This is a genomic window from Vibrio sp. 2033, from assembly GCF_033339735.1.
The window spans coordinates 115,344-171,888 of record NZ_JAWOVC010000006.1; the positions used below are offsets into that span (position 1 = coordinate 115,344).

Below are 56,545 nucleotides of genomic sequence, written 5' to 3' on the forward strand. Positions count from 1 at the left end.
TGGAAGAACGTCGAAAAAGCCGCGCCGCATATCGATTGTTGGTTGGCGGATTTAAAACACACCGATGAAGAGAAGTTTCTTAGCTGGGCGAAAGGTTCACTAAAACGCATCAAAGACAATTTCCGAAAACTGGCACCTATCGCGAAACGCATTGTGATTCGCGTTCCCGTGGTGCCGGGGTTCAATGACACCATCGAAGAGTTGAAAGACATCATCGATTTTGCGGCTTCACTAGAAAGCTGCCAAGAGCTTCACTTGCTGCCGTACCACACGCTCGGCATCAATAAATACCGTTTGCTCGATATGCCTTACGAGTGTTCTGACATGCCATTAAACAAACCAGAACTGCTAGAAAGCGCCATGCAATACGCAAGCGAAAACACCCAACTTAACGTGATTGTAAGAGGTTAACTATGGACCTGAATTACCTTCCTGAGCGTATCAAAGCGCACAAATCGGCACTGGTAAATATCGTAACGCCACCTGTCTGTACCGAGCGTGCAGAGGCATACACTCGTGCTTATCAAGCAAACGAAGACAAACCTGTGATTGTCCAACGTGCGTTAGCACTGCAAGAGCACTTACGCACTCGTACGATTTGGATTAAACACGATGAGCTAATCGTCGGTAACCAAGCGAGCAAAGTACGTGCTGCGCCTATTTTCCCAGAATACACTGTACGTTGGATTGAAGCGGAAATTGATGAGCTAGCCGACCGCCCTGGTGCAGGCTTTGCGGTCACTGAAGAAGATAAGCAAAGCATTCACAGCATCACACCGTACTGGCGCGGTAAAACTGTTCAAGACCGTTGTTATGGCTTGTTCACTGATGAGCAGCAAGAAATCTTAGCCAGCACCATCATTAAAGCTGAAGGCAACATGACTTCGGGTGACGCGCACCTTGCGGTGGATAACGAGAAAATCTTGAAGCTAGGCATGAACGGTTTGCTAGAGGATGTTCGTCAGCACCGTGCTGACAATGATGTTTCGACCTTTGAAGGCTTGAAGAAAGAGCAGTTCTACAAATCGGTCGAAATTGTACTGCTTGCCATTCAAGACCACATGGTGAGCTACGCTGAATTGGCGGCAAAAATGGCGCTAGAAGAGACGCGTCCGCTGCGCAAAGCTGAGTTAGAAAGCATTGCGGCAAACTGTCGTCATGTCGCGAGCCACGCACCAGAAAACTTCTGGCAAGCACTGCAATTGAGCTACTTTGTTCAATTGATGCTACAAATCGAATCGAACGGTCACTCGGTTTCTTTCGGTCGTATGGACCAGTTCCTAAACGAATTTTATGTTCGCGATATCAAAAACGGCGCGATTGAAAAAGACTTTGCATTAGAGCTGCTGCAAAGCTGTTGGTTGAAGTTGCTTGAAGTAAACAAGATTCGCTCTGGTGCGCACTCGAAAGCATCGGCAGGTTCTCCGCTGTACCAAAACGTGTGTATCGGCGGTCAGAAGTTGAATGAAAAGGGTGAGCCAGAAGACGCAGTGAATCCCCTTTCTTGGGCGATTCTGGAATCTTGTGGCCAGTTACGTTCGACGCAACCTAACTTGAGTGTGCGTTACCATGAAGGTTTAAACCAAGAATTCCTGATGGGCTGTGTTGAAGTGATTAAATGTGGCTTCGGTATGCCTGCGTTTAACAACGATGAGATTGTCATTCCTGAATTCATCAAACTTGGCGTCGAGAAAGAAGACGCGTACAACTACGCATCTATCGGCTGTATCGAGACGGCGGTTCCGGGCAAATGGGGTTACCGTTGTACGGGCATGAGCTTTATTAACTTCGCTCGTATCCTGCTGGCGGCACTTAACGAAGGTGTGGATGCAACATCAGGTAAAGCTTTCTTGCGGCACGATAAGTCATTAGCAAAAGGCAACTTTGAGAACTTTGAGCAAGTGACAGCTTCTTGGGCAGAGCAAATCCGCTACTACACCCGTAAATCGATTGAGATTGATACAGTCGTCGACAGCGTACTTGAACAGCAAGCTCAAGACATCTTCTGTTCAACGCTGGTGGATGACTGTTTGGCTCGCGGTAAAACCGTGAAAGAAGGCGGCGCGAAATACGATTGGGTATCTGGCTTACAAGTCGGTATCGCAAACTTAGGTAATAGCCTAGCAGCTATCAAGCACCTTGTTTTCGATGATGCGCAAATCACCCAACCAGAGTTGGCAAAAGCATTGGCAGAAGATTTCGACGGCATGGAGAACGAGCAGCTTCGCCAACGTCTTATCAACTTTGCACCAAAATACGGTAATGATGATGACGCAGTAGACCAACTACTGGCAGACGCTTACCAAGTGTACATTGATGAGCTAGAGCAGTTCGTTAATACGCGTCATGGGCGTGGTCCAATTGGCGGCGGTTACTACGCAGGTACATCAAGTATCTCGGCAAACGTCCCGTTCGGAGCTTCAACTATGGCAACGCCAGATGGTCGTAAAGCGAAAACACCACTGGCAGAAGGTGCAAGCCCGTCGTCTGGGTCAGACCGTTTAGGTCCAACGGCAGTGTACAACTCGGTCGGTAAAATCCAAGCGAATAAGATCCTTGGTGGCGTGCTGCTTAACCAGAAGTTAAGCCCGGCAGCGGTTGAGTCTGAAGGGGATAAGCTCAAGCTCTCTATGTTGATTCGCACCTTCTTCAACCACCACAAAGGTTGGCATGTTCAGTACAATATAGTCTCTCGTGAGACCTTGCTAGCTGCGAAGAAGAACCCTGAACAATATCGTGATCTTGTTGTGCGAGTTGCAGGTTACTCAGCCTTCTTCACCGCGCTATCACCAGACGCGCAAGACGACATCATCGCACGTACTGAGCACGAGCTGTAAGTACACTGACTAAGTAAAACAAAAGGCACCAATCGGTGCCTTTGGTTTGAATACTTAATTCGCAAATGACTATACCTGAACGCATTAAAGCGTGTGCAAAATGGTCACGCATTTCTTCGTGACGTTGTCGTACTCTTTCGTCATGTAAGCGGTAGTGATCGCGCCCTCTTTCATGATGCAAATGGCATCAAGTAATGCAGCGTTGTCTGATTTGAGATAGCGTTGAATTAGCTCTCTGACTTGCTGCTTATGGTAGCGGCAATACGTTGCGATCTCGCCACTGTCGTCACTGAACTCCGCGGACGTATTGATGAAAAAGCAACCGCGAAACTCGCCCAACTTTTCTTCAGAGCCATGAAACCAGCCGTTGAGTGCAGTAAATAACTGATCGATCACCTCCGCGCCCGTTTGTGCTGAAGAAAGCTTTTCCTCCAACCATTCCATAAATATTTGGTGGCGTTGTTCTAATGCGGCGATGATAAGCGCTTCTTTGCTCTCAAAATGGTTATATAGCGTGCGTTTAGCCACGCCGGAAACATTGAGGACTTCATTGATGCCAATAGAGTTGATGCCTTGTTTGTAAAACAGTGACAAAGCTGTGTCGATCAATAACTGTTTCTTTTTGTTCATAACTACGTCCTCAAAAAGTTCCATAAACACATATTGACAAAGGTAGACAGATTTGTCTATTTTATTTTGTAGACAATTCGGTCTACTTTTGAGGTGTTTATGAATAATTTAATTTTATCTTTGGTCGCGGGGCTTGGCGCTACGTTGGCTATTGGTGTGTTGTCTTACGCCGAGGTATCTCTTACTGAGGTAGTACTTCTCATGGCGCCATTTGGTGCTACGGCGGTGTTGGTGTTTGGGGTGCCTAGCAGCCCTCTCGCTCAACCAAAAAACGTGATCATTGGTCACTTCATCACGGCATCTATCGGTATTGCGTTTAGCCAGTATGTTGACGTCACGCCGGTCACGCTCGCGATTGCGACGGGGCTAGGTGTTTCTGCGATGCTGATTACGAAGACCACTCATCCACCTGCGGGTGCAAATCCAATTTTGATCATGGCGTCTGGGCAGGGATGGAGTTTTCTCTTCACGCCTGTCCTGATTGGCGCGGTAGTGATTGTTCTGGTCGGTAAAGGGCTACAGTTGCTCCAAAGTCAGTACTTAAACCCTCGATTGAATGGTCAGAAGACCTAGTCGGGTTGTAGTTAGGGCCGCGAAAGGGAGTGATCTCTTTTGCGGTTTTATCTTTTGTAGGTTTGCAAAAACAAAATCTGATTCTCTCTTGGTATTCAGTCGTATACATCAACATGGTAGTTAAATTGGTACAATGCGATGAACAGAATCCACCCTAAGAAACTATTGCACAGTAAATGGACGGCAATTTCACCTGAAAACAAAGAGAAGCATTTTGTTGTGACGGAAATGGAACTAGATGAAGATGGTAACGTTGTGAGATGTGTCATCGAGGCAGTCATGAGTAAACGCGACCGAGAGATGAACTGGCAAGACCTAAAAGACTCTGAGCAATGGATGCAAGGGTGGAAGTGAGTGACGCTTCGTTGTTGGGCGAATCAAGCAGAAACGTGCGTTGCGAGTAGGCAAAAGTGGTGCTATCTGATACGTTGATAATTCGTTCTAACGCCCACTCAAAGGATTAATTATGATTGATTTCGACAATTCCTCTGTATTTAAGCTTAAGCCGATTGACGTTTCTAATGCCAGAGAAGACTTCCTTAAGTTCTTGATTGATGGTGAGACTATTTTCGCTGTTTTTAAAACAGTTCGTGACCAAGTGGTGTTTACGAACAAGCGAGTGATAGCGGCAAATGTGCAAGGGATTACCGGCTCAAAAGTGGATTACACTTCTTTGCCTTACAGTAAGATCAATGCATTTTCTATCGAGACCTCTGGTACTTTTGATTTGGATTGTGAAATCGAGTTCTTCATGAGTGAGGTGGGAAGAGTGCGTTTTGAAATTAAAGGCTCGTTTGATTTGATTTCTTTCAACCGTATGGTTAGTGAGTATGTACTAGGTTAAGGGATTAGAAATGAGAGCTTCGCTGAGAGACAAAATTATAGAGGTCTGTGACAAAAAGATCGCGAGTAAAGGTGAATTGGTTGGTCTCTCATTTTATGCGTTTTTCGCTAATAAAAATGACGACCCAGAGCTGTTGATGGAAGCGGCTACGTGGTGGATTCAGACTCATCAGCTCGACCACTTCGAAAAAGCAGTAAAAGTAAAATCAATGGTCGAGTCGGGGAGCTAAATTAAAAAAAAGAAGTAAAGAAAGCAGACAAATGCTAATAACGTTGCGGACAAAACAGGGTAGATAATGTAAGAGTCCTGCTTGTTGGTTCGTTGAAAACATAGCGAAACAAGTAAGACGTTATAAACTACAAGTAACAAGCTGATCATGGTTCCGCTGTTTAATGTCATACTTGATAGCTGAGTTAAGAAAAACGCCAATAAAAGGTAATCGAAGACAATGAGCCATAAAAAGGCTTTCTTCAGTAAGTCGCTTTTTCTTTTTTCGGATGATGTTATGTGCATATAGAACTCAACTAAAAAGTCACAGTAACAGAGGCTTTGGTTAGAGAGGTCACCATCAGAGTGGTGACCTTTTAAGATTATAATTCTTGAATTTTTACTTCGCTGGTGGCGGTATCGCCGGAGTAATTGATGACTTCTTGACGAATGACTGGTTGGTTGAATTCAGCCTTATCTTTCGCTTTTTGCAGTTCGCTTTCTTGGTGGTTGCCAAAAAGGGTCTCAAGCACTTTAGCGGCAGGAGTCGTTAAAACAAACAGCTCAATACGACGGTTTTCGCTAGAATCTGGCTCATCAGGATTAAGCAGCGCTCTATCTGACATACCCGTTACCTGCATTACTCTATCATCCGGCATACCGCCTTCAACTAACGTATTTCTTGCTACGTCTGCTCGAGAGGCTGATAACGCCCAGTTAGATTGACGACCAAAACGCTTTTTAAATGGAATTGCATCTGTGTGTCCGCTGATGATCAGAGGGTTGTTAACACGATGAAATACAGGTGCTAGTGCGAGCAGTAAATCTTCAAAAAAAGGAGTAAGTTCTGCACCACCACGGCTGAACATATGCTGTTTGTAATCATCTTGAAGGACGATACGCAAACCTTGTGGTGTCACCGTGACGTTTACATTTCCCTGCGCATTAATTTGGGCAGTCATTTGCTCAATTACTTTCGCTAGTGCGGCAAGTTGCTCTTGAGTATCGAAGTTACCAGGAATCAAAGAATCAATTTCTGGTCCATCCCCATCACCTTTGAAGTAAGAGCTTACCACATGGTTGGAGTTGTGTTTACTTGGCACAGAAGAGTCCTGTGCCAAGTCGATAGGAGAAATACTTTGTGACGTATCAAATGGGTTGCCGTAACTCTTGTCGAATACGCTTGAACTATGCAAGTGGGCAACAATCGCTTTACGCTCTTCTTTGTCTACCACCTGCATAACCCAAAGTACAAGAAACAGCGCCATTAGGGCGATCATGAAGTCAGCAAACGCGACTTTCCACGCGCCGCCATGAGACGACTCATCATGGCTGTATACTTTGGCACGTTTGAACACTACATGCTCTTGTTTTTGCATTATCCCTCCTGTTCAGCTAACCACTTCTCCATTTGGTTGAATGTTGGTTTGATGTCTAGCTGAATATGTTTACGACCAGCGTCAATGGCGAGCAATGTCGGCTTTTTCGCTACGTAGGCAACCAAGGTTGCACGAACGCACTCAAAAGCAGTCATATTACGTTTTACTCGCTGAGCCATGGCGTTACTTAGTGGATCTAAGCCACAGTAACAACCGAAAATACCAATGAATGTACCAACGAGAGCTGCCGCAACGTGATAACCAATCATAGCGATTGAGCCATCAATAGCTTGCATGGTGATAATGATGCCACCAACTGCTGCAAGAATACCGAAGCCAGGTAGTGCTTCTGCTGTACGCTGTAGTGAGCGTGAAGGTAAAAGCATTTCGTTCTGTATTGCTTCGATTTCTTGCTCTAGCAGTCCCTCTAATTCATGAGGCGACATCTGTCCCATTGCCATTAAACGTAAATTGTCAGTAATGAAAGAAATTAGGCGATGATCTTCTGCGATCGTCGGGTAAGCGAGGAACATAGAGCTTTGCTCCGGAGCCTCAATATGAGAATCCAGAAACTTGTATCCGCGGTTTCTCGCTGTCTCTAGCAAGTTGTTGAGTAGTGCCATTAATTCCATGTAGTACTCATGCTCTTCTGTTGGACCTTTAATGGTCGCTGGCACTTGGCGACGCATTTCTTTCAGTACATGAGGCGGATTACCGATGATCAAAGAACCAGCAGCGGCGCCAATAATGATAAGGAATTCGGCTGGCTGCCAGATAGCACCTAAGCTACCACCGGCCCACATATATCCACCGAAGACGCACACCAGGATAGTGAGCACTCCAAAAAACTTTTGCATCTTGTGACTCCTAAGAGGACATTAATTGGTTGAGTTGTTTCAGCGCTTGTTTGTGAAGCTGACATATACGAGGTGGTGTCAGATCCAATACCAGAGCTATTTCGTGTAAGTTGAGTTCATGTTGATAGAACAGAGTCAGGAGCAGTTGATCGCGCTTAGGTAATTTACCCAAAGCACTGTCTAAACTACGACGAATATGTTCATGTTCCATGCCATCGTATTGCCCGCCAATGTAGCTATCACCGCTGCTCTCCATCAGTTGGTCAAGGCTTTGCATCTCGCCTGCGAGAGCGGCATTTTGGCGGTTGTAATAATCTTGCTCATTCGTCCCTAAAGCCTGGATGATTTCGGCATCCGTTGGCATTCGACCTAACGTTCGAGTGAGATCTCGAGTCACGTCGTTGAGCTCGTGGGCTTGTTGACGAGTCTTACGTGAACGCCAATCTAGTCGGCGTAATTCGTCTAAAATAGCTCCCCGAACTCGACAAACGGCGAAAGCAGGAAAGTGAGGATCGTCAACATCGCCATATCGGCGTCCAGCCTCGACTAGAGCGATAAGGCCTATCTGCTGCATATCTTCAATACTACAGTGAGAAGTGGCATGAACGCGCAGCTGGTTAACTACGCGTTTTACCATGACCTGATGACGTTGTAGCAATGCGTTTTCATCAATTGGTCGTGACGGTGTTGTCACTTCCTCTTCTGTGGTGTAAGTGTCTTGTACATTCATGTCTAACATGGTTGTGCTCCGTTATTGCACAACATATTTAGTCAACAAAACATCGTCGATTTCTCGGACGATGTCTGTTTTAGCAAAAGCGAGTAGAAGCGTTTGCTTCACTTCGTCTTGCAGAATATCGATGGCACCCGCTTGCTGTAACTGATCAAACGTTTTGTCGCTAAACAGTTTTAATAGAGAGTTTTGTACCATAGGCATGTATTCATCGATCTCTTTGATACGCTCTGGACGGCGTGTCTCAATTGCCAGTTCTAGCATCACAAAGTGAGTCTGTTTCTTGCCTTTAACGGTCAAAACGACTTTGTCCAAAGGATGGAAGCTAGGACCTTTACTTGTCGGTTGTTCTGTGACCAAAAAAGACAGTGGAGAGTCTTCGATCAGTGAACCAGAGTCAGGTGACTCTTGAGCGTGTTTGTTTAAGTACCAGATTCCGCCCATAATTGTGACGGCCGAAACGAGGGCACTGGTGATGATCATGGCGATAAACAGGGCGATCATTTGTTGTTTGGTCATAACCTTTTTCCTCGAAGATTCACTAAGCTTGAGTGCTTAGCCAGTGTTCTGAATAGTTAGTTGTTGTCGTGGTTTGGAATGCACCAGATTCTCGTGCGGCGAAAATATTGGTGTCTTCTTCGTTTGCGTGTGGGTCATTTCGACCTTGGTTTTGATCAGAGCCAACATTGACATCGACATGAACGAAGTTTTGCTCTTGTAACTCAGTACGCAATCGTTCCGAAACTTGCATTAAAGCTTCTCGTGTTGCTGCGGCATTGGCGTTGATGTGGACACTCAATCGGTCACCTTCAACACGTACAAGTAAATCCAATTTCCCTAAGTCTGGTGGGTCTAGGCGGATTTTTGCTTCTTGTACATTTTGTTGAGCTTGGAGCGTCACGCGATCATGTAAAACTTGCATCATTTGCTCCCCCCACTTTCCGGCAGTGGTATCAACACGCACCGCTGCCCACTCAGAGCCTTGAGCTTGAACATGACTCGTCGCAACCGGTGAATGTGCAGATTGTGTTGTAGGAGCTTGTGCTTGAAGTAGAGATGCGGTTGGTTGCCCTTGAACAGGTTGATTCAAAAGAGTTTGAAACTCAGCACCGGAGATAGGCAAACGCGAACTCGATGAAGTCGGCAGACTTTGCTTCACATCTTGTTTTGATGATGTGTTTAACATAGCGTTAGACGAATCTTGAGTAACAGACTTAACTTCGCTCGCAGTCATTAAAGATGACGCTTTTCCTAGTTTCTCAGCCTGCTTCTCTGCCATGGTAATCATACCCTGGGTTAAAGCTTGAGCTTGCGCTGCAAGATCAGTCGATTCTGTTAACCCTGGTGTACTGGTCAAGTTGGCATCCGGATCTGAAGCTGAGCGGTCATCAGTATCAAAACCATGACTTTGTACTTTGTTTGCGTTGTTCAAAGTAGAGGCCGTAAGGTGAAAACTCGGTACCGCTGACGCAGAGTTAAAGTCTTGCTCACCATTCTGCTTGTTCCCTGATTTAAAACCATGAGAAAAGCCGTGTACCGAGTTCGCTTGCTTGATGTGACCCTCATTGTTAGCTGGCGAATTACCCGAGTGCTGAGTTGAAGAAGGTATGATCATTGAGTTAGCTCCATGGTCATTGCTAATTGATAGGCCATAGCGCGTTCTTGATGGTCATTGACCATGTTCATCTCTTTTTTCAACTCGTTGGTCGACTTCTCTAATACTGCGAAGGCATTAGCGTGCACTGTTTTCGCTCGCTGGATTTCAGGTGCAAGCTTAGGATCTTTCAAAAAAGGCTTGTGACTGATCAAAAGCTCTCGCAACTGCAAGTCGTACCGCTTGAGCGCATGCCAGTCGGCCGTTTTTGCGGCGAACTGGATGAGCTGAGATAAATGACGGAATCGCTCTGGCGATACTTTATGCTTGTTGTCCAAAATTCATCCAACCTTCACGAATGTTACCCATTACACGCTCAACGTTAACCAAGCGATTTGCATCGTTTTGCACGCTAGCGTAATAAAGTTCGACTTGGCAGAAGTCATAAAGCTGGCGTAGGTTTTCCGCAATTTCACCGCCGTTTTCATCATCTAGAGCACTTGTTAGTCCAATCAAGATGTTCATGCATTTGTTGATTCCATTCCCTTTCTCGGCCAAACGATTTGCGGCTAGGTGGCCGCGAATACGTTCAACTTCATCGAGTAGGCCATCGATTAACATGATGACCAATTGGTGTGGATTTGCTGCTGCCGCTTGAGCGTCGAGATCGACTTGTTGGTACGAATCGTAACCAGAATCCATAAGCATGAATATTTCTCCTAAATTTGGAACCAAATGTCTTATTTTTGAGCATTAAACATGGACATGGTTTGGTTCATTTGGGTCATAATTGAATTCATTTGAGTGAATTGTTTGAGATAGCGGTTGTACGACATTTCGTACTTACGCTCTAAATTGGTTTGTTTATCTTTGATTCGGTCTAAGCTTGACTGTATTGCGTCTTTACGCGTGCTGAAGGTACCTGATGAGAACTTCAAGAAAGGCTCTACCATCGCGTCAAGAGAATCTAGCAAAGCGTCATCCCCATTAAACAACGCCTCTAAGCCTGCGCTGTTTGTTTGTTGAGCTTCTTTGAACTTTTCTTGATCAACTTTCATTTTACCGTTGCGGTCTAGGCTCACGCCGATTTCGCTTAGGCGCATACCATTGTGTTCACCTCGGATTAACCCCGTTAACTGACTCTCAATAGAACGCAATGTCGAGTCGCTAGCGAGCACGCCGCGTTTCTGATCTTCACCGCCAATTTGGGTGTACTGATCGATAGTCGAAACAAGGGCATTGTAGGTTTCCACAAACTTATCTAGTTGTTCTTTAGTGCCTTCGCTATCAGCTCCAATTTTTAAACCGATTGGCAAATCTCCCGCGGCTTGCGGTTTAGATACGGTAATGTCAACACCGTCGATGACACCTTCAAAAGTATTACTTGCGTTGGTTAGTTTCAGGCCTGAGTCTTTTGCACCTAGCCACATAACCGCATCTTGCGGAGCGTTAATTTGCTTGAGGTTGGTGAAGGCGTCTTCAAACCACGCTTGGCCAGTACCCGTTGCAGATACGTTGATCTTATTTTCGACACCAGTCTCAGTGCTCGATAGCATAAAGTGTGTTTGACCATTTGAGCGAACTAGAGTGGCGTTAACGCCAGGGTTATCCGTGTGATTGTTAATCGCACTTGCTAAATCACTGATCGTTGCAGTGCCGTCACCATTAACATCAACGGAGGACAAGTCTAGAGTCATTGTTTCACCGTTGATGGTGAATTCTAAAGATCCAGTTGTTGGTACTTCTGTCGTCGCCTCAAGGTCTGCAGGCATTCCTGTAGATACTTGATGTGCTGTTGCCACTTTTTCTACAAAAATCTGATAGTTACCCGTTAGCGCTTTAGCATCCGCGTTTGCAGTAAAGTTACCTTCTTGAGAGAGTGTCGCACTGTTTTTGATGATGCTGTTTGTGCTGTTATTCATCTCTTTCATTGCAGTACGAAAATCACGTAGTGCGCTTTCAACTTTATTAAAAGCTGACAGTTGTGACTGGTACACATTAGCTTGCGCTTGGTAACGGTTTTTGAATGGGTTTGTGTCCAATTGTGCGAATTGGGTTGCCATTTTTACTGGGTCTAAAGAACTCATGAGGTGTGCTCCTCTCATCTCTTATTGGCTTGAATACTTTGAATGCTACGCCTTAGTTTAATTATCAGTGGCAAGATGCGTGCCGTATATTAAATTCAATTAAAACAAAGGTTTAAAGCTATTTTGTTTTCTTGGGAGGAAGTGGTGTTTCCACCTTGTTTGTTCCGCCTTCCTCCATGGAAAAAGTAATTTCCTTATAAGAAAAGGCGACCTAAACAAAGAAAATATTTAATTGTATTGACGGTTCTAATTAGGAGAGATGTTTTAATTAGACGTTATATTCAGCCTTTACTTCAGCTTGATTCAGATAATTCTTACAGAGTGCATTAATTGCGTTCTGATATTATTTTTGATAGTGCGATGTGCAAGTGTTCTCACTAAAAATTAAATTTTTTACGTTTCAAAGAATGTCAGTTATGAATGAATTTGCGTTACGATTGATGAAATGTGCTCGTGCATATGAAGAGTTCATTAACAAAAAACTATTAAGTAAACAGAGCATCAATTCTGATGAGATAGCTAGTATCTTAAAGGAGGCTAAGTTCAATTTTCCTGAACTTAGAGATAGTAAAATAGGAAGTAAATTAGAGACGATAGAATTAGAACTGTTTAATAAGGTTTTATTCAATATTATGTTGAAGTTCGGATTCAGAGTGCCTGAATCTCACAAAGATAATACGAGCTCTATTTATATTCGTAGATAAAAATAAAGCCTTCCATAGGAAGGCTTTATAATTAAGACGATTTAAATTAAGCGCACTATTAACTAAGTAATTAGCGTAGTAGTGACATTGCCATGCTTGGAAGCTGGTTAGTTTGAGACAGAACAGTTGTACCTGCTTGCATCAACATTTGGTTCTTAGTCATGTTTGAAGACTCTACTGCAAAGTCTGTATCCATGATACGACCTTTAGATGCTGTAACGTTTTCTACCATGTTACCAAGGTTAGCCATAGTGTGCTCAAGACGGTTGATGTTCGCACCGAAGTCTGCACGAGAGCTACCAATTTTTTCTACTAGACCGTCAGCGCCGCTGATTTTGTCTAGCGCTGCTTTTGCTTTAGTCGCGTCATCGATACCATCTGTAATTGCTGCATCAGCAAGAATAGTAGTGATTTCACCGATACCTGCGCTTGCGCTTACAGTCAATGTTTCAGCAGAAGATGCACCGATTTGGAATGTTACGTCACCTGCACCGAAGCCGCCGCCTTTAAGAAGGTTTTGACCACCGAACTTAGTGTTGTCTACGATGTTGTTTAGTTCTGCAGTAAGCTGTGTGAACTCTTTGTTAAGAGACGCACGGTCTGTTGCACTGTTTGAACCGTTCAACGATTGTGTAGCAAGGTCGTTCATACGGTAAACGATGTTTGTCATTTCATCCATCGCACCTTCAGCAGTTTGCATCATAGAGATGCCGTCTTGTGCGTTACGCATTGCTACTGACATGCCGCGTGTTTGCGCTTCTAGACGGTTAGCAATTTGAAGACCAGCAGCGTCATCAGCAGCTGAGTTCACACGGTAGCCTGTGCTTAGACGTTCCATTGCTGTGTTTAGAAGTCCGCTTGTTGTGTTCATTGTGTTTTGAGTTACAAGCGAAGCGTAGTTAGTGTGCATTGATAAAGCCATCTTAGTCTCCTTAGTTAGTCACTATATCTTTCAGGCCTCGGGATATTCCCTTGTCACTAACTAGAGGCGGTCGGTCGGCTTTAATGATTAATTTGAAAATTAAAAAATTTCTAAAAAAGATAAAAATTGATGATTTTTAGTGATTTGTATTCCATGAAAACCGGGAAAATCATCATATAAGCCTAAGTTTTTTAGTTAAGTTAAAGAAACTATTGCCCAATGATCTTGTGGTTATCCGTTATAAATAAAAAAACAGCACGAATAAATCGTGCTGTTTTAAATATAAATGGTTGAGTTTCAACTATTCCTCATCAAAAGACTGAAAGGAGAGAGAGGTTGGGATATCGCTGAAATAACCAAAATAATAACTGGCACCCAATAAACGATAACGGTTAAGTTCCGTTTGACTCGCTACACGTCCGGCAACCCAAGTATATTTATGCTTTCTTAAGAACTTAGCAATAGGTAGGAAAGCGTGTCTTTCTTCTTTATCTTCTAGTGTGACTGACAATTTGATCATATCGGGACTAAAGTCTGCGACGCGCTCGAAGTTCACTTGCGATGTCGCGACTTCAAACCAAAGTGAATATGCATTCTCTTTTAACTTTTTGGTGAGTGTGGCGACTTTATCACGATCACATAACGTTTCATCAGCTTGAAGAGAAGGAATCACATGTTGAAAAGCAGAAGAGTGGAATTGAATCGTCTGTTCGAGAAAATAAACCCCAGGCTCCCACAGTAATGCATCCACGCGAATCGGCACGACAACATTACTAATCAAGTCGTGATGAAAGGCTTCTAACTGAAATTGTGTTTGTCTTAGTGCAAGGTAAAGACTGAACAAATCCAGGCAGTACTGCATTTGTTCAGAGAGTTTGAATTGATAGACACTTTGTTCTCCACGCATACCAAATCTCAACGTCAGGTGTTGGAATTCTACTTCTCCTGATTGAGCTTCCCTAATTGCTTGGCATGCGTGTTGGACATCATTGTGTTTTAAAGCATCAAAGACTAATTGATCGTCATCCGTGACGATATGTTGTACTGCGAGACCAACCAAATGTTCGTACATCGCATGTGTTGAAATAAGATTAACCAAGGTTTCCTACCACATTGATTTGTTTGTTTTCTGGGATTTCGTTGTAAGACAATACTGCCAGCCCTTGCGTAAATGTGCGAGCGTAACGCGCTAGAAGAGGGCGCAGCTGTGGCATAACGAGAAGGATCGGAGGTAGCCCCTGTTGTTTAAGCTGTTGTCTAATCAATGGCAAGTTTTGTTGGAACTGACCAAGAATGTTTGGCTCAATTGGGAAGCTATCTAGTGTTACCGTACCAGAAGATTGTGCTTGTTGCAGTGAAGTTAGTAGCATTTGTTCTAACTCATCAGACAGTGCGTAGACATTTAATTCGTTCTTTTGTCCTGCAATTAAGTTAACAAGCGTACGCTTTAGTGCACAGCGTACATCAGATGCAAGTAGGATCGGGTCCTTTGTATTTTCCGCGGATTCCAACATTGTGTTGGCAATCGTGCGAATATCTTTTAGTGGCACTTGGTCCAATAAAAGCTGACGATATACTTTCAGCTGCTGTGCTGGATTAAGTGCTGCTGCTAATGCTTCTGCTAGTTTCGGGGCTTGTTGTGTCAAACGCTGGGTTATTGCTTCCACATCGTCGTGCGTAAACAATTCTGCAAGGTTTGTCTTCATGATTTTACTAATATGAGTGGCAATAACAGTGCCATCATCGACAACTTGGTAACCCATATTAAGTGCTTTTGCTTTATCTTGATGCTCAATCCACACAGCTGGCAACTGATAAGCAGGATCGCTACCCAAAATGCCATCTACCTCACCGTAAGTTTCGCCAACCGCTATCGCCATTAAACGTTCTGGTTCAATAAAGCCTTGCTCAATGACTTCGCCATTTAGAGAAATTGTGTATTGGTTTGGCTTGAGGCTCAGGTTGTCACGAATACGAACTTCAGGTAATAAAAAGCCAACTTGTTCAGAAAGGTTTCGACGCACACCGCGGATACGTTGTGATAAAGGAGCCCCTTGTTCTTTGTTGACTAGATGGACGAGTCGGTAACCAAGCGCAAGTGATAATGTTTGGACGTGAGGAATATCATCCCATGTCAGCGGTGTATCATCGTCTTGCATCGCTTGTGAAAGTGCTTCGACCTCTTCAATCTGGGAGTCTTGCACTGGCTTCTTGGTTTGACGCCACCCTGCGAACGCTAATGCGCCAGCAAAAGCAAAAAAGGCTAGGTGTGGCATACCCGGTACCATACCGATTACCGCCATAATACCTGCGACAGTAAATAGCGTTGCAGGAGTTGCCAGTAATTGCTTTTGCATGGTTTCCGACATGCCATTATCGCTATCATTAATTCGCGTAACGATAATCGCGGCAGCCGTTGCCAATAGTAGTGAAGGAATTTGAGCAACTAGACCATCACCGATTGTGAGTAGGGCATAAGTTTTAAAGGCGTCAGACGCAGCGAGTCCATGCTCGAAGACACCAATACTAATACCACCAATGATATTGATAAACAGAATCAACAAACCTGCGATGGCATCGCCACGCACAAACTTTGATGCACCATCCATCGAACCATGAAAATCGGCTTCGTTGGCGACTTCTTTACGGCGTAAGCGAGCCGTTTCCTGATCGATAAGGCCAGCGTTTAAGTCGGCATCAATTGCCATTTGTTTGCCTGGTAAAGCATCCAACGTAAAGCGGGCTGAAACCTCAGAAATACGTTCACCACCTTTGGTGATTACGACGAAGTTGATGATCATCAAGATGACGAACACCACCATACCAACGACGTAGTTACCGCCAATGACGACTTCACCGAATGCTTGAATGACCTTACCCGCTGCGTCACCACCATTATGTCCTTCTAGGAGTACAATTCGCGTAGAAGCCACGTTCAATGTGAGACGTAATAATGTTGCGACCAGCAAAATAGTTGGAAAAACAGAGAAATCTAATGGTCGCTTTGCGGTTGTGCTGACTAGCAATACTAGGATTGCTAAGACGATATTAAAGGTAAACAGCGCATCCAGTAGCAGAGGAGGCAAAGGAAGAATCACCATTGCTAATATCATTAGCAAGACGATTGGAATGCCAACGTAGCCTTTGGTTGATGTTTGAAGTTGTTTTAACCGGTTAAGCATACTTTCGTGTCCTTGGATAAACGCGGGTTAATCAGTGCTGCAAATGTTTTGGAATCGAAAAATGAGGTAAAGGAATTGGCTCTTTTCCCTCACCTTTACGAAAGGCTTTCAATTGCAAAACGTAAGTAAGAATATGTGCCACTGCGATGTACAGTTGGCTTGGGATTGCTTGTTCAATCGCCGTCGTGTGATAAATCGAACGGGTAAGTGGCGGGGAGTTAATGATTTCCACTTTGTTTTCTCGGGCGATACGTTGAATGTGCATAGCAGTTTCGTCTACGCCTTTTGCGACGACAAAGGGCGCGTCAGAAAGCGAAGGCTCGTATTTCAGTGCGACTGCGTAGTGCGTTGGGTTTGTGATGATCACGTCAGCCGTCGGCACCATTTTATCGATCTTACGGCGCGCAAACTGTTGCTGTATTTGACGAATACGTTGTTTTACTTCCGGACGACCTTCATTATTTTTAAATTCCTCTTTCAATTCTTGTTTCGTCATGCGGAGTTCTTTTAGGTGTTCCCAACGCTGATAAGGAATGTCGATAACCCCAAATAACAACAAGGCGAAGCCCATTAAGAGTAAGCCTTCAAACAGAATGGACATTACTAGAGAAAAACCTTGGCTTAGTGGGAGGTTTTGCATACCAAGTAATGGCTGTAAGTGGTTGTCTAAATAGCCATATAAGATGCCGAAGATCACGGCTACTTTGAACGTCGACTTTAAGAGCTCAACCACTGAGCGGGTCGAAAAAATGCGCTTTATCCCGCTCAAAGGATTAATTTTGCTGAGCTTTGGCATCACGTTCGCGGGACGGAACATCCAGCCGCCTAGCACAAGGCTACTACCACAGGTCACGATAATAATGACGGTAAACAATGGTAATAGCATGTCGATGATGACCGCTAAACTTTGTCCCAATTGCTCGACAAGTTGTTTAGGGTTTTCTAGGTCGGCTCGTGTCAGCATCATGTTGTAGCGAAAGATCCCCGACATGCTTTCCCAAATACTATTAAGCTGAGAGTAAAAGTAGAGCGCCACTGCTAGAAATATTACCGCAGTAGTAAACTCTTTCGCGCGAGGAATTTGTCCTTCCTGGCGGGCTTTCTTTACCTTCTGCGGTGAGGCTTTTTCAGTTTTGTCTTGAGAAGATTGATCGCTCATGCTCCCCCCAACATAAAGTTACTCAAGTGTCTAATGGTGTCGTGAACGAGCGCCGTGTAGCGACCAGGAACACCAGAAACTGAGATTAATACGCTGAATAGACCCAGCAGCATCGTCATAGGAAAACCTAACGCATAGACATTAAGTGATGGTGCGGCTCGGTTCATTACACCAAAACTGATGTTGGCTAGAAGCATGGAAACAATAGCGGGCAAAGCCAAAGCGAGTGAAGAGGCAAACATCCAACCGAAAATATTGACAACACCTTGCAGAGAAAGCGATGTGATACCAGATCCGACTGGCCAAACAACAAAGCTTTGAATCACGATATCTATGACGAGTAAGTGTCCTTCTAGCGCGAGGAACAACAAGGTTGAGAAAATCAGAAATATGCGTCCCAAAATGGCGACAGAAAGCCCGTTAATAGGATCATTCATCATCGCCATACCTAAGCCCATTTGCAGAGAAATCACCTGACCAAGCATGGTGAAAACGTTAAAGAGCATGTGCAAAATTAACCCAAACATTACCCCCCAAATAGCTTGCTCAAAAGCAAGGAACAGGGAAGTCATAGAGAATAACTCGACTTGTGGCATGGGTGGCATTAACGGTCCAGTAATGACAACGATCGAGAGGGCCAGTAAAGTACGAACCCAAACAGGAATAATCGCATCACCAAAGAAAGGCATTGAAATAAATACGGCTCCCACACGAAAAAACGGCCACCAGAGTTGACCGAGTATCGCCGAGAGCTCTGCAAATGTGATGGCCATTAGCCAATCATCCCTGGTATGTTGTGGAACAAGAAATCAAACAGTTCCATGATCTTACGGAGCATCCAGTGACCTGCAAAAATCACCATTAATAAGGTAACGAGCAAACGTGGCAAAAAGCTGAGTGTTTGCTCGTTGATTTGTGTGGCAGCCTGAAATACGGCGATACACAAACCGACAATTAAGCCTGGAACAACCAATACGGCAACCATCAAAATGATCAGCCATACTGCATCGGAAAATAACGTTACGGTTAGTTCTGGGGTCATAACTGCTCCTAGTTAACCGAAGCTGGCAGATAAGGTGCCAACTGTCATTGCCCAACCATCCACGAGTACAAATACCACCAACTTAAAGGGAAGTGAGACAATCAAAGGTGATAGCATCATCATACCCATTGCCATCAGGACACTGGCGACAACCAAGTCGATGACCAAAAACGGGATGAAAAGCATAAAACCAATTTGGAAGGCGGTTTTCAGTTCACTAATGACAAATGCAGGCAAGACAACGGCAAATGAAATATCCTCAACGTTTTGGTCGAGAGGCTCATTGGCAATACGTAACATTTGTTCAAGAGAGCTTTGGTGCGTCTGTGCCAACATGAACTCTCTCACTGGTTTCTCTGCAACAGAAAAAGCCTGTATTAGCGTGATTTCGCCGTTGTCGTATGGCTGAAACGCATTTTCATAAATATCGCTCCAGACAGGGCGCATAATCAGTAACGTCAATGCGAGAGCGATCCCGACCAACACTCTGTTAGGTGGGCTTTGTTGAAGACCAAGAGCTTGGCGCAAAATCGCAAGGACAACGACAATTCGAGTAAAGCTCGTCGCCATCAAAATAAATGCTGGAAGAAAACTGAGCGCCGTCATCAACAACAGAATTTGCAGTTTAACGCTGTATTCTTGTTGTGTGTCGCCATCAGAAACGGACAAGATAGTTAAGCCGTTGTCAGCCGCCATTGTTGGGAAAGCAAACAAAAGTGACACCAATACCAAAAGAGGTAACCAACGGTGCCAAGCGCTCAGATTTTTCATTGTGATGCCTACCTAAGATTATTGACCAACGCCACTCAATGCAGAGTCATGTACATCGATCAGACGAAGTCCATACTTATCATTGACAACGACAACTTCAGCGTGGCCCATAAGAGAACCGTTTACTTTCACGTCTAAAGGCTCGCCATTGAGCTTTTCTAACTCGATAACCGTGCCTTCACCCGCTTTCATTAAGTCCCCAAGTGGGATCTCCTTACTCGCAACTTCCAGCGTGACTGTGACAGGAATGCTTTTGAAAAAGCTAAGGTCACGTTCCGCAGTGGCTGGTTCTTGTTGGAGCGTATCTTCGGCTTCAAAGTCTTCTAATTGAAAATCATCAAAGTTCAGTTCTTCTGCGTCGAATGCATTAGTTTCTAGCGCTTCGCTCATCGCTGCGGTTCCTTATCAGGGTTAAAGATCAAAACAAGTTGGCCGTCTTGCTCGGCAATACGACCTGTAAATAGAGATTGGTTGCCAATGCTTACTGGAACCGTGTTAAGAAGCTCAATAGGTAAAATATCGTTGGGTTGTAAGCCAACCACATCACTTAAAGGCATCTTCTTTTTACTTAGAACAACGTTCAGTCGAACGGGGGTCGTCTCTAAAGAACGACAGAAAGGTTGAAACAAATCGGTATCAGGTTGCAGTTCAAGCTGCTCGATCAGCGTTTGAATAAGATGACCATCTAGCTTGAGATGAATTGAGCCTTGATGATCGTCAAACGCAATGTTTAATTGAACGTTAATGCCAATACCTCTAGGGGTCTCATACTCACCCGTGTCCCACATTTCACCAGGAGCAAGCCAACCGATGATGATTCGACTGATGCGCTCTTGTAAACGTAAGTCACTGGCCGTCAGAGTAGCGGCTGAACGCTCTGCACTTGCACCATAAAATCTATCAGCTAACTTTATTAGCGTGTGAGGGTTACCATGGATGAATACCATGCCGCCTTCCTGATGTTGATAGGTCGACGTTTGCTCTTTGTCCATCTCAACCGATGTAAAGCGGTGCAAGTCTACTGAGGTTAAGCTAGCTTCCACTTTTCCTGTGCTGAGCCAATTTTGTAATTCAGTCGTAAGGTTTGAGCAAGATTCTGAAATTAAATTATCGAGCTTCTCACGAATGATATGAATAGGTTTGCCTAATAATTCTACATCAAGTAGTTGACTATCAGAAATAGGCTCGCTAACTCTATTTTCCATTTATATTTTACCGTGCGTTAACAATCGAAAGTGTTTTAACTTAATGGCGTGTAGTCTACACAGAAATTTTAATGATCTTTTAGCTCCAAACTCTAAGATTGTGACTTTAGTTCACATGTTGCTTTGTTCATATAGTCATAATCTTTTAATGAAATTTAAAAAGAGTTAGTTTTCTTTATAAATCGCTTAATAAATAAAATAACAATGTTGAGCGTTTTAGTTGTTATAGATTTTTTAAATTGCCTTTATGGCGTAACAACAACTTCAAACAAATAAATTATAAGATACTGTTTTTTATGCTTAAAGCTTCCATTGGAGGCTAAGCGTGCTCTCTTGAGCGTTTTGTAACCAATTTTAATATTCAGAATAGGTAATTAAAATGATTAGCTATGCCAGTTCTCTCGGCTTGGTGGCATATTTAATTAAACGGTTTAAGTCATGGGAATGTAAGATATACATGAATCATGTCCGTTTGATAATTTGTAACACAATTATTGTTATCAGTTTTATTTTTTCAAAAGTGTCATATTCAGAAGAAGTCTTAACAATCCCTATGGACCTCTCTAAATGGACATATGAGGGAAATAAATTCAAATGCAACTTGTTGCAATCAAATAATGACTATGGGAAGTTTTATTTCCTAGCGGAACCTAATAATAAATTCTATTTTATTTCCGATATAGAATATGAAAACAATAAATGGAAAACGATTGCTTTAACAACTCAAAATGCTCCTTGGAGTAATGAGCTTTATAGAAAAGAATTTGGCTCCCTTGAATTTACTAAGCCGTCTCAGCGTTTCATCTTTAATAAAGGCGCTGAAGAATTCATGGATTCAATTGCTTCGGGTAGTTGGGTGACGCTGTCACTTAAAGGAAGTAATGCTTCCTCTGTTTCAGAGATTGTGATTCCTACTCTTCAAATTCAAAACGCATTGAAATCATTTAATGCGTGTCGCGCGCGATTGCCTAAATTGTCTTTTTCAGAGGCAAGGGATATGGCGCTCTCATTTGAGTTTGGTCAGAAGACGTTAAGTCGTGGACAGAAAGCAACACTAGAAGCGCTGTATAGCTATGTATCTGTGGATGATCGAGTGACCAAAATCCTCATCGACGGTCACACCGATAACGTTGGTTCAAGTTTAACGAACCTTTCTGTGTCACGTACTCGAGCAGAGCAAGTCACCAACGCTTTGATTGAGCTTGGGGTCGACGAGTCGATGATCGAAACACGAGCTCATGGTTCGCGTTACCCAATTGCCAGCAATAACTCGGTTAATGGCCAAGCAAAAAACCGACGTGTCACCCTGCGTTTAGTGAGGGACAACGAGTATACGGCTACGAAACACCACCCAGATCTACAATCACAAAATCAACAAACGAAAGTTAAGGTTCAATGATGACGAAAACGAAAATTTTGTTGGTTGAGCCAAATGAAGCTCTTGCTCAACCAGTATTGGATGTGTTGCAAAATGCAGGTTACACCGCGAAACACACTCGTACTGGTCGAGGCGCTTTGCTTGAAGAGCGAGCAGAAATCACTTTAGTGAGCTCTACGCTGCCGGATATGTGTGTTCGTGAGTTTGTCGCGTGTCACCAAAAGCAGCGAAATTCGGGTGTTGTTATTGCGATTGTCGACCAAGAACAAGGCATCTTGGCTGCTGAGACGATGAAAGCGGGCGCTACTGATTATCTATTACGCCCATTTGAATCTAATCAGTTGGTTAATCTGCTTAAACGTGTTGAAGCGTTAGGTAAGCCAATGGCCAACATTGTTGCGGAGTCTTGGAGAAGCAAACAAGTTCTGCAATTAGCGCATCGTGCAGCATGTACTAACGCGAGTGTGCTTATTACAGGTGAATCGGGAACGGGTAAAGAAGTGCTGGCGCGATATGTGCATGAGCACTCTCCGCGTATCAATGGTCCATTTGTGGCGGTTAACTGTGCCGCCATTCCAGAGTCAATGTTAGAGGCTGTGCTATTCGGTCATGTAAAAGGCGCGTTCACCGGAGCGACAAATTCTCAAAGCGGTAAGTTTGAAGAAGCAAATGGCGGGACGATTCTGCTTGACGAGATTGGTGAAATGTCACCTGCGGTTCAAGCTAAATTGTTACGCGTCCTTCAAGAGCGTGAAGTAGAACGTGTTGGTAGCCATAAAGCCGTTCAGCTCGATATTCGTGTTATTGCGGCAACCAACAAAGACTTACGTGAGGAAGTTCAAAAAGGCACGTTCCGTGAAGATCTTTATTATCGATTAGATGTGCTGCCTCTGCACTGGCCGCCTTTGCGTGAAAGAAAAGAGGACATTCTACCGATTAGCCAATTCTTTATTGAAAAGTATCAAGATAGCAGCCGCTGTCACCTATCCCAAGATGCGATTAGTGCGCTGAGTCAGTATCACTGGCCGGGCAATATTCGTGAGTTGGAAAATGTCATTCAACGCGCTTTGGTCATGCGTCATGGTGATTACATTACAGCCCATGACCTGATGCTGCCTATTGAGCTTGTCGCGTCAGTTCCTACAGCAGAGCCAACTTCAAGTTTTGGTCATGTAGAAGCGAAGAAGCAAGCTGAATATCAGTTTATTTTGGAAAAGTTACGTCAGTTTGGTGGAAACCGAACGAAAACCGCAAACGCGCTTGGAGTCTCTACTCGAGCGCTACGCTACAAGCTCGCAGCAATGCGAGAACATGGTATTGATTTACAGTCGGCACTAGGCTCGGCTGCCTAATAGGAGAAAAAATAGATGGCAAGTCAACCTACTCATGCGGTCTCGGCAGAGCAACTTATGTTGTCAAAAATGCAGGCGATGCAGGCACAAGTGCAGCCGCCAGAGTTTATCGTGAGTGCAAATCCTTTAGATCAACAATCACTAAACGCACCTTTATCGTTCTCACAAGCGATGACAAATGTGTTGGATACAGTGAATCAACATCAATCAGTGGCTAGTCAAAAAATGACGGCCGTAGAAACAGGAAAAAGTGATGACCTAGTTGGTGCAATGGTCGCGAGCCAAAAAGCCAGCTTGTCCTTTAATGCTTTGATGCAAGTGCGCAACAAAGTCGTGACCTCATTTGAAGATATTATGAAGATGCCGGTGTAATTCATGTCAGAACTAACCCCCCAAGTCGCCGGAAACACAGCTATGGCTACCGGCACAGCACAGACATTTTCTACTGCCAACGGCATGGACGATGTGACAACGAAGCTGAAGCAAATCTGGTCTAGCAGTCAGAGAAACTTAGTGCTATCTGCGGTGTTAGCTGCGATTGTTGCAGCGATTATTGTGGTTGCACTATGGAGTTCCTCGCAGAGCTTTCGTCCGCTATATAGCCAGCAAGAGCGTTTTGATATCGGCGAAATTGTGTCGGTATTAGAAAGCGAAGGCGTAAGCTACCGCATGCAAGAGCAAAATGGACAAGTTCTTGTACCAGAAGGTGAGGTTGCGAAGGTACGCATGTTGCTTGCATCAAAAGGTGTTAAAGCTAAGCTGCCGACAGGTTTGGATTCGCTCAAGGAAGATAGCTCTCTTGGTACGAGCCAATTTATGGAAACGGCGCGTTATCGTCATGGTTTAGAAGGTGAGTTAGTACGTACTATCATGTCTTTGAACTCAGTAGCGAACGCGCGTGTTCATTTAGCAATACCTCGTCAAACTCTATTCGTCCGCCAAAACAGTGAGAATCCTTCAGCATCTGTCATGCTTGAGCTCAAACCTGGTGAAGACTTAAAGCCTGAACAAGTTGAAGCGATCATTAACCTAGTGGTCGGCAGTGTCACGGCAATGAAGCCAGAATTTGTTTCTGTCATTGACCAGTATGGCCGTCTTCTTAGTGCGGATGTCGCTTCTGCGGAAGCTGGTAAAGTAAATGCGAAATATCTTGAATACCAGAAGAGTGTTGAAAAACAGATCATCCAACGCGCAGCAGATATGCTTACGCCGATTGTGGGGCCGAGTAACTTCCGAGTACAAGTCGCTGCCGATCTGGACTTTAGCCAAGTTGAAGAAACACAAGAAATTTTGGATAACGCACCGGTTGTGCGTAATGAGCACACCATTCATAACAACTCGGTTGATCAAATTGCGTTGGGTGTTCCTGGTTCTCTAAGTAACCAACCGCCAGTGACAGGATCTGGTGAAGTGGAAACGAACGATAGCCAAAACACGAATGCGCGATCTGAAGTGAATCGTCAATATGCTGTAGGGAGCAGTGTTCGTCGTACTCAATACCAACAAGGCCAAATAGAAAAGCTTAGTGTATCGGTTCTGTTGAACTCCAAAGCTTCGCCAGATGGTGTGGCGTGGAGTGAAGCCGATAAAGAGCAAATCTCAAACATGATCATGGATGCTGTTGGTATCTCTGCCACACGAGGTGACAGCTTAAGTTTAATGAGTTTCAACTTCACCCCAATCGAAATTGATGCTCCTCCTGCACTGCCGTGGTGGCAAGACCCTACAGTACAGCAGCCAATACGCTACGTTATTGGTGGCTTGTTAGGCTTGGCGATGATCTTCTTCGTACTGCGTCCATTAATCATGCACCTAACTGGCGTTGATAAACCTGTGCCTGAGCTAAATTTTGCTGAGCCTCAGGAAGAGCCTGACTACGAAAACTTGCAAACGCGTGAAGAACGCGAGCATGAAGAAGTACTTGATCGCCGCCTATCTGAAAAAGGCATCTCAGCCTCTTCAGGTTTAGATGTAAACAGCGACATGCTACCACCAGCAGGTTCGCCATTAGAAATTCAATTGAAACACCTACAGCTTATTGCTAATGAAGAGCCAGAGCGCGTAGCCGAAATACTGAAACAATGGGTAAACATCAATGAACACAGTTCTATCAAAGCAGACGCTTAGTTATGTTGAACAAACCGCGCTCGTGCTATTAGGCATGGGCGAGGATGCCGCAGCGAAGGTTTTGCAACACTTTAGCCGTGATGAAACCCAGCGTGTGACTCGTGCAATGGCGAAGTTAAATGGCATTAAGAGCGATTCTGCTCGTGGTGTTATTCAAACTTTCTTTGAAGATTTCCGTGAGCACAGCGGTATTCGAGGAGCCTCGAAGGAATACCTATCTAATACATTGCGTAAAGCATTGGGTAACGATTTGGCAAAAGGGTTATTAAATACCTTATATGGCGATGAAATTCGCAACAATATGCAGCGCTTACAGTGGGTGGAAGCAGAAACTCTCGCTCGTTTCATTGTGAACGAGCACCCACAAATGCAAGCAATTTTTCTAGCGTATTTGCCAGCAGACAGCTCTTCAGCGGTATTGAAGCACTTGCCACAAGATTACCATGACGAAATCTTGTTCCGTATTGCTCAATTGCAAGATATCGATCATCAAGTTGCCGTTGATTTGCATGAACTCGTTGAGCGTTGCATCGAAAAAGTATCCGCAAGTCAAAGCACGCCGTTATCAGGTGTTAAACAAGCAGCAGATATCATTAACCGCTTTGAAGGTGACCGTGGTTCATTGATGGAAATGCTGAAGTTGCATGATGAAGATGTTGTTAATGCAATTGAAGAAAACATGTTCGACTTTATGGTTCTTGGCCGACAACGCGAAGAAACTATGGACATGTTGGTGCAGCAAATCCCGCTAGAGTTGTGGGCAGTTGCGCTAAAAGGTTCCGATATTACCTTACAACAAGCTATTAAGCGTTCAATGCCGCAACGTATGGTGAAAGCGCTAGAAGATGACATGGACGCACGCGGCGCTGTTGCGTTAAGTCGAGTTCAAAAAGCACGTCAAGACATCATGCAAATGGTACGTGAGCTGGATGAATCTGGTGAAGTTCAGCTGCTTCTCTATGAAGAGCCAACGGTGGAGTAAGGTCATGCTAGAGATAAAATCAAGTACTATGCGATTGCCTCCGAGCGGGTATCGTTTACACCGTTTTCCTCCTTTAGCGCAACCTAAGACTATCGAAGACGAATTCGGGCTAGATAACCAAGGCTGGCAAGAACCTCAAATTGATATCCAACAGCAACTTGAAGAAGGTTTTCAACAAGGTTTGCAACAAGGACATGAGGAAGGCTTACGCCAAGGTATCGAACAGGGCAAGCAACAAGGTCTGTTGGAAGGCCAAAAAGAAGGTTTCCAAAAAGGCTTTGTTTCCGGTGAGCAGTCTGGAAAGCAAGGCTTTTTGGAGGCGGCGAAGCCTGTCAATGAACTTTTTCACGCCCTTTCTCGTTGGCAGGATGAAAAAGAGCAGCAACAACGTCATATGATTTGTGAACTGGTACAAAAGGTAGCTCAGCAAGTGATTCGTGCCGAGCTCACTTTAATGCCTCAGCAGATCCTAGCTTTGGTGGACGAGACATTGTCTGCCATGCCTGGTAAAGCGGAAACAGTAACTGTGCATTTAAATCCGCAAGATTTAGAGCGCATTACTCACATCAATGCTGATTTGCCGCAATCTTGGAAACTGGTCCCTAATACGGAGCTTCCTATTGGTGGCTGTCAGTTAGTGACTGATGACGCAGAAGCGGATGCGAGCTGCGACTCTCGCTTGGAAGCCTGTATGGACAATGTAAAGCAACACCTTTTGGATGAAGTCAGTATTCCACAGGTAGAGTCTGAGCATGAGTAATACCCTAAGCCATGAACTATTAAGTGAGCGTTTGAGCGAAGCCTTGGCTTCGCTCGATTCAATCCCTGTTGCTCGCGTAACAGGGCGATTGATAAAAGTAAACGGCCTAATGTTACAAGCCGTAGGGTGTCGGTTTAAGCTTGAGCAGCGTTGTCTCGTAGAAACCGCGGAAGGCGATATGATCGAAGCGCAAGTTGTGGGTTTTGAACACACTATTGCTTACCTCATGCCTATCCGCCGTTTAGGCGGTCTGTTTGCAGGTGCAAAAGTCATCCCTCTTGATGGTGACAGTACCGTGCAGCTAAGCTCTCAGTGGTTAGGACGCGTACTGAATGGTTTAGGTGAGCCGTTAGATGATGGGGCACCGCTTAAGGGGGGAGATCGAGTTTCACTTGAACCAAAACCGATTAACCCACTGAAGCGACGCCCAGTTGATACACCACTCAACGTAGGCGTGCGTGCTATTAATGGACTATTGACGGTAGGCAAAGGCCAACGTATTGGTTTGATGGCTGGCAGTGGCGTCGGTAAAAGTGTGTTAATGGGGATGATCACCAAAAACACGGAGGCCGATGTAATTGTGGTCGGGCTTATCGGTGAGCGAGGCAGAGAAGTACGTGAGTTCATCGAGAGAAACTTAACCCCAGAAGCGCGCAAGAAAGCGATCATTATCGCGGCTCCTGCTGATGAATCCCCGCTAATGAGGTTAAGAGCGACACTACTTTGTCATCGCGTTTCAGAGTATTTCCGAGACCAAGGCAAAGACGTTCTACTTCTGATGGACTCTCTAACCCGATACGCCATGGCACAGCGCGAAATCGCTCTTTCGCTCGGTGAGCCTCCAGCTTCTCGTGGTTATCCGCCTTCTGTCTTCAGCGTGTTACCTCAACTCCTAGAGCGAGCGGGTAACAGTGAAAATCAACATGGTAGCTTAACGGCAATTTACACCGTATTGGCAGAAGGGGACGACCAACAAGATCCTGTCGTGGATTCCGCGCGCGCCATCTTAGATGGGCATGTTGTTTTATCGCGTCAACTAGCTGAGCAAGGGCATTATCCCGCGATAGATATCAACGCGTCTATTAGCCGTTGTATGAATACTTGTACGCAGGACGCACACAGCACGATTGCGAATAACTTCCGTCAAATGTACTCCAACTACCTTCAGGTTAAAGAGTTACTGCCATTAGGGGGTTATCAACCAGGACAAGATCCTGAGTTAGATCAATCAGTTGCTATGTACCCAAACTTGCGTGCATATCTACAACAAGCTGCCAACGAGTCTGTAGATTACCCAACCAGTTTGACCGAGCTTGCGCAGCTTTTTCAAAATGCTTAATCAAATGGGAGTGACAAGGCTGAAATGAAATCCAAGTTAAAAGCCGTAGGCAAGTTACAGCAAATGGAAGAAAAACAGCGTGATCGTGTGGGTCAACAACTTGATGCCATGCGTCAGCGTCACTCCCATCTTTCAATGCAATTGGAACAGTTATCGGCGTTGAAAGGCCACGCTGGACAATCAACCCGAACCGGCCCGACGCTGACGAGCGCGGCTTTGATGAACTTTAATCGTGTTGACCAAATGCTACAAAGAATGCTTCGTCACCACGAGCAAGAGCAAGCCGTTATGCAAGCGGAATGTGCATCTGTACAGAAAACACTAGAACACAAGCACGCACGCGTTCAAGGGTTAGAAAAAGTGCTTGAGCGTTGGCGTACTAAGCAGAACTATGAAAAAGCGAAAAAAGAGCAAAAGATGATTGAAGACATCATTAACTCTCGCGTTAAGCGCAAGATATTATGATGTCTTGTTGACGCAACTAGGAGCGTGAATCATTTCTGCGGTGTCTTAGCCAACCAAACCAGCCTCCAAGCATGATCAACCCTGATCCGAGACCACCGCCGCTGCCGTTATCGTCAAAGCCCGACGTGTTAGTATCTTCTGGTTCAAAGCCGGAATCGCCTTCACTATGATAATCTTCTGTACTTGCTAGGAGGGCGTTATAACGAGTTTTCACTCCCGAACTGGTTTGGGCTTCAATCCACGTTGTATAATTTAGAACCTCAGTAAACACACTCGGAATCGCAGCAGATTCACAAACAGAAGAACCATAGCTAACAATACCGATTTGCTGATACATGCCATTATTGTCTTGATAAGTGAGAGGACCGCCTGAGTCACCGCGGCAGATACCAGTGTAGCTTCGCTCAGGAAATCCATTCGCGCACAAACTTTCCTGAGCATTAAACCCTGTTACCAGCGAAGCGCATTGGGTGTCGGTAAGGGGTTTTACTTCTGCCCAGCGTAAATAGTTTGGCCCGTTTTCATCACTAGTCGAGGTCTGACCTAAACCGAATATCTGATAAACCGTCTTGCTGCTGTAGTCTCCAAAGTCTTGCGGTAAAGTGATGGATTGAACGTTATCGGTAATAGGGCGAGTCAATTCAAGGACAGCGATGTCATTAATCCATAAATCGCTAGGCACATAATCAGGATGAATCGTGATAGAGCGAACATCTTTGAATTCTTCAACAAACACGTCATTCATCGTAGGGTTTTTGACTAGCACTCGTAGATCGTTGATTGTCCACCCGTCAGTGAAAACGCTTGGTTCTACGCAGTGAGCCGCAGTTAAAATGAAACGGTCGTTTACAATGGTTCCCCCACAAATATTGGCAAACTGATTAGCGCCAGTTTTATGTAGAATAAGACGTGCAAAAAAAGGAAGTTGGTTTTGGGTCGCCTGCTGCCCTCCAATAATTGCCGTGGAGATCCCTTGTTCTGAAAGGCGGTTATCATTTTCTGCTTCTGCGGTCGCACTCAAAGATACTGCAAAACAGAGTGCGCTTAGCCATATTTGATACTGCTTCATAAACCATCCTTGGATGAAAAGTGCTCCTCTAACTTTATACTAGTTTTTCAGTGAATGTGCTTAACAAAAGTTTCTAATAGTTGAATGATTGTTGTAGCCAAGATCGCAACAGATGAAACGATTCAAGCTTTAGCTTGTGTGGCGGGCATACAAAGTAAAGCTGTTGATGAGGATTAATGACGGGTTCACCCAGCTCGATTAGCTGACCATATTTGATGTCATCCTTCACAAACAAGCGATGAGTGACCAATAACCCCAAACGACGAGTTGTGGCCTGGACGGCTTGTATCGACATGTTAAAAGTGATTGGTTTTTTATTTTTAGGTCGCTGGATACCCGTCGCGTCCAGCCACACGTTCCAGTCATTTTTTCTTCGTTCGTTAGTAACTTCAATGATGGGATACTGCTTTAAGAGTTGAGTGATGTTTGAGTCCTTTGTCTTCGCTATCAATTCAGGACTGCACACCAAAACCAGTTCATCTTCACTGAGCTTTTCGCAGTAGTAATCCTGCCATTCTTCGGGATTTCCATGCACCAAAGCCGCGTCGATGCCTTCTTGTTCTAAATTGAATCTGCCAGACAGGTTTGATAAACGAACGTCTAATTGAGGAGCAAACCCTTGTAAATCTGACATTCGAGGAATCCACCAGTGAAGAGCCAATGAATTCACCATATTGAGCGTAACACGTTGCAAATTCTGATCTTGGATGAGTGCTTCCGTTGCATCGACAATTTGCTCTAAAGCGGGTGCCACCTTTCTGTAATACTTCTTACCGTCCGCATTGAGTTGAACTTGTCTGCCTATGCGATCAAACAGAGGCTTGTTGACTTGACTCTCCAGCGATTTAATTGCCTGACTTACGGCTGAGTGGCTTACACTTAATATCTGTGCTGCTTCTGTCATGCTGCCAGACTCAGCTACTGCAACAAATGCGTAGATGGACTTTAAGGGGACTAGTTTCCGCATAATTTAAAAACCGTAGCTGGTGATAGATAAGTTAAACTGTAAGTTTTTCTTACATCAATGGTTAATATTACTCGCTATTTACGATAAGTGATGTCTTTTAAAATGCTCCATATATTAAGGAGTATTGAATGAATGCTGTAAATAAATCTATCCTTTTCATGTTGATGTCTACGTTAAGCTTATCTGTTACTGGACTGTTAGCAAAGCAGTTGTCAGGCGAACTTTCCGTCACACTATTTAGCTTCTTACGTTTTTTGGTGCCTGCGCTTATCTTGCTTATCTTACTTCGTGTGAAAAACCTTACCTTTCCTAAAGCGGGCACGCTAAAGCCTATTTTATTGCGTGCTCTTTGTATCGGTTTGTCACAACTTTGCTTTATCGCGTCATTACAAACGTTAACGCTCGTTGAGGGGGTCGTTTTGTTTGCTACTGGCCCATTATTTATTCCCTTGGTTGAAAAGCTGTTCATGAGGGGGCGCATTCGTGTTTCAACATTGGCGGCTTTAGCAATGGCGTTCACTGGTGTGGTTATGTTGGCGGGCGGTGGAAGTGAGATTACATGGCGAGCGGATTTATTGCTCGGCTTGGCTGGTGGACTCTTCAATTCTGGTTCTCAGCTTACGTTATATAAAGTGAGTAAAACAAATATGTCGCCGCTAGAAATCAACTTTTGGGCGTTTGGTTTTGCTGCCGTATTTCTGTTGCCGCTAACTTTGTTTAACGACTTCGACGTGTTACTTAATATGAGTGTTATTGCGCCTGAGATTTCTTCAAATACGCTGTGGATCGGTATGATGTCTCTGATGATCATTAACACCCAAGTTTTTCGCTCCAAAGCATATAAACTGGCAAGCAGTGGCTCTCAACTTGCGCCACTCATTTTTACTAACTTATTGTTCACTGCGGTTTGGCAGAGCCTGTTTTTTGAAGACCGAATGAGTCAAAGTCAAATTGTTGGGATGAGTTTAATAGTGCTCGCAATCATACTGAACACATGTTGGGTTCGTTTTACGGCGCATCGCAGTGGCGGTTTACAAGCGAGAACTTCTTAGTCTGTCGGAAAATGAAGGGGGCAGGTAGATAAATTGGTCGTGTGGTTTGATTTTTCCTGAGTATGGGCTAGCGTCAAGAAAGGTTCAGGGAGAGAAATCATGCTTACGCTAAATTATTACGTCGAAATTTCGGCGACACCGCAACGAGTGTGGGAAGTGCTAACCGATGTTGAGTTGTATAAACGTTGGGCACAAGCCTTTTCACCGCAGTCTCAATTTGAAGGAGCTTGGGAAGAAGGAGGTGGCATCACTTTTTTTGATCCAGATATGGGCGGGACAAGGGCGATCATAGATACGGTGCTACCGCTTCAAAAACTTGAATTTCATCATGTTGCCATTTTTAATCCGGATAATCGTCAACAACTCGATGCTGACCTAGCATCTAGGTGGATCGGATCGCGAGAGATCTACCAGATCGATACCAACAACGATCGTTTACTACTCAATGTTACCATTCATACTCACAACGACTTTGTTTCCATGTTTAATCACGGATGGGAAAAAGCTTTACCCTTGATAAAAGCCATTAGTGAAGAGCAAGCTTAGGGTTCTTGCTTATCTTGGGCTGACGATGCGTTGCCTGAAGGTATACAATAGCACGCAAGATAGCGCACCTAAGAGAGTGGATGATGGAATTTAAAGTTGATACCCATACACATACGTACGCAAGTGGTCACGCGTACAGTACCTTGATTGAAAATGCAAAGTTGGCAAAAGAGAACGGGCTGGATATGTTCTGCACGACCGATCACGCAGAATCAATGCCGGGTGCGCCTCATTACTGGTTCTTCTCGAACCAGAAAATTCTGCCTCGCTTTCTTGAAGGCGTTGCGATTATTCGTGGCGTTGAATCTAACATTATGAATACCGAAGGCGACATTGATATTCCACTGAGTGTGGACCGCAACTTAGATTGGGTGATCGCGAGTTTTCATGAACCCGTTTTTCGTCCTGCAAACAAGCAAACTCACACGGAAGCACTTGTTAATGTCATTCAGAGTGGTCGTATTGATGCGCTCGGTCATCTTGGTAATCCAAATTTCGACTTTGATTTTCAGACCGTTTTAGCGTGCGCGAAAGAGCACAATGTCGCGATTGAAATTAATAACACCACGCTGAAAGGCAACAGCCGAGTAGGCAGCGTAGACCGTTGCCACGAGATTGCACAAATCGGGAAAGATCTTGGTGTTTTCTTCACCACGGGCAGTGACGCGCATTTCTGTCACGATGTTGGTAATCTGGATTTGGTTGGAGAGTTAATGGACAAAGTGGGTATTGATAGCAAGAAAGTGATTACTCACACCGCTCAGCAGTTTTTGTCTTTCTTAGCTTTGAGAGGCCGTAAACCAATTGCAGAATATGACAGCATTCTCAACGCATAAACTTGATTACATTTAAGGTATGCACCCGACGCCAGATTGCTTTACACTGCGACCCGGAAATACTCAACTAAGCTAGTTTTTCGCCTCTTATGGCGTAGGTTATTTGGGTGAATAAAGCCGACACAGAATTCGGCACTATAAATGGAGAAGTGAAAAATGTTACGTCCTTTAGTCCTAGGGTGTGCGATTGCGTTTGGCTCAACATACGCAATGGCAGAAGCGGTTGATTTAAAACAAAACATGAAACAGATGAAGATGGAATTCAAACAGGCGGCAGAAGCATCTGATGTCGAAACCATGAAATCTGCGATTGATAGCTTGCAAGCGATTGTTGAACAATCTAAGCGTGGTAATTACCCACCAGAGAAGTTTGATACTTACTTAGAAGGCTTTAACAAGCTGACGGTAACGCTAGATAAGATTGAAGCGGATCTTGATGCGGGCAAGCTACAAGAAGCAAAAGACCAACTGCGTGAAATCGATAGCCTTCGTGAAGAGTACCACGACAAGCGCAATCCAAGCATTTGGAGCAAGTTGTTCGGCTAATTATCTACTGAGCGGAGCATTTGCTCGTGGCAGTGGATTACGCGTTATCTCTAAGTAATGAATGAACACATTATCAGCCTGCCATTTCGGCGGGCTTTTTTGCGCCTGTCAATCGATGCATTCAAGAAAACCTGTGAGGTAGCAACCACTTATTGATACTGTTTTTTGAGCTATCACTCAAAATTGGTTACGCTGTGTGAAATTTGTTAAGTCACCGTTATGCGTAGATTAATTCCCTTTTACCGCTCGATGTTATTTGCTAGTGCTCTCAGTTGGGTGCTAGTGACGCTGATGCCTGTTATCAATGCTCATGGTAACAGCATGGGCGTGTGGGCGACGCTATGTACGCTTAACGGATTTGAGTTGGTCCAAATAGAAGAGGGCGACAATTCGGTCAGCCACAAAGGCAAGCCTTGTCCGTTTAGCCACTTCTCGACTTTTCATCACGATACACTTCCAACGACACCGATACTTTCAAGACAGAGCTTGGTGACTTCTGACAGCTACGCTTATTTGGCTCTAAGTGTGCGATTTGAAACACCAGTTCCTAGAGCGCCGCCAGTTTCCCTTTTCTCATAACGAAAACAATTACAAGTAAATAAAGCCAACAACACTGCCACTTCGAGCAGTGGTACTCCCGAATCTAAGTCAAATAGCGCCGCATACGAATACGTATGTGCAGGACGCGTTTGGCTGAATTTGGGTGTTCAACAATGAAAAAAGGAAAATACACATGTTGAGAAACTCGGCAAAGCCTCAACTCAAGGAAGCCTCACGCGCAAAATCCATCTACTTTATGACGTGGCGATGGCACTTCTACGCAGGTTTGTTCGTCATTCCATTTATGCTGATGCTTTCCGTCACTGGGTTGGTGATGTTGTTTGATGACGAAATCGAACTGGCTCGATACGAAGCGACATTACAAATTTCACCACAAGAGCAAATGGTTCCTGTCTCTGCACAATTGGAAACCGTAAAGCAGGCGTATCCCGATTTTAATGTCACTCAATTTGTACCTGCTAAAGCGGTCGATATTGCCAACCGATTCTCGATTCAAAACCAAGAAGGCAGCTCACTGATTGTTGCAGTAAATCCCTACACAGGAGACGTGCAAGGCACCATTGACCGTGGTGATAGCATCTATGAACTGATGAGCAGCATTCACGGTACGCTGCTCATTGGCGACCTAGGCGACCGTTTAATTGAAATCGCCGCAAGTCTGGGGATTTTGCTGTTGGTGTCTGGTTTGTACCTTTGGGTACCGAGAGACAACGCCAGCCGCGCTGGCTTTTTGAAAATTCGCTTTAACAATGGCCCTCGGATTTTGATGCGTGACCTGCATGCGAATTTAGGTGGTGTGCTGTCGATTGTTCTGTTGTTCTTTTTGATTTCAGGTTTGTCGTGGGCAGGGATCTGGGGCGCGAAAATGGTGCAAGCTTGGAATACCTTCCCAACCTATTACACATGGGGTGAGAAACCGGAATCCACACTGACACATAAAGATCTTAACCACGGTGCTTCAGAAGAGATGCCATGGAACTTAGAGCTTGCTGCTGTGCCAGAATCGAAAGATAAGCCCGTTCATGATCATGCCAATATGAAGGAAGATATGGCATACGCAGGCAACCATGATGCGCTCTCCATTGATGATATCATCCTCAAGGCTGAAATGATGGGCTTCACTGGTTATAAGCTGTTTTTGCCACGCTCTGAGACGGGCGTTTACACCGTTGCAGCTAACTCCATGGGTGGTGATATCTCCGACCCAAGACAAGATCGCACCAGCCACTTTGACCAATATTCCGGTCGCTTGTTGGTGGACGTCACGTGGCAAGATTACAGCGTATTTGCCAAGTTCATGGCGGCAGGTGTTTCATTGCACCAAGGTGATGTCAGTGTGCTTAACAAAGTGCTCAACGTGGTGTTCTGTTTGGCGTTCATCTTAATCTCAATCACAGGTGTGGTGATGTGGTGGATTCGTAGACCAAGTCGCAGTGCTGCATTAGGGGCACCACCTAAGTTTCAGCAAGATGGCATTTGGAAGCTTGGTTTGGCAACGTTAGTCGTACTGTGCTTGGCGTTCCCGATGGGCGGTTTGGCAATTGTTACGGTTCTCGCACTGGATTGGCTGTTGTTCAACCGCGTCGAGAAGCTGAAAACGGCGTTGAATTAGTAACAGACAAAGAGTGGAATAGTAAAAGAGCCAGCGAAGTGCTGGCTCTTTTTATTTCTGATAAATTTCCAGCGGTAAGCCATCTGGATCTTGGAAGAAGGTAAAGGCTTTGCCTGTGAATTCGTCAATACGAATTGGCTCAACTTCAACATCATTCGATTCTAGGTAGGCTTTCACTTGTTCAACATCATCAACCAAAAAAGCGAGATGCCGTAGCCCTTGCGCTTCAGGAAAGCTCGGTCTCTCTGGTGCGCCCGGAAAGCTAAACAGTTCAACTTGACTGCCGTCAGGTAAAGCGAGGTCAAGCTTGTAGGAGTCTCTGGCTTCACGATAGTTCTCGGCAATGACTTTCAGTCCTAACACTTCAGTGTAAAAGCGTTTTGACTTTGGGTAATCGCTGCAAATGATCGCGACGTGATGAATGGCATTAAACATGGTTAGCCTCTTCAAGCATGGTTAGTATCCTCGGAGACTAAATGCTCCTTAACGAAGTCGATAAACACACGCAGACGAGCGGGCATGTATTTGGTTTGCGCATACTGCATCGCGATAGCGCCATGATAGTTACTCTTGATCATCCAATCCGGCAGAACCTCCACCACTTCTCCTTGCTCTAACGCGTCTTTGATCACGAAATCATGGAAGATCCCAATTCCCAAGCCAGACTTAACCCCGTTCAAGCGCATTTGAGAATGGTTGACGGCGTAGCGTCCACTTACTGCAATCGAGTGGAACGCTTCCTCTTTAAAGAACGACCAGATGTTGTCTTTGTCGTTCTCGGCAAGGTAAATACAGTCGTGCTGCTCAAGCTCGGTTGGGTGCTCAGGCATACCGTGTTTGGCTAGGTAATCTGGAGAGGCACACAAAACAAGGTTGGTCTTGCTGATCTCTTTGAGGACCAGGTTCTCATCGGGTTTGTCGGTGAGCTTAAATGCGACATCAATTCCTTGGCGGAACAGATCGATCTCACCATCTGCTGCACGCAGCTTAAGCTGTATATTTGGATAACGTTCTAGGAATGGCAACACAAACGGTTGAAGCACCGAATTAAGAAATGCTTCAGGGGCTGCTACTGTGAGTGCGCCTGTTGGCTCGGCATGATCTTCCGCAGATAGCTCAACGGCTTGCTGTGCGGCATTCACCATTGCGATGCTTTGGTCGTAAACCTTTTGCCCTGCTTGAGTGATGATCAACTTACGAGTCGTGCGCTCAAACAGTTTGACCGAGAGGGCTTGCTCTAATCGTGTGATCAACTTACTTAAAGCCGATGGCGTCACGCCGAGTTGTTTGGCTGCAGCGGTAAAACTGCCTTCGTTTACCACTAAGATAAACGAAGCAAGATCAGGAAGTAGGGCAATGAGTTTTGGATTAACCATAATTGTTCAGTTCTGCGCAGCGGAATAACGACATTGTCTGGTACGGTTTCACGAGGTTCAAGTGTCACCGTCTCGCTTTAACGATATTTTGCCAAAAATGCATTGAGTGCAGGCAAGCCAGATTCACCAGTATGGTATTGCTGCCAACAGTGATAAATGGCCGTTTCGTGGTCTGCAATTAACTCGATAGCTTCTCGCTCAGCGATTGAATACTGCTGTGAAGCTTTCACTTCTTCATGCCACTCTCGATACTTAACCTCATAAGGTTCTACCCACTTCAAAAGAGTCGCTACCAACTCTTGCCATGGTAAACCAATCCACTTGGTTGCGTCTGCCAAGCCTTTATCTAGCATCTCTTGGTGTCGACTTTCGATATCCATGCCATTTGTCAGCAGTACCGATTTGAGCTTTTCTGCGGTGAGTTCTTCTACTTCAATCAAGGTTTGCCACAGTGTTTGTTGTTCACTTTGGGCGTAATGGCTCAAGTAGTGGTTGAAAAAAGCGATGCCGTAGATTTCGCCATAGTAGGCAGACAGAACGTTATGAATCATGGTGAGAATCGTGATTTAAACAGGGAATATCGCATTGTAGGAGGGGAAAGCGCGACGTGTAAATAGCTGATTAAGAGTAAAAAAGTGCTGCTGACAGAATTCGAACAGAACTTGTGAGAATTTTATGAGAATTCGATGAAGTTGCTGATAGATTTGCTCGTCATTCTTAGAGGCAAGAACGCAAAACGTTCGAAACGTAATGCTTAACCTACTCAAGTCACGAACAAAGAAGTAAAGCCGTACACATGGGCTTGGGTAGTTCAACCCTCATTAAAGGATGGAATCACAATGAAAAAACGTACCCAACTCGGACTCGTCATGACTTCAGTAGCTATGGCACTAGGCTCTGCATCAGTGAATGCGGCGGAATTGGAAATCACCGTGACAAACGCAACCAAAGGCATCTACTTTACGCCACTTATTGTTGCTGCACATGGCTCTGATCTTCAAATGTTCAGAACGGGTCAAGCAGCAACGCCAGAACTAGAAGCAATGGCAGAAGGTGGTGATATCTCTGGGCTTGCTAGTGTGATTGGTAACGCTGGTGGTGCGGTGGTTGAGAACCCTGCTGGTGGCATTTTGAATCCAGGTGTTGCAACCACCTTCACCTTGGATAGTGGCGACCACGGTTATCTTTCTCTGAGCGCGATGTTGCTGCCAACCAATGACGGTTTCGTCGGTCTAGATAGCTGGAAGATTCCAACGGAAGCGGGTACATACCGAGCAACGCTAAGAAGTTACGATGCCGGTACAGAAGCGAACGATGAACTTGCGTCTAGCATGCCAAACCCACCTTTCATTACCTTTGGTACTGGCGGCACAGGCGTTGAAGCAACGGTAACTAACGACAAAGTCCACGTGCATCCGGGTAACCTTGGTGATAGCGATCCAACCGGTGGCATCAGTGACCTAGACAGCAGTAGCCATCGTTGGTTAAACCCAGTTGCAACCATCACAATTGTTGTGAAGTAAGGGGGATGTATGAAATACAGAATCTTACTCGTAGCAGCTTCAGTCGGCTTACTCGCCGGTTGTCCAAGCGATGATGATAACGATGTAGTGAAATCTTACCGCTACACCGTCAACGTGGCGAACTTGACTGCGAATCAACCTATGTCTCCGCTTGCTGTACTCACTCACAATGGTGACTACCAATTGTTTGAAATTGGTCAAGCCGCATCCGTTGAACTTGAGCACCTTGCTGAAGGCGGGAGTAACGCTGAGCTGATTGAGTTGATGAACAGCAATGACAGTGTTTACCAAGGTATTTCGGGCAATGGATTGGTGTTGCCGGGTGCATCGGACGAAGTCACCATCACGGTTGACCCTAGTCGTTACGGTTACTTGTCTGTGGCGTCTATGTTTGTGAATACCAATGATGCCTTTGTTGGCGAAACGGGGCTATCGCTCAAATCGCTCGCAGTGGGTGAAAGCTATGAAATGAGCATGAACGTTTGGGATTCCGGTACAGAGCTAAACGATGAGCTTGCCGCAACCATTCCGGGCCCAGCAGGTGGCGGTGAGGGTTTCAATGCCGCACGTAATGACAGCAATGACGTTGTTGCATTCCATGCGGGTGTTGTTAGCCAAGATGACGGATTAGCAAACTCAGCACTTTCTGCGAACCATCGTTTCTTGAACCCAGGTGCGAAAGTCACCATCACTCGAGTCGAGTAACACAGGCTCCGATGACGTCTCCTTTCCAAAGCGCTTGTAGCCGAGCGCTTTATCCCTCATGGCGTCATCGGAACCTTTTTTGAAAGAATTTCTAATTTGTTCCGGTCATGTGCAAAGTGAGGATACTCGAAGGCAAGGAAAGGACCATGGAACAACAGGCAATCAATTTAGTCGCGAACATCTTGTTGGTGGAAGATGACGATGATTTGGCAGAACTGGTTCAGATGCATCTCAAGTTTCAAGGACACCAAGTATCGCGAGCCACAAATGTCGCCGATGCTAAAACGCAATACCAGCAACAACCCTTTGATTTATTGATCCTTGACCGAGGTTTACCAGATGGTGATGGTCTAGACATTTGCCATTATTTGCGTCAGCAACAAGATTGGAGCCCAGTGCTCATGCTGACAGCCAGAGACGGTGAAATGGACAAGGTAGACGGCTTAGAAGCGGGCGTTGATGACTACATCACCAAGCCATTTAGCGTATTAGAATTCCAAGCACGAGTGCGAAACGTGCTACGCCGAGTCAGCCAAACCGCAGAAGTCAAAGTAGCAAATGAAGTCCTCGATGATGCGATGGATTTTGGTCCGCTGAGAATCATTCCGGAGTTGCACCAAGTATCCCTAAACGACAAAGACGTCACTCTTACCGCGACAGAGTTTACTTTGCTGCAGTTTCTCGCGACTCGTCCGGGCAGAGTCTACAGTAAAGATGAATTGCTCGATCACGTTTGGAACACCAGTCATTCTGGTTATCACCACACTGTGTGTAGCACCATTAACCGTTTACGCAGCAAGTTGTCGTTGTCTGATTCTGATCATCACTTCATTCAAACTGTTTGGGGTGTTGGATATAAGTTTCAGCCAAGACACTAATGCAAGAAAGTAAGTCGGCAGTTGTTTTCACCGTCATTTTTCAATCATCACGGGTGTTGAAAAAACATCGCTGTTTAAGGAGGCGATAGGATGAGCTTCAAATCTCGCTTGGTAGTATTTACTAGCTTGTGGTTCTGCCTCGCGGCGGTGGTGATTGCACTGACTTACAATTGGCAAAAAGAAACCATTGAGTTACGCACTAAGCAAAGCCTGCATAAAGAGCTAGCTAGCCACATGCGTGATGATAATCCACTGATGATCGGTACGGATTACAACCCTAAAGCGCTTAAGTCGATCTTTCATACGCTCATGCTGATCGGCCCTGATTTTGAAATCTACTTCCTCGATAGCCAAGGTAACATCACCACTCATGCAGCGCCGGAAGGGGCGGAGATCATGGGGAAGGTGGATCTCAATCCCATTAAGCAATTCTTAAATGACCAACCTTTTCCTATTTTGGGTGAAGACCCACGTAATCGTGGTGAGCACAAAGTCTTTTCTGTCGCGGCGATAGAGGAATTAGGCTCTACGGTCGGTTATCTCTACGTGGTGATTGGCAGTACCCGACATGACGCCATTGCCAATGCTCAAGTTGATACCCCTTACATCGCGCTAGCAGGATTGGTCTTAGTGTCCATTTTAGGCTTTGCTCTTGGGGCTTATGTGCTTGTGAAACGTAGCCTATTGAACCCAATTGAGCGCGTGACCAAACAACTTCAACAGCAAGCTGAACATGATTTCCGTCTGCAACCTGATTTTACTCACCAAGTACCGGAGCTCGTGCCGATTGCGCACTCTTATCAGATGATGGCGAAGCACATTCAGCAACAGTTTTTACAGTTGGAGTATCAATCGTCTCATCGTCGTCAAAGCTTGTTGCAGCTTAGCCATGATTTAAAAACGCCGTTATCGAGCGTGCTTGGCTATTTGGAAACGTGGCGTTTGCAACATCCGGAATCCGACCCTTTGATTGACGTTGCTTTCCGAAATTGTGAGAAGCTCTCAACTCAATTACATTCTTTGTTAGACGCTGCGCGCAAAGAAGCTCCAATGCCAAATTACGAGTACCGCCCCGTAGATCTTGGCGTGTTGATGGCAGAATGTGCCGAAACGATGCAGAGCCAGTTTTCTCGTAAAGAAGTGGTGTTGAAAGTGGATATCGATAGCGAAATCAAAACTGTGGGTGACAAGGGGCTATTGGAGAGGTTGGTATTGAACCTGCTTGAAAATGCATTGCGCCACAGCCCAATCGGCTCGGAAGTGCATTGCCAAGCGCATTTGAGTGAGGATAAGTCGCGTATCCACTTTACCTTCGTCAATCACATCGAGGAAGAAGCGGAGGGCGGTTCTTTGGGGATCGGGACGAAGATTGTCCAATCGATCTTAATGCTTCACCACAGCTATCTTGAGACCAATGCAACCTCCTCTCAGTATCAACAGAAGTTCACACTTCTCGCAATCTAAAGAGAAGTGTGAGACATAAGTTAATGTTTATTCAATAACACCACATACGACGCGAGCGCCACCACCACCTAGCTTACTTGGGTGATCGGAGTGATTGTCACCACCTGCATGGATCATTAACGCTCGACCTTTTAAATCCGATAATTTTAGGCGAGGCGCGACAACGGGCTGATTGGCATTGCCGTCCATGTCCACATAGAGTGGAGGCAAGTCGCCTAAATGATTGTCATCGGTCCAAGGATAGCCATGCTTCCCTGTGTTGTTAGGATCATAATGGCCACCTGCTGCGCCGCCTAATACGGTTTTGTCATCCTTTTCTATGCTATCGCAAGATGGATTAGTGTGAACATGGAAACCGTGCACACCTGCTGACAAACCTGATAATTGAGGCGTAAAAACAACGCCATAATCACTTTGTGAAATCTCAATGGTACCCGCACTCTCATTGGTGTTGAGAGCAGTCATTTCTACCGTTTTTGCTAGCACGTTAGGGGCGGCGACAAGAGCGGATGCAACTGAAATGCATAGCAATCCTTTTAACATGGGACCTCCTTCTTTTTGGGTGTACGCTCAAGCACATATTAGTGAAAACCTGTTTTACTTATGTATGTTGAGCGGTGAGTTTATGTCATAGAGTGATGTGTATCACTTTATGGTCTTAAACTGATATCTCGATCCGAAATCAGCTTTCTTTTATTTAGTCTTAACATGTTGAGATCGTTAAGATATAAAAAGAATAGACGCCAATCTTAAAATAGCCTGAATATTTTTAAATTAACGCAAAGTTAAATTTTTAATGACTTTATAACAAAGCTCATAATTGTTTTATAAAGAATTTGGTGGAATTGTCCGCAATAAAGAATAATCAAATTAACGAATATATTAATGTGAACATTGTTGTTTATAGATTTGTGGTCAAACTGTTGCTTATATCATCAAATAAGATAAAAAATTGGAACTAAAGTCACTTAATGGCAGAGGAAAAAATTAAACTCTGATTGTAATGGGTAATAATGTTTTAGTAACAGATAGTTACGCACTTAAAATTAATAATATGGCTAATTTCCGACAAGGATTGAAAAAGATGAAAGACAAGGAATCTATTCAGACTAATAGCAGCCGCCGTAATTTTCTGAAAGGCGCAACAGGAGCTGTTGTTGCTGGTGTGAGTGCTTCCGCTTTCTCAGGCGTAGCTCAAGCACGAGAACAGAAAATTGATTGGAGCAGCCGCGGGCTAGGTAGAAAACACGATAAGCGCTTCTGGCGTAAAGTGCGAAGACAGTTCGTTTTGGACAAACGAACCACTTACATGAACATTGGTACAACAGGTTCAATGCCAAAACATGTTCTTGAAGATTACGAGCATAACAACAAGCTGGTGGCTAAATATCCTTGGGATATGAAAGGCAAATTTGGCTCTTGGCCTTATGTTTCAGAGATGGTTAAAGACGTCGCACCAGGTTTTGGTGCTAACCCAGAAGAGATCATTCTCAGCCGCAACACTACTGATGGCTTATGCTCGATCATTAATGGCTTACACTTTGAACCAGGTGATGTGATTCTAACGACACACCATGAACATATTGCTGCAACATCACCTATGAACGTAGCGAAACATCGTTTTGGTGTGGATGTGGTAGAAATTCAACTACCAGTATTTACTGGTACCGAAAACGTTTCTGAGCAAGATTACATTCAAGCGTTCCGAGACGCGCTTGATGCGAATCAAAACGTTCGCCTAATTGTTTTCTCTCATATCACATACAAAACAGGAACCGCGCTACCAGCAAAAGCCATTTGTGCTTTAGCAAAAGAGTATGGTGTACCTACTCTTGTTGATGGCGCGCATACGGTCGGTATGTTTGACCTTGATTTCCACGATATGGATTGTGATTTCTATGCAGGATCTGGTCATAAGTGGCAGTGTGGTCCGGGCGCGACAGGTATTCTGTATGTTCGTGATAACGGTAACCGTTTGAATGAGTATTGGAGTGACCGAGAGAACCCGTTATGGTTGATCAACTCCTCACTTTCTCATGCTGATTACCTAGGTAAACAGCTGCAAATGCAATACATTGGTAACGATAACTATCCTGCGAAACAAGCACTAGTTGATAGTTGCAAAATGTGGGATGAGATTGGTCGAGACCGTATCGAAGAGCGAGTTGTAAGCCTTGGTAGTTTATGTAAAACCTTGCTTCAAGAGTACTTACCACAAGCCAAAATGTATTCACCAAACGTGGAAGGCTTAACCAGTGGCTTAACGACGGTTAACCCGTTCTCCGATGTAACTAATGAAGAGATACTGACGGAATTCCGAGATCGTTTACGTGAAGAGTATGGTTACATCATCCGTACGACTAGCTTTAAGCTGCATAAGGATGATGACTTTGATACTTACGCGCTGCGTATCTCTACGCATTTGTTCCATGACGAACAAGATGTGGAAGGGCTCGTAGTGGCGATGACGAATTTGTATTACTCGTCGTTCTAACATCGTTGTTTATCACTCAAGCGCCCATTATTGGGCGCTTTGTGAAAGGTAAGGATATTATTATGTCAGTCATAACATTCAAAAGAACTTTAGCGACGGTGGCGCTCATGGTTACCTCTGTTGCGTCGTCTGCCGCTTGGTCAGACGATTTACAACAAATCCGTGAACGCGGTGTACTGCGTCACATTGGTGTCCCGTACGCTAACTTTGTCTCCTATATTGAACAAGGTGAAGTGGAAACTTTGACTGGCTTGGATGTAGAGATAATAAAAGGTTTTGCCAAGTCGTTAGGTGTTCAGTACCAGTATGTTCCAGCACAGTGGAGCGACGTGGTTGGTAAGTTGACAGGGCAAAATGTGCAATATCACAACAAGCAGGCTGTTGTCGGAGAAAGTGTTCCAATTGAAGGCGATTTGATCGCAAATGGCGTTACTATTCTTGATTGGCGTTCTGAGGTTGTCGATTTTTCACAGGATTATTTTCCTTCAGGTGTATGGTTGGTTTCCAGATCCGACTCTAGTCTGAGCCCGATTAAACCAAGTGGGTCGGTCGATGAAGATGTTAAAAACGTCAAGCAGCTGATCGATGGTCGCGAAGTGTTAGCTTTAGAACATTCTTGCTTGGATCCTAACCTTTATGACTTATATGACACAGGTGCAAAAGTTATATTGCCTGATGGGGCGCGTCTCCTTAATGAGATGGTTCCAGCGATAATGAAAAATGATGCGGAAAGCACATTATTAGATGTTGCGGATACGCTAATTGCCCTCGAAAAATGGCCGGGCGAAATAAAAGTCATTGGCCCTATATCTGAAAATCAAAAAATGGCTGTTGCATTCCGTAAAAATTCCCCTGAATTACGCAAAGCATTTGATCGTTATTTAGACTCGATAAAAAAAGACGGTTCATACGAAAAACTAGTAAAAAAATACTATCCATCTATTTACTACTTTTATAACGATTACTTTATAGAAGATAAAAAGAAAGTCCGATGAATAAGGCCGTTAAAAAATTTTCCAGTAAAAGATTTATTACAATAAGCGCAATATTAGTTTCAATTTACTTAGCTATGCTTATTACTGTGACTAGCGTAGGTCAAAATAAATTAAAAGCATCTCAATACAGAGAACTAGATTTAAAAGTAAAAAGTTATGCAAGCACACTCGATAATTTATTTACCATAGCGAGTGAAGATGTTGATAATTTAGCTACAGATAAAACAATACAAACATTCTTTGGTAATTTAGCTTCTGGTATGTCAATGGAGTATGGGTTAGGTGCAAGTTTAATTAATTTAAAGCGTCGCTTCGATGAGAAGATAGACAGTAAGCTAATTAATAGCAGCCAAATCTATAAGAAGCTCACGCTGGTAGGCAGTGATGGAGTCACCATTGTCACCACTGGATCTGAAAACCTTGCCGAGCACAAAATGGACATACAAACCTTAATGACTCAACACGGGCATCCCGAAGAGGTTTGTGCGACGCGATACAATGATGACGTTCGCATTCAAGTCATTAAGCAAGTTAAGTTCTCCGGAAAGCCTGTTGCCTTTTTAATTGCCGATCTTAATAAGAATATTGTTATTGACCAACTTACTAACCAAGAACACGAAGATAGTTATAGCCGAATGGTGCTAAAAATAAAAGACGTGGAAATGGTTGTATGGGATACCATAAATAAAACACCTTCTCACAATAAGGATGAGAATTATTTCGTTTCTGAGGCTGTAGACGGAAAAATTTACTTTGAAGTGCCTGTGGATAAACATCACTTCAAATTGATGGCGTGGTTCGAGCCTTTGAGTGAACGAGATATATTTACATCACGGCTCTTTATTATTGGTTTGAGTATTCTCGCCGTTATGATCGTCATTGCTTTATGTTATGCATTCATCACGAACAATAATAGGATTGAATTGAAAATTAAGCTTGAGGAAGAAAAAAAGCGTAAAGATATTCTTTCTAAACAGAATAAAAAATTAACGAACGAAATTGAACGTCGAAAAGCGTCTGAAAAAGAACTCGCCTTCCAAGCTAAATATGACACATTAACCAATTTACCTAATCGTAGTTATGGTTCCGAGCGATTGGCTTTGGAGTTAATTAGGGCATCGCGTAGTGGGTCTAAAGTTTTGGTGATGTTCATCGACTTAGACCACTTTAAGCAGATTAACGATTCAATGGGACACTTTGTTGGGGATGAAATCCTTAAACTCAGTGCTCAGCGACTGTATCAAGTCGCGAGAAAAACAGACTTATTGGCGAGAATTGGTGGGGATGAGTTTTTACTCGTCATCCCTGATTTGCCTGATAATGATACTGCAAAGCGAGTTGCTTCAAGTGTACTTTCGGCGTTTAACGATCCGTTTGTTTGGAACAACCATGAATTCTTCTTGAGTAGCAGCGTCGGAATGTCTGTGTTCCCGGATGACGGAGACAACGCTGAGCAGCTTCTTGCATGTGCAGATATGGCAATGTATCGGGCGAAACAAGATGGGCGTGATGGCTTTTGTTTTTATAACCATAATATGAACCAAGATTTGCAACGCTATTTGGATCTGGAAAATCGTCTGAGAAGTGCGATCTCCAATCAGTTGTTAGAGCTGTATTATCAGCCAATTATTGAGCTGAGTAGTGGTAAAATCGTAGGTGCAGAAGCGCTAATGCGTTGGAATGATGACAAGTACGGATTTGTAAACCCTGAAGAGTTTATCTCTATTGCAGAGAAAAATGGTTTAATTCATCAAATTGGTGAGTTTGCTATTCAACAAGCGTGTCGACAAGCGGCACAATGGCAAAGTCTGACTCCGTTGTTTGTTTCTGTAAACTTTTCTAGTGTTCAATTTAGGTACTGCGAGCGCTTACTTACGTTTATTAAACACAGCCTTGAGGAGTCTGGTCTTCCGTCAGATAAGTTCGATATTGAAGTGACAGAAAGTCTCCTCTTCAATCACGATTCTGAGCTATTAGACATGCTTAATAACTTACGAGCGTTAGGCACCAAACTTACTATTGATGATTTTGGTACTGGTTATTCTGCGCTGAGTTACTTGCAGAAGTTTCCGTTCGACCGCTTAAAGATTGATCGTAGCTTTATGCAAAATATGTTCGAGAACGACTCCGATCGCGAGCTTGTGAACGTAATCATAGCAATGGCGAAAGCGCTGGATCTTAAGATCGTCGCAGAAGGCATCGAAGAACAGCGTCATGTGGATTACCTGAAAAAACTAAACTGTGAGTTCGGACAAGGTTTCCACTATAGCCGACCATTACCTGCTAAGGACTTTGAAGCACTTTTGGCTAAGCCTACCTGGCTATAATTCCTTTTATAACAACCTCATAGAAAAGCATTAATCGAATTTGTGCCTAGGATTCATTAATGCTTTTCCACCTTAAGGTATAATCCTTCCTCCTTCCTTGAATTACACTACAATTAATTGATGAGAGATAGCCCGTGACGCCCGTCACATAAAGGCTCAACCTAATTCTAAACGAGTAAATACTCGCCAAAATAACTAGGAAGGAATTTCAAATGTCTTCTGCATTCTACCAACAGATTCAGCAGCAAATCGAAGAAGTAAAGGCGGAAGGCCTTTACAAATCAGAGCGTGTCATTACGTCTCAACAGCAAGCGGCTGTTAAAATCTCTACTGGTGAAGAAGTACTAAACTTCTGTGCGAACAACTACCTTGGTCTTGCTAACCACCCGGCACTTATCGAAGCGGGTAAAGCAGGCATGGACGAGCACGGCTTTGGTATGGCTTCAGTACGTTTTATCTGTGGTACGCAAGACATCCACAAAGAGCTTGAGCAGAAGCTTTCTAAGTTCCTAGGTAAAGAAGATACGATTCTTTACACATCATGTTTCGACGCAAACGCGGGCCTATTTGAAACTATTCTAGGCAAAGAAGACGCAATCATCTCTGACGCTTTAAACCACGCGTCAATCATCGACGGTGTTCGTCTATGTAAAGCGATGCGTTTCCGCTACTCAAACAACAACATGGAAGAGCTAGAGCAACAACTGATTGCTGCAAAAGAAGCGGGCGCTCGCCACATTCTTATCGTAACGGACGGCGTGTTCTCAATGGACGGCGTAGTAGCAAACCTTCCTGCTATCTGTGACCTTGCAGAGAAGTACGGCGCATTGACGATGGTTGATGACTCGCACGCTGTTGGCTTCATGGGTAAAACTGGTGCAGGTACGCACGAGCACCACAACGTGGTTGACCGTATCGACATCATCACTGGTACGCTAGGCAAAGCAATGGGCGGCGCTTCAGGCGGTTACACATCTGGTAAAGCGGAAGTGATTGACTGGCTACGTCAGCGTTCTCGTCCATACCTATTCTCTAACTCTGTTGCACCAGCAATCGTAAGCGCTTCTATCCGCGTTCTAGATCTACTAGAAGAGAGCGGTGACCTACGTGATCGTCTATGGGAAAACGCAGCACACTTCCGTACTCGTATGGAAGACGCTGGTTTCACAATGGGTGGTGCTGACCACGCAATCATCCCAATCATGCTTGGCGACGCAAAAGTAGCAGCAGAATTTGCAGAGCGTGCGCTGGAGAAAGGCATCTACGTAATCGGCTTCTCATTCCCTGTAGTACCAAAAGGTCAAGCACGTATCCGTACTCAAATGTCTGCGGCGCACTCTCGCGAGCAACTAGACCGTGCAATCGACGCGTTCATCCAAGTTGGTAAGGACATGGGTCTTATTTAAGATTCTAGGCCTTAGACAATAGGGCCTTTAATTAAGGTTACATTATGAAAATTAAAGCATTATCAAAGCTAAAGCCTGAAGAAGGCATCTGGATGACTGAGGTTGATAAACCTGAAGTTGGCCATAACGACATTCTGATCAAAATTAAGAAAACCGCTATCTGTGGTACAGACGTACACATCTACAACTGGGACGAATGGTCACAAAAGACAATTCCAGTGCCTATGGTTGTCGGTCACGAATACGTGGGTGAAGTGGTTGCGATTGGTCAGGAAGTTCGTGGCTTTGAAATCGGTGACCGCGTATCTGGCGAAGGTCACATCACGTGTGGTCATTGTCGTAACTGTCGTGGCGGCCGTACTCACCTATGTCGTAACACGATTGGTGTGGGCGTTAACCGCGAAGGCGCATTTGCAGAATACTTGGTGATCCCAGCGTTCAACGCGTTCAAGATCCCTGAAGGCATCTCTGACGATCTAGCGTCTATCTTTGACCCGTTTGGTAACGCAGTACACACAGCACTTTCTTTCGACCTAGTAGGCGAAGACGTGCTTATCACAGGTGCTGGCCCAATCGGTATCATGGCAGCGGCAGTCGCGAAACACGTTGGTGCTCGTCACGTAGTGATCACGGATGTGAACGAATACCGTCTAGAACTTGCTCGTAAGATGGGTGTAACACGCGCAGTAAACGTGGCTGAAGAGAAGCTAGAAGACGTAATGGCTGAGCTAGGCATGACAGAAGGCTTCGACGTTGGTCTAGAAATGTCTGGTAACCCAGCAGCATTCAACTCAATGCTAACCACAATGAACCACGGTGGTCGTATTGCACTACTAGGTATTCCACCATCAGACATGGGTATCGACTGGAACCAAGTTATCTTCAAAGGCTTGGTGATCAAAGGTATCTACGGTCGCGAAATGTTCGAAACTTGGTACAAGATGGCTTCACTGATCCAATCTGGTCTGGATCTATCGCCAATCATCACGCACCACTACAAGATTGATGATTTCCAAGAAGGCTTCGACGTAATGCGCAGCGGCATGTCAGGCAAGGTTATTCTTGATTGGGAATAACTTATTCAAGTAAGAAATGCGCTCCTTTTTGGGGCGCATTTTTGTTTCATGAAGATTTTTGTTTCGGGAAGAAATGGTCGCCAATCTTTTCTAAACTTCTCGTATCGTTCTGCTACTTTTTTAGATTTTTTCCACTCAACTTCACCCTACCTTCTAACTCATTGTCGATTCTATATTTGGAACAAGATAATAACCATTTGTTTTTAGTGGTTATTTTTTAGCATTAAATGCTTAAAAATCGTCACTTTTAAGTTTAATATTTTTATTCGCTGTTCGTCTTTATCCTTATCCTGCTTCTTTTTATTGTTTTACATTTTATATGCATTTGGTTTGTCATAATTGAGCTATAACTAATAAAAAGGTTACCGATATACAGTGGAATGTAAAAATGGAGCTTTATATGAAAAGATTTTATCTGATGATGCCTCTGCTCTTAACCTCATTTAGTTGGCAAGCGAGTGGAGCGTCAGTGAGCGGTACGATTGATGTTTCAATTAACCTTGTACAAGGTTGTGTGATTAATGGAAATAATGCGGTAGATGCAGCTTCTGGCGTTGGCTTTGGCTCACTCGCCTTTGGAGACGTGCCTGCAATCTTCAGTGAACAAGATGGTGTGGTAAATGGTGGTAGTGCGACGGGTATTGAAGTGCTTTGTAGTAACGGTGTGACACCGACGTTTACATTGGGCACCGGATTGTATGATGCAAGTGCGACCGTTGGTACCTATGCGATGTCAAATGGCGCGCAATTTATTGATTATACGTTGTTTACCGACTCAGACCGAAGCACACAAATTATACAAGGCGGGACGGTAGCTCTGTCTGAATTTACTAGTGCAACATCGCAAACTATTGAGCTTTTTGCGAAAGCTTACGGTACGAGCAGCATTGCCGGTACATACTCCGATACCATCAGTGTGACGCTAAGCTGGTAAAACGTGACGCTGGTTGTTAGGAGCTTTTCACTTGTCGCGATGAGTTTGTGTTCTTTAACTGTGCTGGCTGATGCGACACAAACTTTTCAGGTGTCTGCCATCGTAGATACAGGTTGTTTGATTAACGGCTCAGTACAAGAAGAAAGCCCAACCCAAGCCGGGCAAATAGGTACGTTAGATTTTGGTGAGCATTCTTCAGTTTACGCGACGGAAGTACAAGGCAGCATCACTTACAGTTCATCACTCACATTAAGTTGTACTCCGGGTATTACGATGAATGTTTCCGTAAATGGCGGGATGAATGCATCGGATGGTGTACGTAAGCTAAAGCACAGTGAAGAAGCGACAACGGTAGATTACTTTTTGTTCCAGGATCTAAATTACACGCAGGTGCTTAATATTGACACGCAATATTCCGTCGATACTGACCAAGACCCAGATAATATTCAGTTTCCTATCTGGGCAAAGGCGACAATAAATGGGAATGAAATGGCTGGAATTTATATGGATACGCTTACGCTGACATTAGAGTGGTAAGTGAACTTTGGAGGGGTGAAATGGAATTCATACTCAAAAAACTATTATTAATAACCTTCCTTTTTGTTTTTTTCTCAAATGCCAACGCTAACTCATTATTAATTTGGCCGATTTACCCCAAAATATCAGAGGAGAGTAATGCAACATCACTTTGGATGGTAAATAAAGGCAGTGTTGATTCTTATTTACAGGTGAGAATTTTTAAGTGGGAACAAAACGAAGGAGAAGATAGTTATTCAAGTCAAAGCCAGTTAATTGCAACTCCTCCGTTTGTCAAAATTGAACCAGGTGAAAAGCAGTTAATCCGCATCATCAACCAAGATGAGGCCTCTGCGGGTAAGGAGTATGCATACCGAGTGATCATAGATGAATTACCGCCAACTCAAAACCCTCAAACAGAATTGACGGAAAATGAACTCGCTGTCAAAGTCCGAATGCGTTACTCGATACCTTTGTTTATTTACGGGAAAGGGCTGACTGATACTCAAAAACCAAACCGTGACAGTGAATTATGGGGTGATTTACAGGCACAGTTTATTAAGAAAAATAATCAGCGTTTTGTTCACATTAAAAATTCAGGAAAACACCATGTTCGCTTAGTGAATTTACAATTGAACCTACCAAATAAAGATCCTGTCGTTATTTCCGATGGACTAGCTGGCTATATTCTTCCTGAACAGTATAAGGTTTGGTCTATTCCCCATAGTAATGTCAGACCCTTGAGTTTGAGCGCGAATATTGGAGGTAAACGTTACCAAATACCATTGAAGCAATAATGAATAGATTTAATACAATGAATGCTTTCTTTTGGTTGGTATTACTTAGCGTAACGTGGAGCAGTATTGGTCTTTGTGCAAATTCAGCAAACCACTTCTCTGAGCTACCGAGTCCTGAAAATTTCTCATTAGAAAAGTTTGAGAATATTAGCCTCAATCTGGAGTTGGTGATCAATCAAAGAGCAACCGGGCTTGTTGCGAAAGTTGAGCGAGTTGGCGATCAGTTCTTTTTGCTCCGGGAGGACCTCATTTCAGTTGGGGTTACCGCCAAGTCGTTGCCTGGAACTGAAGAGAGACTTGAGGTTACGTCTATCCCAGGAGTTAACGTGCGTTACTTGCAATCGTCATTGCAACTTACAATTGACGTACCGCCTAATTGGTTACCGATGCAGAGCTTATCAGCGCAGGATATGGGGCGATTTTCCCCGGCTCAGTTTGGGCGTGGTGGCCTGCTTAACTACAACGTATTTGGTGTGTACGAGAACGAAAGCCGACAAAAGGAGGTTTCTATAAATCATGAAGTCAGAGCCTTTTCTGAGTTTGGCGTTTTTTCTACTACCGGGATATTTAAATCTAACTTTCATCGCGATGTTCAGTCCCAGCAAAGCAGCCAGTACACTCGTTTTGATACGAGTTACGAGTACGTCAATCAAGAGAAGCGAATTCGTATGGAGGTAGGGGACTATATTGTTCGCCCTTTATCTTGGAGCCAACCAGTAAGACTGGCGGGTATTCAGTTATCACATGATTTCTCTATGCGTCCGGATGTCGTGACGACGCCGTTACCTGCATTTTACGGTGAAGTCACAGCGCCCACTACGTTAGATTTGTTTATCAATGGCTTTAAAACTGACTCAATGAATGTTGGGCCCGGTCCTTTCATTATTAACGATATTCCAATGCTCTCTGGTGCTGGGGAAGCAACGGTAATTGCAACGGATGCTCAGGGTAAGCAAACGGTCATGACCAGCCCATTTTTTCTCTCTTCCGATCTACTCAAGACCGGATTTACATCTTACAGTGCGAGTATTGGTGCGATCAGAGAAAATTTCGGTAATGCATCTAACGACTATGGAGACGGTGGCGTGGTTACCGCTCTGCGTCATGGCATGACTGATTGGTTAACATTAGAAGCTCAAGCTGAAGCAAAAGATGACCTGATCGTTGCGGGGCTGGGCTTTGTCACCAATGCTTTCAACTTGGGTACGGTGGATGCCTCGTTTCGTGTGAGTAATTTTCAGGATCAATCTACCTCATATGCGCTAGGTTATAGTTATCAGTCTCGGCTGTTTAGCTTCGCTGCTCGAACTCAAGTAGAACAAGCCGACTTTTATACCTTATCTCATTTACCAAATTATGAAATGCTCGATGAAGGCAAGGACGCTTCACTCGCGTCGCGCCATCTATCACAAATCAATATGGGAGTCCGTTTGGGAGATTGGGGCTCACTTTCTGGTGGGTACTTTGATATTCAACAATCCGACTCAGATTCACGTACCCTAAATCTTACTTATAGCTACGCTCTGCCTTTTAATATCAATATGTCCCTTTCTTACAACCATAGTATTGGTGGTCAGAGTGTTACGCTGGCGCAATTCTCTCTACCTTTCAGTTCTTTGGGGGGAAGTTCGGGGCTAACGCTGAAAAGAGAGGACGATGGCGATGTGCGAGGGCGAGTGGGTTATAGCCGCCTTGCGCCAATACGAGGTGGGTGGGGCGTCAATTTAGCGCATGATATTAACGAACACCCAGAAAACCGTAAACAGGCTGATTTGACCTACCGTGCGTCATGGGCGCAGTTCAGAGCGGGGTTAAATGGCACCAGTGGCGACTATGATTATTTTGCGGAAATGGCAGGTTCGGTCTCTACGTTGGATGGAGAAATATTCCCGGCGAATGAAGTGTATGACAGCTTCGCTGTGGTGAGCACCAGTGGTTTTGAAGGTATTCCGGTTAAATATGAAAATCAAATTGTCGGAGTGACAGACGATGAAGGTTACCTACTTGTTCCTTGGGCTACGGCGTATTACACCGCCAAATATGAAATCGATCCACTTAATTTACCTGCCAATGCTGCGTTTTCTGCAACAGAGCAGTTTGCTTCGATACATTCGGGCTACGGCTACCTGTTAGAGTTCCCAATAGAGCTACAAATTGCACTGAGCATGACGGTGGTAGACGAAAATCATTTGTTCCTTCCGATTGGTACATATGGCCGCTCAGAAACGGGCTTAACAAGCCAAATTGGTTGGGATGGTTTTACGTACTTTGAAGGCGTTGACCCAGGCCGCTATATTCAGTTTTATCCTCAAGGACAGCCGCCATGTAAAGTGTTTATTGAGGGGTTGTATCAGCGTGACAGTCAAAAAATACAAACATTGCCTGAGCAGGTTTGTATCAAAGCCGAAGAAGAGACCGCACTATGATTTTGCGCAGCTGGTTTGCTAGCCTACTTCTCTTTTTCTCGTGCTCGACAATGGCTTGTCAGCTCACGGCGGCAACACCTTTAATCTTGTTTGGCAATGTTTCTTCGTTTACTGTTTCAAGCTCTCAGCAGCAAAGCTCAGCTCAGCCTCATGCGGGGATTACGTGTGACTTTTCTACACTTGTGTCTTTGTTAAGTGGCGACTACGTATCAGCAAGGTTTAACAGTATAAATAATGGTTTGCTATTAAATGAGGATGATCCGAGTTCGGAGCTCAGCTATCAGATTTTTGGCGATCCAGGTCTTTCACAAGAGTATGTATTCGGCCAAACTTACAATTTTTTTGAAATCGGGTTACTCGATTTACTCGGGTTGTTTGGCACTCAAGCCGAGTTTCCGCTCTATGCTCGGACGGGAGTGGGTAGTAATCTTTCCGCTGGGACTTATAAAGACCAAATCACCGTATCCTGGATTTGGGATTACTGTAAGGGTATCGGGGTTCTAGGGGTATGCATTGGCCGCGCCAATGGCAGCGCTCAAAGCGTGATTACGGTTGAGTTAGAAGTGACCCCTGATTGTATGATCACGGCGCCAGATATTGACTTTGGTTCGTCCCCATTAGTGGCCGGTTTTGAACCAGTCAGTCAGGTTATATCGTTAACTTGTACCAAGAATAGTTCCTTCTCCATTGGCTTGAATGACGGCCTAAATGCGTCCGGCGGTCAGCGGCGAATGATTTCTAGTGGTCACTATTTGGAGTATGAAATCTATAAGTCATCAACGATGGAGCGCTGGGGAGGCACCAGTTCTGAACGTCGTGAACACGGTGACGTCGATACTGGCGGCTCCATTCCGGATGGTATCACTCCACAGAATTATAATTATCGCGCGCAGATACTAACCAGCCAAACGACCCCTCCTGCAGGTACTTACACCGACTCAATAATCGTTGACGTTCAATTTTGAGCATCATGTCAATTACATCATTAGAGGCTTCTATTCCAAAAATCTTTTGTAATCATAGTTTTCACTCTGTCACTGCTTAATTTTGTGAGATTAGTATGGCTTTATTCTCACGGAATTTAACTTTCAGAAATAAGGAAAATGATGAAGAAGTCACTAACAACATTAGGTTTGGCACTGGTATTTACAGGAACAGCTTATGCAGCAAGCTGGGGCTACGAGGGAAACCATGGGCCAGCTCATTGGGGTGAGTTTGCATCTGAGTGCGCAAAAGGTCAAAACCAGAGCCCAATCAACATTGAATCGGCGACCGAAGCGAAGCTAGAAAAATTGGATTTCGACTACGAA

At 44.5% G+C, this 56,545-nt stretch carries 61 protein-coding genes (2 of these 61 only partly in view); 36 read left to right on the forward strand and 25 right to left on the reverse strand.

The window, feature by feature from the left end; translation table 11 throughout:
* Both R7P74_RS10635 and R7P74_RS10640 read left to right on the forward strand, forming a co-directional pair.
* Positions 1 to 411, forward strand: partial view of a glycyl-radical enzyme activating protein gene (locus tag R7P74_RS10635; RefSeq protein WP_213903424.1) — the 3' portion only. The gene continues 531 nt to the left of window position 1, outside the view; 411 of the gene's 942 nt are visible here — the last part of the coding sequence; its start codon lies off the left edge, out of view; it ends in the stop codon at positions 409 to 411.
* Between the two features lie 2 nt (positions 412 to 413).
* A complete protein-coding gene (locus R7P74_RS10640) occupies positions 414 to 2,837 on the forward strand; it encodes a formate C-acetyltransferase/glycerol dehydratase family glycyl radical enzyme (RefSeq protein WP_213903425.1) in 2,424 nt (807 codons plus the stop codon).
* A gap of 84 nt (positions 2,838 to 2,921) precedes the next feature.
* On the opposite strand, the gene R7P74_RS10645 is transcribed toward R7P74_RS10640, so the two are convergent.
* Positions 2,922 to 3,467 (reverse strand): TetR/AcrR family transcriptional regulator, encoded by a 546-nt coding sequence (locus R7P74_RS10645; RefSeq protein ID WP_132936274.1) that lies wholly within the window; start codon positions 3,465 to 3,467, stop codon positions 2,922 to 2,924.
* A 99-nt stretch (positions 3,468 to 3,566) separates the two neighbouring features.
* Between R7P74_RS10645 and R7P74_RS10650 the strand changes: the two genes are divergently transcribed.
* From R7P74_RS10650 to R7P74_RS10665, 4 genes are all read left to right on the forward strand, one after another.
* Positions 3,567 to 4,040: an HPP family protein gene (locus R7P74_RS10650; protein WP_005374998.1), complete on the forward strand. Its 474-nt coding sequence runs from the start codon at positions 3,567 to 3,569 to the stop codon at positions 4,038 to 4,040.
* A 138-nt stretch (positions 4,041 to 4,178) separates the two neighbouring features.
* Positions 4,179 to 4,394, forward strand: coding sequence for a TIGR02450 family Trp-rich protein (locus tag R7P74_RS10655; protein ID WP_213872628.1), 216 nt, complete (start codon positions 4,179 to 4,181; stop codon positions 4,392 to 4,394).
* Positions 4,395 to 4,506: 112 nt separating this feature from the next.
* Positions 4,507 to 4,884, forward strand: a complete 378-nt coding sequence (locus R7P74_RS10660) for a PH domain-containing protein (RefSeq protein WP_005375000.1) — start codon at positions 4,507 to 4,509, stop codon at positions 4,882 to 4,884.
* Positions 4,885 to 4,894: 10 nt separating this feature from the next.
* The gene (locus tag R7P74_RS10665) at positions 4,895 to 5,113 is read left to right on the forward strand and encodes a DUF6500 family protein (RefSeq protein ID WP_005375001.1); all 219 of its coding nucleotides are present in this window, start codon (positions 4,895 to 4,897) and stop codon (positions 5,111 to 5,113) included.
* Here R7P74_RS10665 and R7P74_RS10670 read toward each other — a convergent pair.
* The 9 genes from R7P74_RS10670 to fliD all read right to left on the reverse strand — a co-directional run bounded on the left by R7P74_RS10670 (position 5,110) and on the right by fliD (position 11,741).
* Complete coding sequence (locus R7P74_RS10670; protein WP_005375002.1) at positions 5,110 to 5,397, reverse strand: hypothetical protein; 288 nt, start codon at positions 5,395 to 5,397, stop codon at positions 5,110 to 5,112. The genes R7P74_RS10665 and R7P74_RS10670 overlap by 4 nt on opposite strands.
* Before the next feature lie 77 nt (positions 5,398 to 5,474).
* Entirely contained in the window at positions 5,475 to 6,470 is a 996-nt protein-coding gene (locus R7P74_RS10675; RefSeq protein WP_005375003.1) for a flagellar motor protein MotB, read from the reverse strand.
* Complete coding sequence (gene motA, locus R7P74_RS10680; protein WP_005375006.1) at positions 6,470 to 7,327, reverse strand: flagellar motor stator protein MotA; 858 nt, start codon at positions 7,325 to 7,327, stop codon at positions 6,470 to 6,472. Before motA ends, R7P74_RS10675 begins: the two co-directional genes overlap by 1 nt.
* Positions 7,328 to 7,337: 10 nt before the next feature.
* Positions 7,338 to 8,066 (reverse strand): FliA/WhiG family RNA polymerase sigma factor, encoded by a 729-nt coding sequence (locus tag R7P74_RS10685; protein ID WP_005375008.1) that lies wholly within the window; start codon positions 8,064 to 8,066, stop codon positions 7,338 to 7,340.
* Between the two features lie 12 nt (positions 8,067 to 8,078).
* Entirely contained in the window at positions 8,079 to 8,579 is a 501-nt protein-coding gene (locus R7P74_RS10690) for a flagellar basal body-associated FliL family protein (protein WP_005375011.1), read from the reverse strand.
* Between the two features lie 22 nt (positions 8,580 to 8,601).
* On the reverse strand, positions 8,602 to 9,675 hold the full coding sequence (locus tag R7P74_RS10695; RefSeq protein ID WP_213903426.1) for a flagellar hook-length control protein FliK: 1,074 nt from the start codon (positions 9,673 to 9,675) through the stop codon (positions 8,602 to 8,604).
* Positions 9,672 to 9,992: a hypothetical protein gene (locus R7P74_RS10700; protein WP_005375013.1), complete on the reverse strand. Its 321-nt coding sequence runs from the start codon at positions 9,990 to 9,992 to the stop codon at positions 9,672 to 9,674. Before R7P74_RS10700 ends, R7P74_RS10695 begins: the two co-directional genes overlap by 4 nt.
* Entirely contained in the window at positions 9,976 to 10,362 is a 387-nt protein-coding gene (gene fliS / locus R7P74_RS10705; RefSeq protein WP_005375014.1) for a flagellar export chaperone FliS, read from the reverse strand. Before fliS ends, R7P74_RS10700 begins: the two co-directional genes overlap by 17 nt.
* A 32-nt stretch (positions 10,363 to 10,394) precedes the next feature.
* Positions 10,395 to 11,741 carry a flagellar filament capping protein FliD gene (fliD, locus tag R7P74_RS10710; RefSeq protein ID WP_318122836.1) on the reverse strand — a complete coding sequence of 449 codons (1,347 nt, stop codon included), beginning with the start codon at positions 11,739 to 11,741 and terminating at the stop codon, positions 10,395 to 10,397.
* A gap of 416 nt (positions 11,742 to 12,157) precedes the next feature.
* Here fliD and R7P74_RS10715 point away from each other — a divergent pair, with 416 nt between their 5' ends.
* Positions 12,158 to 12,445, forward strand: a complete 288-nt coding sequence (locus R7P74_RS10715; protein WP_005375016.1) for a hypothetical protein — start codon at positions 12,158 to 12,160, stop codon at positions 12,443 to 12,445.
* 70 nt (positions 12,446 to 12,515) lie between these two features.
* Here R7P74_RS10715 and lafA read toward each other — a convergent pair whose 3' ends face one another.
* From lafA to R7P74_RS10760, 9 genes are all read right to left on the reverse strand, one after another.
* Entirely contained in the window at positions 12,516 to 13,367 is an 852-nt protein-coding gene (lafA, locus tag R7P74_RS10720; RefSeq protein ID WP_005375019.1) for a lateral flagellin LafA, read from the reverse strand.
* Positions 13,368 to 13,668: 301 nt separating this feature from the next.
* Positions 13,669 to 14,439 carry an EAL domain-containing protein gene (locus tag R7P74_RS10725; protein ID WP_005375023.1) on the reverse strand — a complete coding sequence of 257 codons (771 nt, stop codon included), beginning with the start codon at positions 14,437 to 14,439 and terminating at the stop codon, positions 13,669 to 13,671.
* A 19-nt stretch (positions 14,440 to 14,458) separates the two neighbouring features.
* Complete coding sequence (flhA, locus tag R7P74_RS10730) at positions 14,459 to 16,549, reverse strand: flagellar biosynthesis protein FlhA (protein ID WP_005375024.1); 2,091 nt, start codon at positions 16,547 to 16,549, stop codon at positions 14,459 to 14,461.
* A 31-nt stretch (positions 16,550 to 16,580) separates the two neighbouring features.
* Positions 16,581 to 17,708: a flagellar biosynthesis protein FlhB gene (gene flhB, locus R7P74_RS10735; RefSeq protein WP_005375025.1), complete on the reverse strand. Its 1,128-nt coding sequence runs from the start codon at positions 17,706 to 17,708 to the stop codon at positions 16,581 to 16,583.
* Entirely contained in the window at positions 17,705 to 18,481 is a 777-nt protein-coding gene (gene fliR, locus R7P74_RS10740; RefSeq protein ID WP_005375027.1) for a flagellar biosynthetic protein FliR, read from the reverse strand. The genes flhB and fliR overlap by 4 nt, the downstream gene beginning before the upstream one ends.
* Entirely contained in the window at positions 18,481 to 18,750 is a 270-nt protein-coding gene (gene fliQ, locus R7P74_RS10745; RefSeq protein ID WP_005375036.1) for a flagellar biosynthesis protein FliQ, read from the reverse strand. Before fliQ ends, fliR begins: the two co-directional genes overlap by 1 nt.
* 12 nt (positions 18,751 to 18,762) lie before the next feature.
* The gene (gene fliP / locus R7P74_RS10750) at positions 18,763 to 19,521 is read right to left on the reverse strand and encodes a flagellar type III secretion system pore protein FliP (RefSeq protein ID WP_005375037.1); all 759 of its coding nucleotides are present in this window, start codon (positions 19,519 to 19,521) and stop codon (positions 18,763 to 18,765) included.
* Between the two features lie 18 nt (positions 19,522 to 19,539).
* Complete coding sequence (fliN, locus tag R7P74_RS10755; RefSeq protein ID WP_005375038.1) at positions 19,540 to 19,911, reverse strand: flagellar motor switch protein FliN; 372 nt, start codon at positions 19,909 to 19,911, stop codon at positions 19,540 to 19,542.
* Positions 19,908 to 20,726 (reverse strand): FliM/FliN family flagellar motor switch protein, encoded by an 819-nt coding sequence (locus R7P74_RS10760; protein ID WP_005375039.1) that lies wholly within the window; start codon positions 20,724 to 20,726, stop codon positions 19,908 to 19,910. The genes fliN and R7P74_RS10760 overlap by 4 nt, the downstream gene beginning before the upstream one ends.
* Before the next feature lie 379 nt (positions 20,727 to 21,105).
* Between R7P74_RS10760 and R7P74_RS10765 the strand changes: the two genes are divergently transcribed.
* From R7P74_RS10765 to fliJ, 8 genes are read left to right on the forward strand one after another with little or no spacing between them, the layout of a single operon-like run.
* On the forward strand, positions 21,106 to 22,125 hold the full coding sequence (locus tag R7P74_RS10765) for a MotY family protein (RefSeq protein WP_213893260.1): 1,020 nt from the start codon (positions 21,106 to 21,108) through the stop codon (positions 22,123 to 22,125).
* Positions 22,125 to 23,456: a sigma-54 interaction domain-containing protein gene (locus tag R7P74_RS10770; protein ID WP_031778880.1), complete on the forward strand. Its 1,332-nt coding sequence runs from the start codon at positions 22,125 to 22,127 to the stop codon at positions 23,454 to 23,456. Before R7P74_RS10765 ends, R7P74_RS10770 begins: the two co-directional genes overlap by 1 nt.
* Before the next feature lie 15 nt (positions 23,457 to 23,471).
* Entirely contained in the window at positions 23,472 to 23,828 is a 357-nt protein-coding gene (gene fliE / locus R7P74_RS10775) for a flagellar hook-basal body complex protein FliE (protein WP_005375045.1), read from the forward strand.
* Positions 23,829 to 23,831: 3 nt separating this feature from the next.
* On the forward strand, positions 23,832 to 25,583 hold the full coding sequence (gene fliF, locus R7P74_RS10780; protein WP_005384024.1) for a flagellar basal-body MS-ring/collar protein FliF: 1,752 nt from the start codon (positions 23,832 to 23,834) through the stop codon (positions 25,581 to 25,583).
* Positions 25,552 to 26,565: a flagellar motor switch protein FliG gene (locus R7P74_RS10785; protein ID WP_005375048.1), complete on the forward strand. Its 1,014-nt coding sequence runs from the start codon at positions 25,552 to 25,554 to the stop codon at positions 26,563 to 26,565. Before fliF ends, R7P74_RS10785 begins: the two co-directional genes overlap by 32 nt.
* 4 nt (positions 26,566 to 26,569) lie before the next feature.
* The gene (gene fliH / locus R7P74_RS10790; RefSeq protein WP_064354936.1) at positions 26,570 to 27,325 is read left to right on the forward strand and encodes a flagellar assembly protein FliH; all 756 of its coding nucleotides are present in this window, start codon (positions 26,570 to 26,572) and stop codon (positions 27,323 to 27,325) included.
* A complete protein-coding gene (fliI, locus tag R7P74_RS10795) occupies positions 27,318 to 28,664 on the forward strand; it encodes a flagellar protein export ATPase FliI (RefSeq protein WP_137283022.1) in 1,347 nt (448 codons plus the stop codon). Before fliH ends, fliI begins: the two co-directional genes overlap by 8 nt.
* Positions 28,665 to 28,688: 24 nt before the next feature.
* Complete coding sequence (fliJ, locus tag R7P74_RS10800; RefSeq protein ID WP_005384016.1) at positions 28,689 to 29,129, forward strand: flagellar export protein FliJ; 441 nt, start codon at positions 28,689 to 28,691, stop codon at positions 29,127 to 29,129.
* A gap of 16 nt (positions 29,130 to 29,145) precedes the next feature.
* On the opposite strand, the gene R7P74_RS10805 is transcribed toward fliJ, so the two are convergent.
* Together R7P74_RS10805 and R7P74_RS10810 are read right to left on the reverse strand one after the other, a co-directional pair.
* A complete protein-coding gene (locus R7P74_RS10805) occupies positions 29,146 to 30,198 on the reverse strand; it encodes a S1 family peptidase (RefSeq protein WP_225473720.1) in 1,053 nt (350 codons plus the stop codon).
* Positions 30,199 to 30,271: 73 nt separating this feature from the next.
* On the reverse strand, positions 30,272 to 31,165 hold the full coding sequence (locus tag R7P74_RS10810) for a LysR substrate-binding domain-containing protein (protein WP_033906699.1): 894 nt from the start codon (positions 31,163 to 31,165) through the stop codon (positions 30,272 to 30,274).
* A gap of 128 nt (positions 31,166 to 31,293) precedes the next feature.
* Here R7P74_RS10810 and R7P74_RS10815 point away from each other — a divergent pair, with 128 nt between their 5' ends.
* The 6 genes from R7P74_RS10815 to R7P74_RS10840 all read left to right on the forward strand — a co-directional run bounded on the left by R7P74_RS10815 (position 31,294) and on the right by R7P74_RS10840 (position 36,318).
* A complete protein-coding gene (locus R7P74_RS10815) occupies positions 31,294 to 32,217 on the forward strand; it encodes a DMT family transporter (protein ID WP_225473717.1) in 924 nt (307 codons plus the stop codon).
* A 99-nt stretch (positions 32,218 to 32,316) separates the two neighbouring features.
* Positions 32,317 to 32,763, forward strand: a complete 447-nt coding sequence (locus tag R7P74_RS10820; RefSeq protein WP_005375065.1) for an SRPBCC family protein — start codon at positions 32,317 to 32,319, stop codon at positions 32,761 to 32,763.
* Positions 32,764 to 32,846: 83 nt separating this feature from the next.
* The gene (locus R7P74_RS10825) at positions 32,847 to 33,599 is read left to right on the forward strand and encodes a phosphatase (RefSeq protein ID WP_005375066.1); all 753 of its coding nucleotides are present in this window, start codon (positions 32,847 to 32,849) and stop codon (positions 33,597 to 33,599) included.
* Between the two features lie 156 nt (positions 33,600 to 33,755).
* The gene (locus R7P74_RS10830; RefSeq protein ID WP_005375067.1) at positions 33,756 to 34,145 is read left to right on the forward strand and encodes a cytochrome b562; all 390 of its coding nucleotides are present in this window, start codon (positions 33,756 to 33,758) and stop codon (positions 34,143 to 34,145) included.
* A 219-nt stretch (positions 34,146 to 34,364) separates the two neighbouring features.
* A complete protein-coding gene (locus R7P74_RS10835; protein WP_080276971.1) occupies positions 34,365 to 34,724 on the forward strand; it encodes a hypothetical protein in 360 nt (119 codons plus the stop codon).
* 154 nt (positions 34,725 to 34,878) lie between these two features.
* Entirely contained in the window at positions 34,879 to 36,318 is a 1,440-nt protein-coding gene (locus R7P74_RS10840) for a PepSY-associated TM helix domain-containing protein (RefSeq protein WP_318122837.1), read from the forward strand.
* 51 nt (positions 36,319 to 36,369) lie between these two features.
* Here the strand turns inward: R7P74_RS10840 and gloA2 are convergent, their stop codons facing one another.
* The 3 genes from gloA2 to R7P74_RS10855 all read right to left on the reverse strand — a co-directional run bounded on the left by gloA2 (position 36,370) and on the right by R7P74_RS10855 (position 38,245).
* Entirely contained in the window at positions 36,370 to 36,753 is a 384-nt protein-coding gene (gloA2, locus tag R7P74_RS10845; RefSeq protein WP_053303870.1) for an SMU1112c/YaeR family gloxylase I-like metalloprotein, read from the reverse strand.
* A gap of 11 nt (positions 36,754 to 36,764) precedes the next feature.
* Positions 36,765 to 37,694: a LysR family transcriptional regulator gene (locus R7P74_RS10850; RefSeq protein ID WP_033906703.1), complete on the reverse strand. Its 930-nt coding sequence runs from the start codon at positions 37,692 to 37,694 to the stop codon at positions 36,765 to 36,767.
* A gap of 77 nt (positions 37,695 to 37,771) precedes the next feature.
* On the reverse strand, positions 37,772 to 38,245 hold the full coding sequence (locus tag R7P74_RS10855; protein WP_258655881.1) for a hypothetical protein: 474 nt from the start codon (positions 38,243 to 38,245) through the stop codon (positions 37,772 to 37,774).
* Between the two features lie 288 nt (positions 38,246 to 38,533).
* On the opposite strand from R7P74_RS10855, the gene R7P74_RS10860 reads away from it, so the two are divergent.
* The 4 genes from R7P74_RS10860 (at position 38,534) to R7P74_RS10875 (ending at position 42,264) form a co-directional block, all read left to right on the forward strand.
* Positions 38,534 to 39,217, forward strand: a complete 684-nt coding sequence (locus tag R7P74_RS10860; protein ID WP_005384002.1) for a spondin domain-containing protein — start codon at positions 38,534 to 38,536, stop codon at positions 39,215 to 39,217.
* 9 nt (positions 39,218 to 39,226) lie between these two features.
* Complete coding sequence (locus tag R7P74_RS10865; RefSeq protein WP_005383999.1) at positions 39,227 to 39,922, forward strand: spondin domain-containing protein; 696 nt, start codon at positions 39,227 to 39,229, stop codon at positions 39,920 to 39,922.
* 146 nt (positions 39,923 to 40,068) lie between these two features.
* Positions 40,069 to 40,800, forward strand: a complete 732-nt coding sequence (locus R7P74_RS10870; RefSeq protein ID WP_017635499.1) for a response regulator transcription factor — start codon at positions 40,069 to 40,071, stop codon at positions 40,798 to 40,800.
* Between the two features lie 90 nt (positions 40,801 to 40,890).
* Positions 40,891 to 42,264, forward strand: coding sequence for a sensor histidine kinase (locus tag R7P74_RS10875; protein ID WP_104976433.1), 1,374 nt, complete (start codon positions 40,891 to 40,893; stop codon positions 42,262 to 42,264).
* A gap of 27 nt (positions 42,265 to 42,291) precedes the next feature.
* Here the strand turns inward: R7P74_RS10875 and R7P74_RS10880 are convergent, their stop codons facing one another.
* Positions 42,292 to 42,807, reverse strand: coding sequence for a superoxide dismutase family protein (locus R7P74_RS10880; RefSeq protein ID WP_104976434.1), 516 nt, complete (start codon positions 42,805 to 42,807; stop codon positions 42,292 to 42,294).
* 541 nt (positions 42,808 to 43,348) lie between these two features.
* Here R7P74_RS10880 and R7P74_RS10885 point away from each other — a divergent pair.
* The 11 genes from R7P74_RS10885 to R7P74_RS10935 all read left to right on the forward strand — a co-directional run.
* Positions 43,349 to 44,758, forward strand: coding sequence for an aminotransferase class V-fold PLP-dependent enzyme (locus tag R7P74_RS10885; protein WP_005375092.1), 1,410 nt, complete (start codon positions 43,349 to 43,351; stop codon positions 44,756 to 44,758).
* Between the two features lie 62 nt (positions 44,759 to 44,820).
* Positions 44,821 to 45,753 (forward strand): transporter substrate-binding domain-containing protein, encoded by a 933-nt coding sequence (locus R7P74_RS10890; protein WP_005375093.1) that lies wholly within the window; start codon positions 44,821 to 44,823, stop codon positions 45,751 to 45,753.
* Positions 45,750 to 48,080: a putative bifunctional diguanylate cyclase/phosphodiesterase gene (locus R7P74_RS10895; RefSeq protein WP_318122838.1), complete on the forward strand. Its 2,331-nt coding sequence runs from the start codon at positions 45,750 to 45,752 to the stop codon at positions 48,078 to 48,080. The genes R7P74_RS10890 and R7P74_RS10895 overlap by 4 nt, the downstream gene beginning before the upstream one ends.
* A 212-nt stretch (positions 48,081 to 48,292) precedes the next feature.
* Positions 48,293 to 49,486, forward strand: a complete 1,194-nt coding sequence (locus R7P74_RS10900) for a glycine C-acetyltransferase (RefSeq protein ID WP_005375095.1) — start codon at positions 48,293 to 48,295, stop codon at positions 49,484 to 49,486.
* A gap of 44 nt (positions 49,487 to 49,530) precedes the next feature.
* Positions 49,531 to 50,562, forward strand: coding sequence for an L-threonine 3-dehydrogenase (tdh, locus tag R7P74_RS10905; RefSeq protein WP_005383983.1), 1,032 nt, complete (start codon positions 49,531 to 49,533; stop codon positions 50,560 to 50,562).
* A 400-nt stretch (positions 50,563 to 50,962) separates the two neighbouring features.
* Entirely contained in the window at positions 50,963 to 51,496 is a 534-nt protein-coding gene (locus R7P74_RS10910; RefSeq protein WP_224721298.1) for a Csu type fimbrial protein, read from the forward strand.
* Positions 51,497 to 51,499: 3 nt separating this feature from the next.
* Entirely contained in the window at positions 51,500 to 52,033 is a 534-nt protein-coding gene (locus R7P74_RS10915) for a Csu type fimbrial protein (RefSeq protein ID WP_225473176.1), read from the forward strand.
* Positions 52,034 to 52,053: 20 nt separating this feature from the next.
* Complete coding sequence (locus tag R7P74_RS10920) at positions 52,054 to 52,809, forward strand: fimbrial biogenesis chaperone (protein WP_025768578.1); 756 nt, start codon at positions 52,054 to 52,056, stop codon at positions 52,807 to 52,809.
* Positions 52,809 to 55,235 carry a fimbria/pilus outer membrane usher protein gene (locus tag R7P74_RS10925; RefSeq protein ID WP_428750155.1) on the forward strand — a complete coding sequence of 809 codons (2,427 nt, stop codon included), beginning with the start codon at positions 52,809 to 52,811 and terminating at the stop codon, positions 55,233 to 55,235. The genes R7P74_RS10920 and R7P74_RS10925 overlap by 1 nt, the downstream gene beginning before the upstream one ends.
* A complete protein-coding gene (locus R7P74_RS10930) occupies positions 55,232 to 56,200 on the forward strand; it encodes a Csu type fimbrial protein (RefSeq protein ID WP_054702583.1) in 969 nt (322 codons plus the stop codon). The genes R7P74_RS10925 and R7P74_RS10930 overlap by 4 nt, the downstream gene beginning before the upstream one ends.
* A 141-nt stretch (positions 56,201 to 56,341) precedes the next feature.
* Positions 56,342 to 56,545 carry the beginning of a carbonic anhydrase gene (locus R7P74_RS10935; RefSeq protein ID WP_054702580.1) on the forward strand. The gene runs 516 nt beyond the window's last position, so the window shows 204 of its 720 coding nt (coding positions 1–204); the start codon lies at positions 56,342 to 56,344; the stop codon falls past the right edge of the window.

Bases quoted from the DNA above. Each gene is read 5' to 3' on its own strand.
- R7P74_RS10640 (WP_213903425.1), top strand. From the start codon at position 414: ATGGACCTGAATTACCTTCCTGAGCGTATCAAAGCGCACAAATCGGCA.
- R7P74_RS10645 (WP_132936274.1), bottom strand. From the start codon at position 3,467: ATGAACAAAAAGAAACAGTTATTGATCGACACAGCTTTGTCACTGTTT.
- R7P74_RS10650 (WP_005374998.1), top strand. From the start codon at position 3,567: ATGAATAATTTAATTTTATCTTTGGTCGCGGGGCTTGGCGCTACGTTG.
- R7P74_RS10655 (WP_213872628.1), top strand. From the start codon at position 4,179: ATGAACAGAATCCACCCTAAGAAACTATTGCACAGTAAATGGACGGCA.
- R7P74_RS10660 (WP_005375000.1), top strand. From the start codon at position 4,507: ATGATTGATTTCGACAATTCCTCTGTATTTAAGCTTAAGCCGATTGAC.
- R7P74_RS10665 (WP_005375001.1), top strand. From the start codon at position 4,895: ATGAGAGCTTCGCTGAGAGACAAAATTATAGAGGTCTGTGACAAAAAG.
- R7P74_RS10670 (WP_005375002.1), bottom strand. From the start codon at position 5,397: ATGCACATAACATCATCCGAAAAAAGAAAAAGCGACTTACTGAAGAAA.
- R7P74_RS10675 (WP_005375003.1), bottom strand. From the start codon at position 6,470: ATGCAAAAACAAGAGCATGTAGTGTTCAAACGTGCCAAAGTATACAGC.
- motA (WP_005375006.1), bottom strand. From the start codon at position 7,327: ATGCAAAAGTTTTTTGGAGTGCTCACTATCCTGGTGTGCGTCTTCGGT.
- R7P74_RS10685 (WP_005375008.1), bottom strand. From the start codon at position 8,066: ATGTTAGACATGAATGTACAAGACACTTACACCACAGAAGAGGAAGTG.
- R7P74_RS10690 (WP_005375011.1), bottom strand. From the start codon at position 8,579: ATGACCAAACAACAAATGATCGCCCTGTTTATCGCCATGATCATCACC.
- R7P74_RS10695 (WP_213903426.1), bottom strand. From the start codon at position 9,675: ATGATCATACCTTCTTCAACTCAGCACTCGGGTAATTCGCCAGCTAAC.
- fliS (WP_005375014.1), bottom strand. From the start codon at position 10,362: ATGCTTATGGATTCTGGTTACGATTCGTACCAACAAGTCGATCTCGAC.
- fliD (WP_318122836.1), bottom strand. From the start codon at position 11,741: ATGAGTTCTTTAGACCCAGTAAAAATGGCAACCCAATTCGCACAATTG.
- R7P74_RS10715 (WP_005375016.1), top strand. From the start codon at position 12,158: ATGAATGAATTTGCGTTACGATTGATGAAATGTGCTCGTGCATATGAA.
- lafA (WP_005375019.1), bottom strand. From the start codon at position 13,367: ATGGCTTTATCAATGCACACTAACTACGCTTCGCTTGTAACTCAAAAC.
- R7P74_RS10725 (WP_005375023.1), bottom strand. From the start codon at position 14,439: ATGTACGAACATTTGGTTGGTCTCGCAGTACAACATATCGTCACGGAT.
- flhA (WP_005375024.1), bottom strand. From the start codon at position 16,549: ATGCTTAACCGGTTAAAACAACTTCAAACATCAACCAAAGGCTACGTT.
- flhB (WP_005375025.1), bottom strand. From the start codon at position 17,708: ATGAGCGATCAATCTTCTCAAGACAAAACTGAAAAAGCCTCACCGCAG.
- fliR (WP_005375027.1), bottom strand. From the start codon at position 18,481: ATGGCCATCACATTTGCAGAGCTCTCGGCGATACTCGGTCAACTCTGG.
- fliQ (WP_005375036.1), bottom strand. From the start codon at position 18,750: ATGACCCCAGAACTAACCGTAACGTTATTTTCCGATGCAGTATGGCTG.
- fliP (WP_005375037.1), bottom strand. From the start codon at position 19,521: ATGAAAAATCTGAGCGCTTGGCACCGTTGGTTACCTCTTTTGGTATTG.
- fliN (WP_005375038.1), bottom strand. From the start codon at position 19,911: ATGAGCGAAGCGCTAGAAACTAATGCATTCGACGCAGAAGAACTGAAC.
- R7P74_RS10760 (WP_005375039.1), bottom strand. From the start codon at position 20,726: ATGGAAAATAGAGTTAGCGAGCCTATTTCTGATAGTCAACTACTTGAT.
- R7P74_RS10765 (WP_213893260.1), top strand. From the start codon at position 21,106: ATGATTAGCTATGCCAGTTCTCTCGGCTTGGTGGCATATTTAATTAAA.
- R7P74_RS10770 (WP_031778880.1), top strand. From the start codon at position 22,125: ATGACGAAAACGAAAATTTTGTTGGTTGAGCCAAATGAAGCTCTTGCT.
- fliE (WP_005375045.1), top strand. From the start codon at position 23,472: ATGGCAAGTCAACCTACTCATGCGGTCTCGGCAGAGCAACTTATGTTG.
- fliF (WP_005384024.1), top strand. From the start codon at position 23,832: ATGTCAGAACTAACCCCCCAAGTCGCCGGAAACACAGCTATGGCTACC.
- R7P74_RS10785 (WP_005375048.1), top strand. From the start codon at position 25,552: ATGAACACAGTTCTATCAAAGCAGACGCTTAGTTATGTTGAACAAACC.
- fliH (WP_064354936.1), top strand. From the start codon at position 26,570: ATGCTAGAGATAAAATCAAGTACTATGCGATTGCCTCCGAGCGGGTAT.
- fliI (WP_137283022.1), top strand. From the start codon at position 27,318: ATGAGTAATACCCTAAGCCATGAACTATTAAGTGAGCGTTTGAGCGAA.
- fliJ (WP_005384016.1), top strand. From the start codon at position 28,689: ATGAAATCCAAGTTAAAAGCCGTAGGCAAGTTACAGCAAATGGAAGAA.
- R7P74_RS10805 (WP_225473720.1), bottom strand. From the start codon at position 30,198: ATGAAGCAGTATCAAATATGGCTAAGCGCACTCTGTTTTGCAGTATCT.
- R7P74_RS10810 (WP_033906699.1), bottom strand. From the start codon at position 31,165: ATGCGGAAACTAGTCCCCTTAAAGTCCATCTACGCATTTGTTGCAGTA.
- R7P74_RS10815 (WP_225473717.1), top strand. From the start codon at position 31,294: ATGAATGCTGTAAATAAATCTATCCTTTTCATGTTGATGTCTACGTTA.
- R7P74_RS10820 (WP_005375065.1), top strand. From the start codon at position 32,317: ATGCTTACGCTAAATTATTACGTCGAAATTTCGGCGACACCGCAACGA.
- R7P74_RS10825 (WP_005375066.1), top strand. From the start codon at position 32,847: ATGGAATTTAAAGTTGATACCCATACACATACGTACGCAAGTGGTCAC.
- R7P74_RS10830 (WP_005375067.1), top strand. From the start codon at position 33,756: ATGTTACGTCCTTTAGTCCTAGGGTGTGCGATTGCGTTTGGCTCAACA.
- R7P74_RS10835 (WP_080276971.1), top strand. From the start codon at position 34,365: ATGCGTAGATTAATTCCCTTTTACCGCTCGATGTTATTTGCTAGTGCT.
- R7P74_RS10840 (WP_318122837.1), top strand. From the start codon at position 34,879: ATGTTGAGAAACTCGGCAAAGCCTCAACTCAAGGAAGCCTCACGCGCA.
- gloA2 (WP_053303870.1), bottom strand. From the start codon at position 36,753: ATGTTTAATGCCATTCATCACGTCGCGATCATTTGCAGCGATTACCCA.
- R7P74_RS10850 (WP_033906703.1), bottom strand. From the start codon at position 37,694: ATGGTTAATCCAAAACTCATTGCCCTACTTCCTGATCTTGCTTCGTTT.
- R7P74_RS10855 (WP_258655881.1), bottom strand. From the start codon at position 38,245: ATGATTCATAACGTTCTGTCTGCCTACTATGGCGAAATCTACGGCATC.
- R7P74_RS10860 (WP_005384002.1), top strand. From the start codon at position 38,534: ATGAAAAAACGTACCCAACTCGGACTCGTCATGACTTCAGTAGCTATG.
- R7P74_RS10865 (WP_005383999.1), top strand. From the start codon at position 39,227: ATGAAATACAGAATCTTACTCGTAGCAGCTTCAGTCGGCTTACTCGCC.
- R7P74_RS10870 (WP_017635499.1), top strand. From the start codon at position 40,069: ATGGAACAACAGGCAATCAATTTAGTCGCGAACATCTTGTTGGTGGAA.
- R7P74_RS10875 (WP_104976433.1), top strand. From the start codon at position 40,891: ATGAGCTTCAAATCTCGCTTGGTAGTATTTACTAGCTTGTGGTTCTGC.
- R7P74_RS10880 (WP_104976434.1), bottom strand. From the start codon at position 42,807: ATGTTAAAAGGATTGCTATGCATTTCAGTTGCATCCGCTCTTGTCGCC.
- R7P74_RS10885 (WP_005375092.1), top strand. From the start codon at position 43,349: ATGAAAGACAAGGAATCTATTCAGACTAATAGCAGCCGCCGTAATTTT.
- R7P74_RS10890 (WP_005375093.1), top strand. From the start codon at position 44,821: ATGTCAGTCATAACATTCAAAAGAACTTTAGCGACGGTGGCGCTCATG.
- R7P74_RS10895 (WP_318122838.1), top strand. From the start codon at position 45,750: ATGAATAAGGCCGTTAAAAAATTTTCCAGTAAAAGATTTATTACAATA.
- R7P74_RS10900 (WP_005375095.1), top strand. From the start codon at position 48,293: ATGTCTTCTGCATTCTACCAACAGATTCAGCAGCAAATCGAAGAAGTA.
- tdh (WP_005383983.1), top strand. From the start codon at position 49,531: ATGAAAATTAAAGCATTATCAAAGCTAAAGCCTGAAGAAGGCATCTGG.
- R7P74_RS10910 (WP_224721298.1), top strand. From the start codon at position 50,963: ATGAAAAGATTTTATCTGATGATGCCTCTGCTCTTAACCTCATTTAGT.
- R7P74_RS10920 (WP_025768578.1), top strand. From the start codon at position 52,054: ATGGAATTCATACTCAAAAAACTATTATTAATAACCTTCCTTTTTGTT.
- R7P74_RS10925 (WP_428750155.1), top strand. From the start codon at position 52,809: ATGAATAGATTTAATACAATGAATGCTTTCTTTTGGTTGGTATTACTT.
- R7P74_RS10930 (WP_054702583.1), top strand. From the start codon at position 55,232: ATGATTTTGCGCAGCTGGTTTGCTAGCCTACTTCTCTTTTTCTCGTGC.